Consider the following 53,922-nt stretch of genomic DNA (forward strand, 5'->3'; position numbering starts at 1 on the left):
CACGGCATGGCCACGGCCTTGGCGGAGTTAACTGCACAGGGTGAGTCGAACACAGCCTCGTCCAAGTGGCTGCTCGAACACCTGCTGGAACAAGAGCACACAGATCGCGCCATGCGCTCGGTGAGCCACCAGATGAACATGGCCAAGCTGCCGATGCACCGCGATCTGGCCGGCTTCGACTTCAGCGCCTCCAGCGCAGACGCTCGTTTGATCAGCGAACTGGCCAGTCTGGCCTTTACCGACACCGCGCAGAACGTGGTGCTGATCGGTGGGCCTGGCACCGGTAAAACCCACCTGGCCACTGCGCTGGCCGTGTCCGGCATCACCCGGCACGGCAAGCGCGTGCGCTTCTACTCCACGGTCGATCTGGTCAATCTGCTGGAGCGCGAAAAGCACGACGGCAAAGCCGGGCGGATCGCCCAAGCTCTGCTGCGCATGGATCTGGTCATCCTCGACGAACTGGGTTATCTGCCCTTCAGCCAGGCCGGCGGTGCGTTGCTGTTTCACCTGCTATCCAAGCTGTACGAACACACCAGCGTGGTGATCACCACCAACCTGAGCTTCGCCGAATGGTCGAGCGTGTTCGGCGACGCCAAGATGACCACCGCCCTGCTGGATCGGCTGACCCACCACTGCCACATCGTCGAAACCGGTAACGAGTCCTATCGCCTGCAACACAGTAGCTTGGCGGCCCAGGCCAAGATCAAATCACGGGAGCGAAAGCGTAAGGGCGGCCAGGAACCGGAGGACGATGAGCCGTTCTGATTTCATGGCGACGACGGCCTGCTACATGGCTGCATGTGGCAGGTCTTCAACAGCTGAACTGGGCTAACGAAGGAGTGGGTTCAAAAGCAGCTGCGCTGGTAGACTTATCCACAGTTGCTGGTAACAAAATCAGCAATCCGCTCTGGGTCAAATTTCAATCGGCAGGGTGGGTCAATTTTCCATCAGCGCCAACACACTAAGCCGCCAGCTGAAACTGTTGACTGTACGCCAAGGAATTCGCATCTACCAGCATCTAAACAGGCGTTGCAGGGCAATCGCATGAACGCCTGCCGATTTGAATGAGTCCTTTCCCAGCGGGCATCCTGAGCGCCTCTCTACTCAGGATGCCCTGCAATGTCGCATCACATACCAATCTCCGATGTTCTGGTCGCCATCAATGATCCCCGTCAGCAGGGCAAGATTCGTCACGACCTGGTCGAAACACTGGTCGTGGCTATCTGCGGCGTGCTTGCCGGCGCTGACACCTTCATCGAAATCGAACTCTGGGCTGAGCAGCGGCTGGACTGGTTCCGCCGTATTCTGAAACTACCCCACGGCATTCCCTCACACGACACCTTTGGACGGCTATTCAGCCTGATCGATCCAGAGGAGTTCGAGCAGGCCTTCCGCTGTTGGGTTGCGGCGATCCTACCGGCCCTTTCTCCGCAAGTGGTTGCCCTAGACGGCAAGACCAGTCGCCGCTCCGGCAAGAAAAACACGGCCCCGTTGCACCTGGTCAGCGCTTTTGCGGCTGATTCAGGGCTGATTCTCGGGCAGAGGGCGACCTCCCAGAAGTCCAACGAGAAGACCGCCATTCCTGAGCTGCTGGCCACACTGGCGCTTGAGGGCTGCACCGTGACGATCGATGCCATGGGTACCCAGCCGGACATTGCACAGGCCATTCTCGATCGCGGGGCGCACTATCTGCTGGCCATCAAGGGAAACCAGCCGAAGCTGGCCGAAGCGATCGATGACTTCGCTGACACCTTTTTGGACGGCGATCCTGCCCGGGTACCCCATGCGCACTTCGAGCATGTCGAGAAGGACCATGGCCGGCTGGAGGTTCGTCGCAGCCATGTTTTCGACCAACTCCAGTGCCTGCCACAGCCAGAACGCTGGCCAGGACTGCGCACTTTCGTGATGCTGGAGTCCGAGCGGACTGTGGGCAACCAGACCAGCCTGGAGCGCCGTTACTACATCAGCAGTCTTGCTCCGGATGCAGAGCGCATCGCACATGCCATCAGGGCGCACTGGGGCGTGGAGAACCGCGTCCACTGGTGCATGGATGTCATTTTTGGTGACGATCAGATGCGGATCCGAACCGGGCATGCTGCCCACAACATGGCCGTTCTCAAGCAACTTACATTGAATTTGATCCGGTTGGATCCGGTCAAGCGCAAGGGTGGCATCAAGGCACGAAGGCTGATTGCTGCAACCTCTGATGATTATCGGGCTGAACTATTAGGTCTCAGGTGAGCTTCATGCGATTGCCTTGACAGGCGTTGTTGATTATCATAAAACACTGACACTGTATTATATAATCGTGCTTTTGTGTTATTTTTTTAATATTTACTGATTACGTACTTGCTTAACCACTCAGTTGCGCTAGAACTAATAGACGCGAAATTTAAATCTCTAATTTTCCAACACTTAGTAAAACCTCGTTTGCCATCCCACTACCATTGTAGGAGCAAATCAGGAGACATAAAAAATTAGCGGTAGCGTGCCTGGCCCTCTAGATAAGTATTGGAGACTGTAATGAAGTTTGAAAAGTCACAGACAGCAATCGACCACCTGACTCCCGAGCAACACCGAATTACCCAGGAGGCGGGCACCGAAAGGCCCTTCACGGGCGAGTACAACGACAACAAGGAGCCTGGCATCTACGTCGACATAGTGTCGGGAGAGCCACTGTTCGCTTCGACGGACAAGTTCGATTCGGGTACTGGCTGGCCCAGCTTCACCAAGCCGATCGTTTCGGCAAACGTGAACGAGGTGCGGGACAGCGCACACGGCATGGTCCGGACGGAGGTCAGGTCAGTACACGCAGACAGTCATCTCGGCCATGTGTTCCCCGATGGTCCTTCCGACCGCGGCGGTCTGCGGTACTGCATCAACTCAGCGTCCCTTCGCTTCATCCCGCGCGACGAGATGGAGTCCGAGGGATACGGTGAATATCTCGATCAAGTAGAGGAGGCTTAACATGCATCAGCGCGCTGTTCTCGCAGGAGGATGTTTCTGGGGCATGCAGGATCTGATCCGCAAGCGGCCCGGCATCATCTCGACCCGTGTGGGTTACACGGGCGGCGATATTCCGAACGCCACGTATCGTAATCACGGCACGCATGCCGAGGGGATCGAGATTGTCTTCGACCCGACAGTGACGAGCTACCGGAACATCCTGGAATTCTTCTTCCAGATCCACGATCCGACGACGCTGAACCGCCAGGGCAATGATCGTGGGCTCTCCTACCGGTCGGGCATCTATTATGTCGACGAGGAGCAGAAGCGCGTCGCCGAGGATACGATCGCCGATGTGGATGCCTCGGGGCTGTGGGATGGCAAAGTGGTGACCGAGGTCCAGCCGGTCGGCGAGTTCTGGGAGGCCGAGCCCGATCACCAGGATTATCTGGAGAAGCGCCCGGGCGGCTACACCTGCCACTTCGTCCGTCCCGGCTGGGTGCTTCCGAAGCGCCAAAAGGTTGACGACGTACAGCCAGCGGCCGGGACCGCGGCGGAATAGGCTTCACTGCCGTTGCCACTGCGCCGATCCGGTCCGCAATCTTCGTGACCGCGTCGTTCAGCGACGCGGTCATCGAACCCTACTTCAGAGTGACGGCTCGTTCCAGTCAGTCGCCATCGCAACACCAGGATCGCAGATTTATGCCAGACCTCTCGTCCTTTCCGATCACGCAGCGCTGGCCGGCATCTCATCCCGATCGCCTGCAACTCTACGCAGCCCCTACGCCCAATGGCGTCAAGGTCTCGATCATGCTTGAGGAGACTGGCCTGGCGTACGAGCCCCACCTGATCGACATCTCGAACAACGAGTCGAAGGATCCGGCGTTCGTGTCGCTGAACCCGAACGGACGCATACCGGCGATCATCGATCCGGCTGGCCCTGACGGTAGACCCATCGCCTTATGGGAATCCGGTGCGATCCTCCTCTATCTGGCCGACAAGACGGGTCAGTTCATCTCCACCGAACCAGGCCAGCGTTACGAGACCCTAGCGTGGGTGTTCTTTCAGATGTCGGCCATCGGGCCGATGTTCGGTCAGCTCGGCTTCTTCCTGCGATTTGGCGGCAAGGACTATGAGGACAAGCGGCCGCAACAGCGCTTTATCGACGAATCCACGCGTCTGCTGGGGATTCTGGATCGCCGGCTGGAAGGCCGCGACTGGATCGTCGACGACTATTCGATCGCGGACATCGCGACGCTCGGCTGGGTGAATGCGCTGGTGGAATTCTACGCTGCGGGTGACATCCTTGGCCTCAGCAGCTTTTCGAACGTCCGCGCATGGCTTGGACGCGGGCTGGCTCGACCGGCCGTCCAGCGTGGCCTCCACATTCCCGCGAGGCCAGCATGAGCATCATCGCCGCCTATTATTACAACGAAGGCAAGCGAGTTCGCGAAATCGCGCTCGATGAGCACGTCAAGTTGGGCGAGAGTCGCTCGGGCTTCTGCTGGATCGCGCTTAGCGAACCCACCCCCGAGGAACTACTCGCGATCCAAAGGACATATAATCTTCATCCGTTGGCGATCGACAACGCGATGCACCCGCTGTGCCCGCCCAAGCTCGAGGTCTACAACGATGAGTTGTACGTCGTCGCGCAGACCGCCGAGCTGGTCGGCGACCGGATCAGCTACGGCAAGATGGCGATCTTCACCGGTCACAATCACCTTATCACCGTGCGGCACGGCAATGCCGGAGCGCTGGGCAAACTTCGGGAGCAACTCGAGGCATCGCCGACGCAGTTCGGCAAGGGTGTCGACTATGTGCTGCACGCGATCTTGCATCGCGTGGTCGACCAGTATCTGCCCATCTTCGAAATGATCGAGGACGACGTCCTGGCGATGGAGCGACGGTCGCTGCACGATTTCCTCGGGCCAGAAGAGGTGGCGCGAATCTTCGAACTAAGGTCCGAACTCACGCGGTTCCAGCGCACGCTCGGGGCTATGGCCGAGCTGGTGCGAAAGCTCGTTCGCGGCCACTTTCCCTGCATCAGCGCCGAAATGACACCATATTTCCACGACGTCGCGGACCATGTCCACCGCGTGCAGTCCATGGTCGACGGCCTCCTGCTTGTCCTGTCCACGGTCTTTGAGGCCAGCAGCCTTCTTGAAGCGCAAAGGACGGGGGTGATCACCCGCCAGCTGGCGGCTTGGGCGGCAATACTGGCAGTCCCGACGGCGATCGCTGGAATATACGGCATGAACTTTAAGCACATGCCGGAGCTGGACACGGCCTACGGATACTTTGTCGTGCTCGGAGTGATAGCGATATCGTGCGTTTTCCTATTTGTGCGCTTCAAGAAGGCTAAGTGGCTGTGAATACTGCCCATCGTTTTCTTCGCCGTCATCTGACGGTTACAGCGGGCCTTATACGGAAGCTTGTCCAATCCAACTCAAGATGAAGGTGCGTCCATGACATAGCAGCTGACCGACGCTCTACAAGCAGTTCAGTCCTTCATCGCCAAGGGCTAAGACCGCGAATAGCGCGTCAAGGACAGCAATCTCGTCGATCTCGAGCCAGGATCAACCATCGGTCCGTGCGGCATCTGCGTCGACGCGGCGTTTCGCCTCGGAAGCGGTGATGATGGCGATAACGCCTCCACCCTCTACGCGATCACCGATCCGGCGACCGAGCATAAGGGCCTGTTGATCGACGTGTTCGATGAAATCTGCTACCGCGACCCAGTTCAAGAGTCGGGACCTCAATGTAGAAGAAGTTGACTAACGAGCATTCGCGTCATCCGATCAAGCAAGCTGGAGACATTTATGAAAGCCATTGGTTACAAGGTTCCGGGACCCATCGCCGCGGATGCCGCGCTGGTCGACATCAATCTGCCTCGGCCTGTCGCTGCAGGATACGATATCCTGGTTGAGGTGAAGGCCGTCTCGGTCAACCCGGTCGACTACAAGGTCCGCAACAGCACGCCGCCGGCAGATGGCGATTGGAAGGTGCTGGGATGGGATGCCGCCGGGATTGTGCGCGAGGTCGGCCCCGACGTCACGCAGTTCGAGTTAGGCGACGAGGTCTATTATGCCGGATCGATCACACGGCCCGGTACCAATGCGGAGTTCCATCTCGTCGACGCCCGGATTGTCGGTCACAAACCTGCGTCGCTCTCCTGGGCGGAAGCGGCGGCGCTGCCGCTGACGACGTTGACGGCCTGGGAGGCGATGTTCGACCGCCTGGACGTGGCGAAGCCCGTACCCGGTGCGGCGGAGGCGATCCTCATCATCGGTGGCGCGGGCGGGGTTGGGTCGATCGCCGTCCAGATCGCGCGACAGCGCACGGACCTCACCGTCATCGCCACAGCCTCTCGACCGGAAACCCAAGAGTGGGTAAGAGGGCTTGGAGCTCACCACGTCATCGACCATTCTCGTCCGCTCGCGCCACAGATCGCCGAACTCGGCATCGGTGCTCCCGCTTTCGTCTTTTCGACCACACATACCGAGCAACATGTCGCCGACATCGCCGAACTGATCGCCCCACAAGGACGGTTCGGACTGATCGACGATCCCAAGGCATTCGATATCATGGTTTTCAAGCGCAAGGCGGTGTCGATCCACCACGAGCTGATGTTCACGCGGTCGATCTACGGCACGCCCGACATGAATGAGCAGGGCGAGATTCTGGATGCGATGGCAGCGCTGGTTGACGACGGCAAAATCCGCACGACGCTGACCCGGCGACTGTCGCCGATCAATGCCGCCAATCTGAAGACGGTGCATGCACTGATCGAAAGTGGCGCGGCTAAAGGCAAGATCGTCCTCGAAGGCTTCTAACGACCGCGATCGCCAAACATCTTGTCCAACCTCAAAAAGCCGAACGGGTTATGCCCCAGCGATGAGAATCCCATGACCAAATCTATTGCCACCGCCTCGATCAACCGCGAAACCGCAGTCGCCCTCATCGACGCGGCGCTCGCTGCGGCCCGTGCCATCGGCATCCCGGCTGCCGTCGCCGTCGTCGACGCCACCGGTAACCTGCGCGCGTTCGAGCGCACCGACGATGCGCCGTTCCTTACCGTCGATGTTGCCATCGACAAGGCCTGGAGTTCCGCCTCGTTTGGGTTCCCGACCCATGTCTGGAACGACTATGTGACCAACGATCCAAAAGTGGCGCCGCTAGCCTATCGCCCTCGGATGGTCGCTGTCGGCGGCGGTTATCCGATTCTGGAGGATGGGAAGTTGATCGGCGGCATAGGCATCTCCGGAGGCAACTATCAGCAGGATCAGGATGCGTGCGTCGAGGCACTCATGAAAATCGGGTTCCAGTTGCCAGCCTGACGACTGTGAGGCCATCACCGGTGGTAATGGCCAACAGATCCAACCTTTGAGAGGCCTAATGATGGAAGCGTTCGTCGTCTTTACGCGGGAAGAAACCAGCGACCCACATGCACTCGCAACCTATTCTGCAGGCGTCGGACCATCGTTCGATGGTCACGACGTTACCTTTCTCGCCGCTTATGGCGCGATCCAGCATTTGGAGGGGCCGCCCATCGAAGGGGCCGTAATCTTGCGTTTCCCGACGATGCAGGCCGCTCGCGACTGGTATGACAGTCCCGCCTACCAAACCATCGCTGCTCAACGCTTTGCCGGTTCCCGTTACCGCGCCTTTATCATTGAAGGGCGGCGGTGACATACCGACAGAAGCACTTCGGCGCTGACCACGAGGTATCGGCGTGTGAACTCGCATCTTGGGAATCTGTGGGGGGGACCAAGACAGCGGCGCTAGGGGCTCATATCGTCGATCGGATCAGAGAGTTGCTCGGCGAGAATGGGTTATCTATTGCCGAGCTGACGGAGCGGAGCCGCCCTCTCCCAACGGATTGATTCAATCGTTGACGCTCCTCCTATCCGGATCCGGGTTTTCGCACGCTGATCAACAGAGTTACAGCGCGCAACGCCTGTAGTGGGCATCAGGGGATGGGTGGCAATCAGGATGATTGCCCACCTTCCAACGATTAACCTTGCTCAAGTTGCTTCACTAGTCGCTCCGCGTCGAGATGGAAGTCCGAGAAAACAATGCTACCGCCAGCGTCGATAACCGTAAACCACGGAGTTCCTCGTGTGCGGTAGTCTTCCATGAAGGTTGGAAACGGCGAGCCGGTCGGTTGCTCGTCGTGACCGAAAACGATAGGAAGCTCATACTTGAGCTGGTTCACGCGCAACTTCTCGAAGGTATTCTCATGCGTTCCTTCGAAGACGGTCTGGATCACTGCGAACCCCACGTCTTTTGAGCTCAACGCTGCATGCAACTTTTGTAGCGTCGGAAACCCATGCAAATGGCAACCTTGGCACCAATGCTGGAAGGCAAACAAGATTTTCGGGCCGGGCCCGATATCTGACAGTTTGAACGGCGCGATACTTTCCCCATCTTTGCCAATCCATTTTTGCACCCGCAGCTCAGGCGCTTGTCGTTCGATCTCGTTCATCTGATCCTCCAACCCCGATACAGAAGCTTAGTGGATGATCGCGCGTCGCGACGGTGCGCGAACGTCCGACCTTATTTTCCCTATTTCCTGAAGCCAGAATAGATCAGATCGACATTTCGTCCTTAATATACTCAAGCTGCCGGCGAGCGCGAACTGGGCAACCATGCGCTGGTGAGCCTTGAGCTTTGCACGCTGCCCATCCGTTTGAGAGCGAACCTGCAACTTCCGCTCCGCATACCGCAGATCAGCGTACGCAGCCTTGGGGTTATCTACCCTATAGCCATTGGGTATTGGGAATCATGCTGGCCTGACGCTATGTTCGATACGCGATTTTTTACGATGATAGAGCATCTGTATCTGATTTTTAGTCGATTGGCTTATTCGGCGGATGTGCGGGCAAATGCTTTACGCAGAGTACTGAAATGAAGGCCGGCTTCGGTCTGCCGTATCGAGCAAGAGGGGTCACTATGGTCACCAGAGGTTTCACCGGTCGCGGTTCAGGCGACCAGTCCGATCGGATTCCGCCAGGTCAGCATCTGGTGGAGGATTTCCCTGTTCTGTCGGCCGGCCCTACGCCGAGGGTAGAGCCCTCCGACTGGAAATTCACAGTCAAAATTGGTCCGAAGCCCGTCAAAACGTGGAATTGGGGCGAATTCAACACTCTACCAAAGACCCAGGTGACAAAGGATATTCACTGCGTCACCTCTTGGTCCAAACTGGATACCGTTTGGGAGGGTGTACTCATTGAAGACATCCTTGCAGATGCAGAGCTTGATCGGCCTACCGATTTCGTCTTGGCGCACTGCTACGATAATTATTCGACAAACGTCCCTCTGACGGATCTGCTTTCCGGGAAAGCGATGGTCGCCCTCAGTTATGCGGGCAAGCCACTTTCCCGCGATCATGGGGGGCCGGCGCGTCTTCTAGTGCCGCACCTTTACTTCTGGAAATCCGCCAAATGGGTGAATGCGCTGCAATTCACGACGCGTGACGAGGCCGGCTTTTGGGAGCTGCACGGCTATCACATCTACGGCGATCCGTGGCGCGAACAACGATACACCCATGACTGAAAACGAAGCGCAAGTCCGTTCGTGGCAATCATGCGTGATCGACGACATCATCCAGCAAACACCGAGTATCAAGAGCTTCTTCCTTCGGTTGAGCAAGCCGTTCGCGCACACCGCAGGTCAGCACGTCGATATCCGGCTGACCGCGCCCGACGGCTACAGTGCAATGCGCAGCTACTCGATCGCGTCATCGGCAGTTTCGACCCCGATCGTCGAGATAGCTATCGAGCGCATGCCGGATGCCGAAGTTTCGCCGTTTTTTCACGACATCGCGGCGATTGGTGACGAAATCGAAGTTCGCGGTCCGCTCGGTGGCCATTTCCTTTGGCCTGAGCCTGCCATAGATCCGGTTCTGTTGATCGGGGGAGGCTCCGGCCTCGTGCCGTTGATGGCAATGATCCGGCAGCGCCGCGCATTGGCCCAAGCCGTTCCGACAGCGTTGCTCCTGTCCGCACGAACCGCCGAGGACGTTCTCTTCTCAGAAGAACTTCATTGCATCGAAATCAGCGATCCGGCGTTCGTCCTGGCGCTCGCGATTACGCGCGAGAAACCGGTTCGCGCATCGGACTTTGCGCGACGGATCGACGGCATGATGGTCCAAGAAATTCTAACCAGGCTTCAGGGAAAGCCGACGCAAGTGTTCGTCTGCGGGTCTAACGGATTCGTCAACATCGCAACCGATAGCGCGCTGCTGGCGGGCTTGGACGCCTCCATCATCAAGACGGAGCGCTACGGGGGCTAGCGGCGCGAGCTATCTCACGTCGCGCCGATCGTAGACGTGCGCCCTGGGAAGCTTTGGCGATCAACGTGAACCGTTTTGCCGAACACAGTCTTCGTACCCCCCGGCCTCTAGAACGCCTTCGCTCGCGATACCTGGCTCGACATCAAGCTCAATTTGAAAGTTCCTGCACTATCCGTCGTCCTGATATGCTCGACCAGCATGATGGGCGATTCGAGCGGGACCGCTTCCGTCCCAATCGAGGCTCGGTTACCTTAGAGCATCGGCTCGGCGCTACAGGAGGCGCGTGCGGCCTCTGCCTGGCGGTGAAAGCACTTTGGGCCATGTCGCCTGGATAGCGGCCAATCGTCAGCATCTGCTCCGATGTCGGCCAAGGTGCAGTCGCCATCTTTGAACGCCGCGAATTGGAGATCAACGCCATGACAGCGATCCGCGTGCAACTGCCGGAGATGCAATATGACAACTGATGTATTGCTGTACACCACGAATTGGTGCCCGTTCTGCCGCCGAGCGAAGGCGCTCCTCAAGGAAAAGGGCGTGCGATGGAAGGAGCTCGATATTGAGGCGGATCCGGCTCACCGGCAGGCCATGGCGGAAGCGTCGGGGCGAAGCTCCGTGCCGCAGATCTTCATCAATGGCACCCTTATCGGTGGCTCCGATGAGCTATTCGCGCTCGATGTCAGAGGCGAGCTCGACAAACTTCTCGGACGCAACCCGCCTGCCACCTGAGGAGGTGCGGCTTGGGGCAGCCAGCCCGCGAGCCTTCGCCGGTTGATGAATACAAAAGGAGAGTCCGTTGGTCTCAGCCATCTGGAAAGACACTACTATCGCCACAAGCGACGAAACAGTCATCGTCGAGGGAAATCACTACTTCCCACCGTCAGGAGTCGACCTGAGCCTGCTTGAGATGAGCCCGCACACATCTGTCTGTCCGATCAAAGGCGCCGCGCGCTTCTTTCATGTTCGCGCGGGTGACGCGCTCAACGTGAACGCCGCTTGGACCTATCCCGCCCCCACTCCGGATGCCGAGGGTATCCGGGATTACATCGCTTTCTGGAAAGGCGTGGACGTTGCCTAGCAGACTGGACGGACGACTTCGCTGATAGCCATGCGGGCGCCGACATCTCAATTATCCTGCCCACCCCGGGCCTCGTCGGCTGCAGGAATCTGCCCGGCACCTTAGCGCGACCCGGCACTGGCGGTCTCGCACCCGCCGCGCCTCTGTTCTATCAATAAGGATGGATGACATGGAGCATTCCGAGTTCGATGCCGCTTTCGCGAAGCTTGCGGAGGGATACAGAGAAGGGACTTATGAAGGCCGGCGTTTCAGCTTGATCGTCCGGCGATCTGGGGACGGACGTCGCAACAGTCTGTTCGCCAGGGAGTTGGACGGGACTGACATTGTCAGCTTCAACCTCTTCCGCGTTACATCAGATAGGACATTGTTGAAGCCGTGCGAAATGTCCGCCGAAAAGGTCGTAGCGTTCGTGCTGGAGTTCCGACCGGACACCTGACGGGCAGAAGAAGATCCCGGCCAACCGGCGCGCCTGCGACGGCCGGCTATCTAAGGCTGCGCAAGCCTATAGCCGCAGCTCATTGCACTTCGTCTGGCGAGGAATTCAACATCGATACGTCGCCATCCGCGGGGATATCGGTACAGGCGCCCGTGTAAGCCAGATTGAGAAATCCTAAGCGATGACTAACACCAATGACGCCACCCTTCCGACACATTCTATTCTTGAGGAATGCACAGCGATGGCTGTCGTCAACGCTCTGAAGATTATTCTGAAGAACAGCTACGCGATCTACCTTAAGACAAAAAATGCCACTCGGGCGCATCCCGCCCCTACTTCAGGGACTTTCACTTGCTTCTCGCTCTGTCACTCACAGCATCGGCACGCCCATGACGCATGGTATCCAGGCCTCATAATTTTCCCATATAACCTTCTTGTCTTTTGCGCACCCAGAAAGACTCGAGGCTTTAACTGGACAGATGAGCCCTCGAGGGTAGTGTTCACCTGATTGGCTTTCTCATATCTGATGTTGATTCGCACAGTGTGCCAACCAGGTGATAGTTTCAAAAAACCTGCGCTTCAGAGCGAATTAGACGATCTTCGATAAGAGCGATCCGCCTCAAAATCCAAAACATCTAACATTGTCCTAGAGCCATATTTGTACCTAGTACTATGGCGCTCCCATTAACACATTTGATGATGCACAGAAAACTTAGCTCATGATAGCTTTCAGCTAACAGCTATTCGGAAGCCCGAAAGGATTCAACCGTTTAAGCGTGAACCGTCGATTATAAATACTTTCGTAAGTTAGCTTTAAAGGACGCTTTTAGTCCTTGTAAATACGCATTACGACTCCACAGCTACCAAATCCATACGGCGCCAGCAACCATTAAAACACCCGACACTACTAAAACAATAGTAGAGGCGCGATTGCTGCCTTTCAAAGTATGACCAACACCCACATCCATAACTAGGTGTCGAATTCCGGCTACGAGATGATAAATAAATGAAGAGTATACCAACCAGAAACTAACTTTGCCGAAAGGTGAAGAAAAAATCTCCTTGACTTCATTAAAACCCTTTTCTGACTCCAACGATTTGCTCAGCATATACAGTATCAGTCCCAGAAAAATAAAGAGCATAATTCCTGAAATCCGGTGCAGAATCGATGTAAGCGCCGTGAGAGGAAGCTGAATGGTTCGAATATCAAGATTAACCGGCCGCTTTTTATTCATTTTGACTCCAGTCAACAATTCTAGTGGGGGATTTCAGTTTTCGATCTCATTCATCATAGCAGCTGTAACTGGGGTTTGGGGAGCAATGGAACAGAAAGTGCACTTAAGCCCTACCAGCGCCGTTCAGAGCCTTCTTCCCAGGCATCGGCTTCGATAAAGCAGTTGCGCATGTCGGCTTCCTGGCTGATCTCGGTCAGCAAGTCATGCACGGTCTTGTCCAGCTCATCGTCGCTCCGATACGGAATGGCCAGTTCGTAGTTGCCCGACTCCAGCCGTTTCATACTGTAGGGCTCCAAGCAGTAGCGCTCGATATTTTCCTTGGCCCGTTTCCGGCCGCGAACGAACTTGCTGTTGTTCACCACCGCCAGGCGCAGCGTGACGGTGGCCACCTGCTCGGCGGCGGGCTCTGCCGGCGACGCGACATTGCGTTGCTGACCTCGCGGCTGGGCGCTCTTCTGGTGTGCGCCGATCTCAACACCACGATGGCGCAGGTAGCTGTACAGCGTGCTCTTGGAGATGTGTAACTTCTCGCCGATGGCGCTGACGCTCAGGCGGCCCTCGCGGTACAGCGTCTCGGCCGCCATGGAGGTGGCCTCGGCCTTGGCTGGGAGGCCCTTGGGACGGCCACCGATCCGGCCCCGCGCCCGCGCGGCCGACAAACCCGCCTGAGTCCGCTCGCGGATCAGCTCGCGCTCGAACTCGGCCAGCGAGGCAAACAGGTTGAACACCAAGCGACCTTGGGCGTGGGTGGTGTCGATTGGGTCATTCAGGCTCTGCAAGCCGACCTTGCGCTCTGCCAGCTCGCCGACCAGCTCGACCAGGTGTTTGAGGGAGCGCCCGAGGCGATCCAGCTTCCAGATCACCACGGTGTCGCCCGCTCGAACATGGGCTAGCAACTTGTCCAACTCCGGCCGGGCGCTTTTCGCGCCGCTGGCGATGTCTTGATAGATGCGTTCGCACCCGGCCTGTTTCAGGGCATCGACCTGGAGGTCGGCGTTCTGATCCCGAGTGCTCACCCGCGCATAACCGATCTTCATCAAAAGTACCGTTTACTCGACTACGTTAGTAATAGTTGAACTTTGATTAAGCGTACCAGTTATTTGAACCGTAGCGCAGGTAGGTTAACCAGCCGATTCCTGTCCACTTAAAGTTCGGCAAAACGAAGGTTTTTTTGAACCATTGCATAGCCCTTTGTGATTGGCGTATAAACACACAAACACCTACTAGCGGGGAACGCCATGAATACGATTCGCTGGAATGTCGCCGTCTCGGCCGACACCGACCAGTCGCTTCGGATGTTTCTGGCCAGCCAGGGCGGTGGCCGGAAAGGCGACCTGTCGCGCTTCATTGAAGAGGCGGTGCGGGCCCACATCCTGGAACTGACGGCCGAACAGGCCAAGGCCGCTAATGCCCATCTGAGCGAGGCAGAGCTGACCGAAGCGGTTGACGAAGCGCTCGACTGGGCACGTAAGCGCTGATGCGGGTCGTGTTGGATACCAACATCCTGTTCAGCGCACTGATCTCGCCGCATGGCGCGCCCGATGCGATCTACCGTGCCTGGCGGGCGGCGCGTTTCGAGGTAGTGACCTCGCGGATGCAGCTCGATGAAATCCGCCGAGCCAGCCGCTACCCCAAGCTCCAGGCCATCCTTCAGCCCGCCAAAGTGGGAGCCATGATCAATAACCTGCAACGGGCTGTGGTACTGGAGCGTCTGACCATCGAGGTCGAAGCCGATGATCCGGATGACTCGTTTCTGCTGGCCATGGCCCTGGCAGGCGATGCGGACTACCTGGTGACCGGTGATCGCCGCGCCGGCCTGCTGCAACGCGGGCACATCGAACGCACGCGGATTGTCACGCCCGCCGTGTTCTGCGCCGAGGTGCTGTGATCGATGCCGGTCGGTTTTCTGACCCAGGAGCAACGCGACGGTTTTGGCCGCTATGTCGATGCCCCCAGTCGTGAGGAGCTGGAACGCTACTTCCACCTGAGCGACGACGACCACAAAATCCTCCTACCGCTGCGCGGCGAGCACAACCGCCTTGGCTACGCCACCCAACTGACCAGCATCCGCTACCTGGGCACTTTTCCCGACGACTTTTCAGCCGTCCCCCAAGAGGTGCTGCAAGCGCTCAGTCGCCAGTTAGGCATTACCGATCCAACTTGTATCCTGGCCTATGCCGAAACCCGCCAACGTCAACGTCATGCCGCCGAGATTCAGGAGCGTTACGGCTATCGGGTGTTTGCTGATTCCAGCGTCGGCTTTCGACTTGCCCGCTGGCTGTATGCGCTCTGTTGGACAGGGACAGATCGTCCTGGCGAGTTGTTCAATCGGGCGACGACCTGGTTGCTGACGCACAAGGTTTTACTGCCCGGCGTCACCGTTCTGGAACGGTTCATCGCCCAACTGCGCAGCCGGGTCGAAGAACGCCTCTGGCTAACCCTTGGCCGCAGTGTGAGCGAGGCGCAACGGCAGCAGCTACAGGACTTGCTGCTGGTCGCCGAAGGCAACCGCAGTTCCCGGCTGGATCAACTGCGCTCCGGCCCGGTGATGGTCAGTGGCCCCGCACTGATTCGGGCGCTGCGCCGGCTTGATGACGTGCGCGGCATCGGCATCGCCTTGCCAGCGGCGGCGCACATCCCGCCCAGCCGTATCGCGGCCCTGGCTCGCTTCGCCAACACCGCCAAGGTCACGGCGATCAACCGGCTGCCGGCGTCGCGGCGGATGGCGACACTGGTGGCGTTCGCCCTGTGCCTGGAGGCCACCGCGCACGACGACGCCCTGGAGGTCCTGGAAGCGCTGTTACGCGACCTGTTCAGCAACGCGGAGAAGGCCGACAAGAAAGCCCGCATGCGCAGCCTGAAAGACCTGGATCGCTCGGCGGCGACGCTCGCCGCCGCGTGCAAGGTCGTGCTGGACAGCTCAATCAGCGATGACAACGTGCGCGCCCGGCTGTTCAACGACCTGCCGAGGGCCTCGCTGGAGAAAGCCCTGGAAGATGTCAATGCGCTGATCCGCCCGGTTGACGATGTGTATTTTCTCGCCCTGGAGGCGCGCTACCGCAGTGTGCGCCGTTTCCTGCCCGACCTGCTCAAGCACATCCGCTTCGGCTTCAGCCCGGCCGGCAAAGGCGTGGTCGCCGGCCTGGATTGGTTGCAGCTGAACCTGCCCCGCCGGAAACCGGAGGATGACGCGCCGCAGGAGATCGTGGCCAAGGCTTGGCAGAAGCACATTACCCGCGAGGATGGCTCCCTCGACATGGGCGCCTATGTGTTCTGCACGCTCGATGCGCTGCGCACGGCCCTGCGCCGGCGCGACGTGTTCGTCTCGCCCAGTTGGCGCTATGCCGACCCGCGTCTCGGCCTGCTCGACGGTGCCGAATGGCTGGCGGCGCGGCCGATCATCTGCCGCTCGCTGGGCCTGACCATTGACGCCGGCACCACCTTGGATGCGCTGAGCGCCGAGTTGGATGCGACCTGGCAGGCGGTCGCGGCCCGCCTACCCGACAACCCCGCGATCCAGCTGAGCGAGAACGCCGAGGGCAAGACCGAGCTCTCGCTCGGCACACTGGACAAGCTGGAGGAGCCGAACTCGCTGCTGCAACTGCGAGCAGCCGTGGCTGATCTGATGCCGCGTGTCGATCTGCCGGAAATCCTCTTGGAAATCGCCGCTCGCACCGGCTTCGCCGAGGCCTTCACCCATGTGTCCGAGCGCAATGCGCGGGCCGACAACCTGGTCACCAGCCTCTGCGCGGTGCTGCTGGGTGGGGCCTGCAACACCGGCCTGGAGCCGCTGATCCGCACCGACAATCAGGCGCTACGCCGCGACCGGCTGTCCTGGGTCAGCCAGAACTATATCCGTGACGACACGCTGTCAGTGGCAAACGCCATTCTGGTGGGGGCGCAGAGCCAACTGGAGCTGGCCCAGGTCTGGGGCGGCGGCGAGGTCGCCTCCGCCGATGGCATGCGCTTCGTGGTACCGGTGCGCACCGTGCATGCTGGCCCCAACCCGAAGTATTTCGGCACCGGCCGGGGCGTCACCTGGTACAACTTGATTTCCGATCAGTTCTCCGGCCTCAACGCCATCACCGTGCCCGGCACCCTGCGCGACAGCCTGGTGCTGCTGGCCGTGGTGCTGGAACAGCAGACCGAGTTGCAGCCGACGCAGATCATGACCGACACCGGGGCCTACAGCGATGTGGTGTTTGGGCTGTTCCGCCTGCTCGGCTACCACTTCAGCCCGCGCCTGGCCGACGTCGGCGGTACCCGTTTCTGGCGCACGCGCCCGGAGGCGGATTACGGCAAACTCAACGGCCTGGCCCGGCAGTCGGTCAAGCTCGATCTGATCGCCGAGCACTGGGACGACCTGCTACGCCTGGCCGGCTCGCTCAAGCTCGGCCGAGTGCCGGCCACCGGCATCATGCGCACCCTGCAAACAGGGGATCGTCCCACCCGCCTGGCCCAGGCGCTGGCTGAGTTCGGTCGCATCGAGAAGACCTTGCACACCCTGACCTACATCGACGACGAGTCCAAGCGCCGCGCCACCCTGACCCAGCTGAACCGGGGCGAAGGCCGCCACAGCCTGGCCCGCGCCGTGTTCCACGGCAAACGCGGCGAGCTGCGCCAGCGCTACCGCGAAGGCCAGGAGGACCAGCTCGGCGCCCTCGGCCTGGTGGTGAACATCATCGTGCTGTGGAACACCCTCTACATGACGGCGGCCGTAGAACGGCTCAGGCAGCACGGCTACCCGGTGCTGGAGGAGGATGTCGCGCGGCTCTCGCCACTGATCCACGAGCACATCAACATGCTGGGCCGTTACTCCTTCGCGGTGCCGGAAGAGGTTACCCGCGGCGAACTGCGGCCGCTGCGCAATCCGGACGACGACCAGTAGGTGTAACGGCCTGGGTTCGAAATCGGCCGGGCACCGCACTCGATGCCACTTCCAGCTCAGACGGATTGCGACTGACGGAGTCCTCGGGCTCACGCTTTCTGCGACCAGCAAGAGCCACTTTTCCGGTGCAGCGCGAATTAGCCGTCCTGACGGGTACTGACCTTTTGTGTGCAGGGGTGATCAGGCTCGGATGCCGCCCTCTTATCTGCTCGCGACATGAAACGCTGATAGCACTCCAGGCCACAGAAGTGCACGACATACTCGGAACCTTCCGGCGTCAGTGCGGCGTCAAGGGGAATGTCCTTGCAGCATTCGCAGCAGCTGATGGTGGAGGTGTTGTTTGTGTTCATGATGGGGGTTCCTCCATCGTCCAAGAAAACCTAGCAACGCTTTCCCCCCGTGACTGAGCGCCGATCGACCTGCAGCCTCCCTGCCCAACTCGGCAGTGGTGGTCGCGCCGTGCTCCGAGCGGGTCACGGTCGCTTCCGAAAGGCCTGCAATGCCGCTCGCAGGAAGAGGATGAAGAAAACCGCCAGCACGAGCGTCGCGAGGCTCCACTGCTCGCTGACGAACGCGCCGGCCGCTGTCCCCGAAAGCAGCAATGCCAGCACCGGCAGATGGCAAGGGCAGGTGAGCGCGGCGAGCACGCCCCAGGTGTAAGCACGCCAGCGGAAGACCTTGCTTGACTCAACGTGATCGGCGTTACGCATAGGCAGAACCTTCGCCGGCGCAATGAGTCAGCCCGGCCAGCTGGGTTGCCACTGCGGCTAAGGCCGCCTGCCGTGCCGTGACTAGCCGGAGCAGGCACTCGACGCAGCCGATCAAGTCGGCGCCATCGTCCGCATCGAGCGCCCGGCAGAGCCGTGCCAATTCGTCGAGCCCGATACCAGACTCGAAGGCGGCGCGCACGAAGCGCAGACGCGCCAGGGACCGCTCATCGAAAATGCCGTAACCGCTCTCCGTGCGCCGCGCGGGGTGCAGCAAGCCACGCAGCACATAGTCGCGCACCACATGCACGCTGACGCCCGCGTCCTCGGCCAGTCTGGATATGGTGTAGGCATTCATCACCGACACTCCCGGTCTTCCCCGCAAACTAGGGCGCTCAGATATTTCCTTCCGGCTAGGCGTTCAGGTAGCCAGATGAGCAATGGCGTAACCCCTAGTGCCAGGAGCAACCACAGCCGGGAGTGATACTCGCCGTTTGGGGCAAACCCATAAGCCAGCAGCGCACCCAGCGCGAGCATCAGGAAATACGGCCCGGTGATGTAGCAGTGAAGGCGGCGACAGCGCGCGGCGTTGACCAGGCAGGCGCCGCCCATCACGAGTAGCGCGGCGCTCGCTGCCAGGAACAACGCAGGGCGTCGATCCGCCAGAACAAGCGCTATGGTCGCCACGACGGCAGGCAGCCCCCATAAGCTGATTACCTGCCAGGTCTTGCGCAGGCTGTCGCGACTGCCGAGATCGCTTGCCGTGTCGTTCATGCTTCAACCTCGCGCGCTCATTACCCGGCGCAGCAGGACAGCTGCTTGACGTCCTTGGCGAAGGTTTGCGCCGCGAGCTTCAGCCCCTCGACCATCGTCAGGTAGGGGAACAACTGGTCGGCCAGTTCCTGCACCGTCATCCGCGCCCGGATGGCGATGGCGGCGGTCTGGATCAGTTCGCCCGCCTCCGGGGCCACCGCCTGCACGCCGATGAGCCGTCCGCTACCTTCCTCGATGACCAGCTTGATGAAACCCCGCGTGTCGAAGTTGGCCAGTGCGCGTGGCACGTTATCCAGGGTCAAGGTGCGGCTGTCGGTCTCGATGCCGGCGTGGTGCGCCTCCGCTTCGCTGTAGCCCACGGTGGCCACCTGCGGATCGGTGAACACCACGGCCGGCATGGCGTCGAGATTGAGCTTCGCCTCGCCGCCGGTCATGTTGAGCGCCGCACGGGTGCCTGCGGCCGCCGCCACGTAGACGAACTGCGGCTGGTCGGTACAGTCGCCGGCCGCATAGATATCCGGGGCACTGGTGCGCATGCCCGAGTCGATCTGGATGGCACCGCGTTCGTCCAGCTTCACGCCGGCGCCTTGCAGATTCATGCCTTGGGTGTTGGGCGTGCGGCCGGTGGCGACGAGTAGTCGGTCGGCATGCAGCTCGCCATGATTGGTGCTCAGGATGAACTCGCCGTCGACGTGGGACACCTGGCTGGCTTGCGTGTGTTCCAGCACTTCGATGCCCTCCATACGGAAGGCTGCCGTCAGCGCTTCACCGATGGCCGGATCTTCGCGGAAGAACAACGTGCTGCGTGCCAGGACCGTGACCTTGCTGCCCAGCCGGGCAAAGGCCTGCGCCAGTTCCACCGCCACCACCGAGGAGCCGATCACGGCGAGCCGCTTAGGAATGGTGTCGCTCGCCAGCGCCTCGTCCGAGGTCCAGTACGGGGTGTCCTTGAGTCCGGGAATCGGTAGAACGGCCGGGCTCGCGCCGGTGGCGATCAGGCAGCGGTCGAAGGCGACGATGCGCTCGCCGCCCTCGGCCAGTTCCACGCTGAGCGTGCGGCCGTCCTGGAAACGGGCGGTGCCGCGTACCAGGGTGATCGCCGGCGTGCTCTCCAGAATGCCTTCGTACTTGGCGTGGCGCAGTTCGTCGACACGACCCTGTTGCTGGGCGAGCAACCGCTCGCGCAGGACGGTCAGGCTCGTGGTGGACAGTCCGGCGTCGAACGGGCTCTCGCGCCGCAGATGGGCCACATGCGCGGCGCGAATCATGATCTTGGAGGGCACGCAGCCAACGTTGACGCAGGTGCCGCCGATGATGCCGCGCTCGATCAGGGTGACGCGCGCACCGCCTTCCACCGCCTTGAGCGCGGCCGCCATGGCGGCGCCACCGCTGCCGATGACCGCCACGTGGAGCCTGTCGCCATCTTTCCCGGCGCCAATGCTGCCGCTCAACCAGCCCCGCGCCTTGTCGAGCAGGCCTGAGCGGGTAGGTGCCGTGGCGTCTTCGAACGCCGCTCGATACCCCAGGGCCTCGACGGCGGCCTGCATCTGTTCACGGCTTACGCCCTCGTCGACCTTCAGTTCGGCCTTCCCGCTGGCGTAGGAAACATCCGCCCGATGCACGCCGGGGATCTTCTCCAAGGCCTCTTTCACATGCTCGACACAGGAGGCGCAGGTCATGCCGACGATTTGTAGTTTGGTCATAGTGTTATTCCTTCATTTTGGCGGAGTCGGACAGGACGTCGGGGAGCAACGGCGGTGGGCGGGCGACACGAGATCCCAGATGGACACCCCAAACATGAGGGCCAGGCCGATATAGAGCAGCCAGCCGCTCCGCCAGCCGTGAGCCAGCATCAAATACACCGCTATCAGCACCAGGGCCGGGCCGATCAGGCCAGGCGCAGCGCGTCGCCACTGCCGGTGACTGAACCCGCCGAGGGCATTGACGAGCAGGGCCAGCCCGGCAAATAACGGCAGCAGCGTGGTGATGAACAGGCCTTCCCACTGGCTCAGAAAGCCCAGACCGATCGCGGCCCCCAGACCGGCAAGGGCGGGGAAACACGAGGCACAGCCTATGGCAGAAATCAGCACGCCAACGGACCCGGCTTTGTCACCGATCCGCGTGAACAAATTGAAAGGGTTTGCCATCGGAATGCCCGCCTACTGCTTGACGCTGGACGGGTAGCCGGCGTCCTCGGTCGCCTTAGTCAGCGCCTGGACATTGGTCTTGGCATCATCGAAGGTGACGATGGCCTCGCGGTTCTCATAGCTCACCTCGGCCTTGGTCACGCCCTCGACCTTGGTCAGCGCCTTCTTCACCGTGATCGGGCAAGCGGCGCAGGTCATGCCCGGCACCGCCAGAGTGACGGTCTGCGTGGCCGCCCAGGCAGGTGCGGCGACTAGGGTGGCGAGGGCGAAGGATGCAAGCAGTTTTTTCATGGCGGACTCCTGATCAGTAGAACAAGGGAAGGATGTAGGGGAAGCCGAGCGCGACCAGCACCAAGGCCGTTACCAGCCCGAACAGCAGCTTGTAGGTGGTGCGTACCTGGGGCACGGCGCAGACCTCACCCGGTTTGCAGACTTGAGCCGGGCGGAAAATGCGTCGCCAGGCGAAGAACAGCGCGACTAACGCCGCACCGATGAAGAGCGGGCGGTAAGGTTCCAGCACGGTCAGGTTGCCGATCCAGGCCCCGCTGAATCCCAGTGCGATCAGAACCAGCGGCCCAAGACAGCAAGTCGAGGCGAGAATCGCCGCAAGCCCCCCGGCGACAAGAGGGGCGCGCCCGTTTGATGGTTCAGACATGCATTTCTCCTTTCGAGCATGTGAGCGATGGTTTAAGGTTACTTCCGTAGTCAAGTACGGAGTCAAGCAGTATGGAAAACACTGTGGAAAGCCTGACCATCGGCGCCTTCGCCAAGGCGGCCGGGGTCAACGTGGAAACCATCCGGTTCTATCAACGCAAGGGGCTGTTGCCCGAACCGGACAAGCCCTACGGCAGCATTCGCCGCTACGGCGAGGCGGACGTGGCCCGGGTGAAATTCGTCAAATCCGCGCAACGACTGGGCTTCAGCCTCGATGAGGTGGCCGGGCTGTTGCGATTGGATGACGGCGCTCACTGCGACGAAGCGCGCGTGCTCGCCGAGCAGAAGCTCGAGGATGTGCGGGGGAAACTCGCGGATCTGCGGCGGATCGAGTCGGTGTTGGCGCGGCTGGTTCACGATTGTTGTGCGAGCCACGGGACGGTTTCCTGTCCGCTGATCGTTTCGCTGCAGGGGGAAAAGGAACTGCGCTGACTCCGCGCGTTAACCGAGGATTTCCCGATGCGTGAGGCACCTCCGGGGTCGGCTTGCGCTTGGCAAAACAGCGGCGCTCATTGAGCGCCGCTGAATGGCCAAAGGAGCACTTGCATAGGCCACAGGTTAGTACTGCATCAGCAGCTCATGTTCTACTTTGCAGGCGGACAGCCGGGCTGCGCCTCGGCCCGGCCAGCCGCCGTGGCCCCCAGTTGCTCAATCTTCTTGGCGGTTTCCGCCACCAAGGCCGCCTCAGCCTTGTCGCGCATAGCGGCGATTCGCTCGATTGAACGGTCGCTCCCGCTCTCGGCCCATACGGTGGATGACAGCAGAGTCGCACCAACTATCAGCAGTAGTCTTAGGTATTTCATAACAGCCTCCTCTCGGGTTTTCTACCCACGAGCCGACTCTATCTCCGTAGTTAAGTACGGAATCAAGGAGAGATGGAGATGAAGGTCCTGGATTATGGCGCTGAGAGGAAATGGCAGGGCTTAAGTGCACTTTCTGTTCCGTTGCTCCCCAAACCCCGAAACCTGTTTTTGATGGTTATCCGCCTATGTTGGTTGGCTACATGCGCGTGTCGTCGGACTCCGACCGCCAGAGCACGGACTTGCAGCGCGACGCGCTGCTCGCCGCCGGCGTCGATCCGCGTCACCTGTTTGAGGATCGTGCCTCTGGCGCGAAGGATGACCGTGCCGGCTTGGCGCGGGCGCTTGAGTTCGTTCGAGCCGGCGATGTGCTGGTGGTGTGGAAACTCGACCGGCTCGGTCGCTCGCTGTCGCACCTGCTCGCCATTGTGACTTCGCTCAAGGACAAGCGGGTGGCGTTCCGCTCGCTGACAGAGAACCTGGACACTACGACGCCCTCGGGCGAATTCCTGTTCCAGGTGTTCGGTGCGCTCGCGCAGTACGAGCGCGCCTTGATTCAGGAGCGCGTCGTCGCGGGCTTGGCCGCCGCACGCAAACGCGGCCGGATCGGCGGCCGGCCGCAGGCGATCACTGGTGAGAAGCTGGACGCCATCGTCGCCGCGCTCGATGGCGGCATGTCTAAGGCGGCGGTGTGCCGCAACTTCAATGTCAAGCGCACTACGTTGATCGAAACATTGACGCGAGCAGGTTGGCGTGGTGCGGGAAGGACGGTCGATGAGCAACAAGAATAAGCTACTCACCGTCTTTTCTGACGCAGAGCAGGAAGCCTTGTACGGCCTACCGGACTTCGACGATGCTCAGCGGCTGGAATACCTGGCGTTGGCCGAATCTGAACTGGCGTTCGCCAGCAGCCGGCCTAGCCTGCAGGCCCAAGTCTATTGCGTCTTGCAGATCGGCTACTTCAAGGCCAAGCATGCTTTCTTCCGCTTCGATTGGCATGAGGTCGAGGACGATTGCGCCTTCGTGCTGAGTCGCTATTTCCACGGCGAAGCGTTCGAACGCAAGGCGATCACCAAGCATGAGCACTACAGCCAGAGGGGTCAGATCGCCGAACTGTTCGGCTACCGGTCGTGGGCGGCTAGCTTCCTGCCGCAACTGGCACAGCAGGCTGAACAGATCGTGCGGCGCGACGTAATGCCAGGATTCGTGGCCGCCGAACTGATCGTTTGGCTCAGCGAGCACAAAATCATCCGGCCCGGCCACACCACCTTACAAGAGCTGGTCAGTGAAGCCCTGTCCACCGAACGCAGGCGCTTGGGCGGCTTGCTGGCAGAAGTGTTGGACGAATCGGCCAAAGCTGCGCTGGGCCAGCTCCTGGTGCGTGACGACACCCTGTCTCAACTGGCAGCGCTCAAGCAGGACGCTAAAGATTTCGGCTGGCGTCAGATGGCAGGGGAGCGCGAGAAGCGCGCCACGCTGAAGTCCTTGCACGGGATCGCCAAGGCGCTGCTGCCCAAGCTCGGCATCTCGCAGCAGAACCTGCTGTACTACGCGAGCCTGGCGAACTTCTATACCGTCCATGACCTGCGCCACCTGAAGGCGGAGCAGACCCGGCTCTACCTGCTGTGCTATGCCTGGGTACGTTACCGGCAGCTCACCGACAACCTGGTCGACGCGATGGCCTTCCACATGAAAAAACTTGAGGACGAGAGCCGCACGGGTGCGAAACAGTCCTTTGTCGCCGAACAGCTGCGACGCCATCAGGAAACGCCGCAGGTTGGCCGCCTGCTGTCGCTGTACGTGGACGACAGCGTGGCCGATCCGACGCCGTTCGGCGAGGTGCGCCAACGCGCCTACAAAATCATGTCCAGGGAATTGCTGCAAAACACGGCGCAGCGCATGAGCGTCAAGCCACTGAACAAACTGGCGCTGCACTGGCAGGCGGTGGACGGCCTGGCCGAACGCATTCGACGCCATCTACGGCCGCTGTACGTCGCGCTCGACTTCGCCGGCACGGCCCCCGATAACCCATGGCTCGCGGCGCTGACTTGGGCCAAGAGCGTGTTCGCCAAGCAGCAGCGCCTATCACAACGGCCACTCGACGAATGTCCGGCGGCAACGCTGCCGAAACGCTTGCGTCCGTACCTGCTGATGTTCGATGCCGAAGGCACGCCGACAGGCCTGCATGCCGATCGTTACGAATTCTGGCTTTACCGTCAGGTCAGGAAACGCTTCCAGGCGGGCGAGCTCTACATTGACGATAGCTTGCAGCACCGGCATTTGTCCGACGAGTTGGTTTCGATGGACGAGAAAGCCGCCGTGCTCGCGCAGATGGACATCCCCTTCCTGCGGCAGCCGGTCAGTGCCCAGCTCGATGCACTGGCGACCGAGTTGCGTGCGCAATGGGTGGCGTTCAATCGCGAGCTGAAACAGGGCAAGCTGACGCACCTGGAATACGACAAGGACACGCAGAGACTGACCTGGCGCAAGCCCAAGGGGGAGAACCAGAAGGCGCGCGAGCAAGCTCTCTACGAGCAACTGCCATACTGCGATGTCGCCGACGTGTTTCGCTTCGTCAACGGCCAGTGCCAGTTCCTGTCGGCGCTGACACCATTGCAGCCACGCTATGCGAAGAAGGTAGCCGACGCCGACAGTCTGATGGCGGTGATCATTGCCCAAGCCATGAACCACGGCAACCAGGTTATGGCACGTACCAGCGACATCCCGTACCACGTCCTGGAGAGTACCTACCAGCAGTACCTGCGCCAGGCGACGCTACATGTGGCCAACGATTGCATCAGCAACGCCATCGCCGCACTGCCGATCTTCCCGCATTACTCGTTCGACCTCGATTCGTTGTACGGTGCCGTTGATGGGCAGAAATTCGGCGTCGAGCGACCAACTGTGAAGGCGCGCTACTCGCGCAAATATTTCGGCCGCGGCAAGGGCGTCGTCGCCTACACGCTGCTGTGCAATCACGTGCCGTTGAACGGCTACCTGATAGGCGCACACGAGTACGAGGCTCACCACGTGTTCGACATCTGGTACCGCAACACGTCGGACATCGTGCCGAGCGCGATCACCGGCGACATGCACAGCATCAACAAGGCCAACTTCGCCATCCTGCACTGGTTCGGACTTCGTTTCGAGCCGCGCTTCACCGACCTCGACGACCAGTTGCAGGAGCTGTATTGCGCCGATGATCTGGCATTGTACGAGAAATGCCTGATCCGGCCGGCTGGCCAGATCGACCGGCAACTCATCGTCGGTGAGAAGGCGAACATCGACCGAATCGTCGCCACACTGGGCCTGAAGGAAATGACGCAGGGCACGCTGATCCGCAAGCTGTGCACCTATACGGCGCCGAACCCGACGCGGCGCGCAATCTTCGAGTTCGACAAGCTCATCCGCAGTATCTACACACTGCGCTACCTGCGCGACCCGCAACTGGAGCGTAATGTTCACCGCTCGCAGAACCGCATTGAGTCCTATCACCAGCTACGCTCGACCATCGCCCAAGTCGGTGGGAAGAAGGAATTGACCGGCCGCACCGACATCGAAATCGAGATCAGCAACCAGTGCGCCAGGCTGATCGGCAACGCGATCATCTTCTACAACTCGGCGATCCTGTCCCTGCTGCTGACGAAGTACGAGGCAGCTGGCAATGCCAAGGCGCTGGCGTTGATCACGCAGATGTCGCCAGCGGCCTGGCGGCACATCCTGCTGAACGGGCATTACACCTTCCAGACTGACGGCAAGTTCATCGACCTGGATGCGCTCGTGGCGGGACTGGAGCTGGGCTGACGGAAATTTCTGGGATTCCGGCGTACAACCCCGTAAAATAGAAGAGTGAGCACTTGATTTGCTGGTGCTTTCAAACAACGGTGTTGTTTTTTTAACAGCCGAACTGGAAAGGGAGGCTGAGCTGCTCAGTGATCACTTTATCCGTTGGCTGATTTACGCCGGCATGTTCGCTACAGGCACTGAACGACAACGCAGATGGTATGGTCTGTGCGTTCTGACTCGTCAAGGATCGGCCAATGGATCGTTTGTCTAATTTGCTCTCGCGGTTCGGCGTGCGGGCCAATCTGTTCTATGACGGCGACCTATGCGGCTCTGCATCTTACGATGGCGCCGAGCGGCGAGGTTATATCCATCTGCTTCAGGCCGGCAGCGTGACGTTGCTTGGTCCCGATCGCAAGGATTTGCAGCTCACTCGCCCTAGCTTGATTTTTATGCCACGCCCCGCCAAGCATCAATTGTTTGCGGGTGAGTCCGATGGCGCAAAGTTGTTGTGTGCTTCCATGGAGTTTGAGGGCGGAATTGATAATCCTTTGTCGGCTTCATTACCGGACTGTTTGGTGCTCGCACTCGATGATCTGCCCATGCTGGCAGACACGTTGGAGTGGATGTTTGCCGAGGCGGCAAATGTGCATTGTGGAAGGGAAGCCGCGCTTGAGCGCTTATTTGAGCTCCTAATCATTCTGTTGCTCCGTTACCTGCTCGATCATCACCAGTTGCGCACCGGAATGATGGCTGGACTGGCCGACATGCGGCTTGCCCGATCGCTTTTACAGATGCACAACTCCCCGGAACATGCCTGGTCAATAGCAGAGCTGGCCAGTGAGTCAAATATGTCACGCGCTGCGTATGCCGTGCATTTCAAGAGTGTCATCGGACAGACGCCTGCTGATTATTTGTTGAGTTGGCGAGTTAGCCTGGCTCAGAAGCTGATGCGAGAAGGGCGCTCGATTACGCTGATTGCAGCTCAAGTCGGCTACGAAAGTCCTTCGGCGCTGTCTCGCGCATTTAGACGCAAGACGGGGTTGAGCCCTCGTGACTGGTTGAAAGATCTGGCGGGGGAAAATGATGGCAAAAAGGCCTAAGGCATTACTGCCTTAAGCCATTGAAAAAATTATGCATTAATTTTACGTTTTTCCAGTTCAACCAGCGAATGGCCTGCCACAAATATCGAAACAGCAAGCAACCCTAAGTCTTTAAGCAGAAACTGACCTGGCGCAACGGAAATCGCCGGAAACCCTAAACTAGGCTCAATGACGCCCGGAGTGGAAAACATAAAGCTAAGGGTTGTGAAGAACAGGCCTGCAGACAGAGCGCCTCCTACCACGGATAGTTTGGGCGACAGCATGCGGCCTGCGATCAGAGTGCCGATCGAAATCTCTAGTATGCCGAGCAGGCTGGAGAACATGTCGACCGAAAAAATGCTATACACCCATCCCAAAAGCGGGCTGTTGCTCACCAGTGGAACCAGGCCCTCGGCCTCGTAGTGGGTAAATTTCATGCCGCCGAACCAGAAGTAAATAATAGCGAGAGCCAAGTACGCGCCATAGATACCTAGCCCCATAGTTTTGGTTCCAAGCGTTAAGTGGGCCTGTACGCTGGACTTCGAGTTTTCAATGCCTATGGTTTTCATGTCTGAGCTTCCAGTAGTGAGTGAGAGTGTGTTGGCTGCCGAACGCCGTATGCGTTGGCGATGAGATTATTATGGCTGGCATCTCTAATCAAGAGGCATCAGAAAGTATTGATTTCAGTGCAGATCGTCTTGGGCGGTGCAATTCGCGATGAAGGGATCGCCGTGGAGAGCGATGAGTGCACTATTTCGATAAAGGAGTCGTTTTACATAGGTCGATGAAGGAGTCGCCTCAGAAAACGGAAAATAAAGCACGCTAAGGCGTAGTTCCCTCGGGCTACACCGCGTCCGCACTGCGCGGTTCTTTCTTCCCTTGCAGTGACGCAATCAGCGGGCAGGAAACGTTCCCCTTCCGCGCATGGCAGGCGCACACCAAATCAGACAGCACGGCCTCCATGCGCGCCAGGTCAGCCATCCTCTCGCGCACGTCCTTGAGCTTGTGCTCGGCCAGGCTGCTGGCTTCCTCGCAATGGGTGCCATCCTCCAGCCGCAGCAGCTCGGCGATCTCATCCAGGCTGAAGCCCAACCGCTGGGCTGATTTCACGAAGCGCACCCGCGTTACATCCGTCTCGCCATAGCGGCGAATGCTGCCGTAAGGCTTGTCCGGTTCCGGGAGCAAGCCCTTGCGCTGATAGAACCGGATGGTCTCCACATTGACCCCGGCCGTCCTGGCGAAAACGCCAATGGTCAGGTTCTCCAAATTGTTTTCCATATCGCTTGACTCCGTACATAACTACGGAAGTAAGCTTAAGCTATCCAATTCAGATTCGAAAGGACAAACGTATGTCTGAACCTCAAAACGGGCGCGGCGCGCTCTTCACTGGCGGGCTGGCCGCCATCCTCGCCTCGGCTTGCTGCCTCGGGCCGCTGGTTCTGATCGCCTTGGGGTTCAGCGGCGCTTGGATCGGCAACTTGACGGTGTTGGAACCCTATCGCCCCATCTTTATCGGCGTGGCGCTGGTGGCGTTGTTCTTCGCCTGGCGGCGCATCTACCGGCCGTCAGCCGCCTGCAAACCGGGTGAGGTTTGCGCGATTCCCCAAGTGCGAGCTACTTACAAGCTCATTTTCTGGGGCGTGGCCGTGCTGGTTTTGGTCGCGCTCGGATTTCCCTACGTCGTGCCATTTTTCTATTGATCACAGGAGTTCACCATGAAAAAGCTGCTTTCCGCCCTTGCCCTCGCTGCCGTTGTTGCCCCCGTGTGGGCCGCCACCCAGACCGTTACGCTGTCCGTACCGGGCATGACCTGCTCGGCCTGTCCGATCACTGTCAAGAAGGCGATTTCCAAGGTCGATGGCGTCAGTAAAGTTGACGTGACCTTCGAGACGCGCGAAGCGGTGGTCACCTTCGATGATGCCAAGACCAGCGTGCAGAAACTGACCAAGGCTACCGAGGATGCGGGCTACCCATCATCAGTCAAGAACTGATCATGAAAGACCCGAAGACACTGCTGCGGGTCAGCATCATTGGCACAACCCTCGTGGCGCTGTGTTGCTTCACCCCTGTTCTGGTCATTTTGCTCGGTGTGGTCGGCTTGTCCGCGCTGACCGGCTATCTGGACTATGTGCTGCTGCCTGCGCTGGCGATTTTCATCGGCTTGACCATCTACGCCATCCAACGAAAACGCCAAGCCGATGCCTGCTGCACCCCGAAATTCAATGGAGTAAAAAAATGACCGAAATCACCGTGAATGGCATGACCTGCACATCCTGCGCCACCCATGTCAAAGATGCTTTGGAAAAGATTCCCGGCGTGAATGCCGCTGTGGTGTCCTATCCAGAAAGCCGCGCGCAAGTCATGGCAGACACCGCCGTGAGCCACAACCAACTGCTGGCCGCCATCGCCGCATTGGGTTATCAAGGCTCGATCCGGGTTGGTGATTTCAAAGATGAACCAAAAATCCGTGATGCACTTGAGGGCGCCGGTTTGCATATCGCCATCATTGGCAGCGGCGGGGCCGCGATGGCGGCGGCGCTGAAGGCCGTCGAGCAAGGCGCGACGGTCACGCTGATCGAACGCGGCACCATCGGCGGCACCTGCGTCAATATCGGCTGTGTGCCGTCCAAGATCATGATCCGCGCTGCCCATATTGCCCATCTGCGCCGGGAAAGTCCGTTCGACGGCGGTATTGCGGCAACTGTGCCTGCGATTGACCGCAGCAAACTGCTGGCCCAGCAGCAGGCCCGTGTCGATGAACTGCGGCACGCCAAATACGAAGGCATCCTGGACGGCAATCCAGCCATCACCGTTTTGCACGGTGAAGCGCGTTTCAAGGACGACCAGAGCCTGGTCGTCCGTTTGAACGAGGGTGGCGAGCGCGAGGTAACGTTCGACCGCTGCCTGGTCGCCACCGGTGCCAGTCCGGCCGTGCCGCCGATTCCGGGCCTGAAAGAGTCACCCTACTGGACTTCCACCGAAGCGCTTGTCAGCGACACCATTCCCGCACGCCTGGCCGTGATCGGTTCGTCGGTGGTGGCGTTGGAACTGGCGCAAGCCTTTGCCCGGCTCGGCAGCCAGGTCACGATCCTGGCACGCAGCACCTTGTTCTTCCGGGAAGACCCGGCCATCGGCGAGGCCGTGACAGCCGCTTTCCGCGCCGAGGGCATCGAGGTGCTGGAGCACACGCAAGCCAGCCAGGTCGCCCATGTGAACGGCGAATTCGTGCTGACCACCGGACACGGTGAATTGCGCGCTGACAAGTTGCTGGTTGCCACCGGTCGGGCACCGAATACGCGCAGCCTCGCGCTGGACGCGGCGGGGGTCACTGTCAATGCGCAAGGGGCCATCGTTATCGACCAAGGCATGCGCACGAGCAACCCGAACATCTACGCGGCCGGCGACTGCACCGACCAGCCGCAGTTCGTCTACGTGGCGGCGGCCGCCGGCACCCGTGCCGCGATCAACATGACCGGCGGCGACGCAGCCCTCAATCTGACCGCGATGCCGGCAGTGGTGTTCACCGACCCGCAAGTCGCCACCGTGGGCTACAGCGAGGCGGAAGCGCACCACGATGGCATCGAGACCGACAGTCGCACGCTGACACTCGACAACGTTCCGCGAGCGCTTGCCAACTTCGACACACGCGGCTTCATCAAGCTGGTCATCGAGGAAGGTAGCGGACGGCTCATCGGCGTGCAGGCGGTGGCCCCGGAAGCGGGCGAACTGATCCAGACGGCGGTGCTCGCCATCCGCAACCGCATGACGGTGCAGGAACTGGCCGACCAGTTGTTCCCCTACCTGACAATGGTCGAGGGGTTGAAGCTTGCGGCGCAGACCTTCAACAAGGACGTGAAGCAGCTTTCCTGCTGCGCTGGATAAAAAAAGGAGGTTTTCAATGAGCGCCTACACCGTGTCCCGGCTGGCCCTTGATGCCGGGGTGAGCGTGCATATCGTGCGCGACTACCTGCTGCGCGGATTGCTGCGTCCGGTGGCGTGCACCCCGGGCGGCTATGGCCTGTTCGATGATGCCGCCTTGCAACGGCTGTGCTTCGTGCGGGCGGCCTTCGAGGCGGGCATCGGCCTGGACGCGCTGGCGCGGCTGTGCCGGGCGCTGGATGCTGCGGACGGCGATGAAGCGGCCGCGCAGCTTGCCGTTCTGCGTCAGTTCGTCGAGCGTCGGCGCGAAGCGTTGGCCGATCTGGAGGTGCAGTTGGCCACCATGCCGACCGAGCCGGCACAGCACGCGGAGAGTCTGCCATGAACAGCCCCGAGCGCTTGCCGTCCGAGACGCACAAACCGATCACCGGCTACCTGTGGGGCGCGCTGGCCGTGCTCACCTGTCCCTGCCATTTGCCGATTCTCGCCATTGTGCTGGCCGGCACGACGGCCGGCGCGTTCATCGGAGAGTACTGGGGTATCGCAGCCCTCACGCTGACCGGTTTGTTCGTCCTGTCTGTGACACGACTGCTGCGGGCCTTCAAAGATCGATCATGAGCGCTTCCCATTGAGACAAACCACGCTGTCGCTACGTTGCCTCATGCCGGCATCAAATTCGGCTGAGTAGCTTCTCGCCATCTGGACGTAGCTCACCCTTGGGTGAAACATGCCGATACAGGGTCTGCCGCGTGACGCCAAGTTCCTGGCACAGGTCGCCGACCTTGGTCTCTGGCTGACCCATTGCCGCCATCGCCAGCCGCAGCTTGGCGGCGGTCATCTTGAACGGCCGGCCGCCTTTCCGCCCGCGCGCGCGGGCCGAGGCTAGGCCGGCAATCGTGCGCTCCGCGATCAACTCGCGCTCGAACTCGGCCAGGGCGGCGAAGATGCCAAAGACCAGCTTGCCGGCGGCGGTCGTGGTGTCGATGGCCGCGCCGTGCCCGGTTAATACCTTCAAGCCGATGCCGCGCCCAGTCAGGTCGTGCACGGTGTTGATGAGATGTCGCAGGTCGCGTCCGAGCCGATCCAGTTTCCACACGACCAGTGTGTCGCCAGTTCGCAACGCCTTCAGGCAGCTCGTCAAGCCGGGCCGATCCTCGCGCATGCCGGATGCCTGGTCCTCGTAAAGATGTACTGGATCGACCCCGGCGGCAATCAGCGCGTCGCGCTGCAAATCGGTAGCCTGGGAGCCGTCCGCCTTCGATACCCGCATGTAGCCTATCAGCATGTCGTACCTGTCACATATACGTTCGATTATGTGACAGTGTGAACCGGAAAATTCTGGCCGTCAAAATTTGTCACTTAACCCGTCATTCTGTCTAAGACATGCAAAGGGTCCAGCAGGCTTGTAATGTGACAGAAATTCCGGGGGGATGCCTTCCTTTGCAAAGGTGGCGCGCAACTGTTCCAGGGAAGCGGGATCGCGCCGACCATAGGAAGCCAACGCGAACAGCGAGCGCGCCGTCTCGGGGTCGTGCCGCGCTTCAATGATCGCCTCACTGATAGCTTGGACCGCCCGTTGCCAGTGATTGACGGGTTCGGGCTTCGGCGCTTTCGCCGGCAGACCACTGGTGAACCCGGTTTGGGGCTCGGACCAGAACAGCTTTGCATGCTCGCCTGGCGGGCTTATATCCCTCACCTCGATCAAGCTGATTGCCGTTGCCGCCGCCTCCAGCATCTGCAACCGTACTGCCGGGTTCAGGGTTTCATACGGTCGCCACAGACTTTGCCCAGCACGCAGCGGATGCCCGCAGCCTTGCCAGACTTGGCGGAGATACCCCGCGTAGGTTCCGCACGCCGAAAGCGGGGTGTTCAGCTCATCGAGCAGCGTGCGTAGCAGTCGAAACCACAATCCAGCATGGATGCGTCGGCGCGGCAGTTCCACATAGCCGGTCGTCAGTGCCTGCCAGGTACGCCGGTCCATGACTGCAATCGCGTCGCTGGCGGTGCACGACGCAGTGTCGGCGTTCTCCCAGCCGAGAAACCGTCCAGGCACGCCCCAATAGGATTCCAGGCAGCAGCCATGCAGCGGGCAGCTCAGCATCAGGGGCAGCTTCCATGCAAGCAGTACGGCTTGGTTTGCCGGGTCATTCAGACAGAGCGGACAGGCGCGATGTAGCGGCTGGCTGGGCAGCCAGGCACGCCAGCTCGTGATGGATCGCGTCCTACGGCAGAGTTTCGGCAGCAGCACCGAGAGCTGGAACGCATAGGTTTCCAATGCGTCTGGAATCTGATCATCAAGGCTGTCCAGTAGCCAAGGCACCCAGCCGGCGAAACTCATGCAACGCAGCCGGTCCGGCTCGATGCCGCTCCGCTGGGAGAGCATCGCCAACAGCGCCAGTGGTGGCGCGGTATCCAGGTCATCAACCTGAGCGTGACCAAGATCGTGCTCCAGCAGCTCGGACACCTCCATGTGATAGCAAAGGGCCACGCGGTTGAGCCACGAAGACAAGGCTTCGCCTTCTCTGGGGGCCGGATGCAGTGGCCAGCGTGGCGCTGGCTTCACATCAGTTCCCGCTCGAATTGCCGCCGCCGCTCGCTGGGACCGGTGTAATCGGCCATGCTCAGCGTGCGATGGTTGATCGCTTCCTCGCCGCTCTCCACGGCGACGATGGCCGCCGCCATCAGCAAGTGCGCCAGTTCGCCGATGGTGCCCTCGCTGCGTGTGAGCAGGTAGCGGGCCATGTCCAGCGTGGCAATCGACGAGGGTCGCCGCAGCGGGAGCGAAGCCGCGAAGCTGGCCAGCAGTGAGCAGCAATCGTCGTTGGCCTCCCACACCGGCAGCATCATCGGCTCGAAGCGGTTTTCCAACTGGTCGTCCGAGCGGATCGCCAAGTAGGCATCGCGTGTGCCGACGCCGACCAGCGGGATGCGCAGTTCGTTGCCGAGGAAACGCAACAGATTGAGGAATTCTCGGCGGTTGATGCTGTTGCCGGCCAGGACGTTGTGCAGTTCGTCGATCACCAACATGTGCACACCGACCTTGCGCAGCAAGGCCAGCGCCAATTGCTCCATTTCCGGCAGCCGTGGGCGCGGCCGCAATGGCGCACCCATCGCCGCGAGCAGCGCGACGTAGAAGCGGATCACCGACGGCTCGGACGGCATCTGCACGACCAGCACCGGGATGTGCTCCTGGTCGGCATCGGAACTGGGCGGATGCGTGCGCCGGAACTTCTCGACGATCATCGACTTGCCGTTGTTGGTCGGGCCGACCAGCAGCAGGTTGGGCATGCGCTGCTTGTTCGGCCACGCATACAAAGTTTCCAGCCGGTTCAGCGCCTCGACTGCACGCGGATAGCCGATCCAGCGGTCGGCGCGAAGGCGATGGATGCGTTCGTCCGCCGGAAGACGGGCCAAGCCCTGCGCCGCCGGCAGCAGGTGTGACAAGTCGATGATGGGATATTCGTCCACTGCTACCACTCCTCAATCTGGTCGAACGGTTTGGCCGGTGGCAGCTTGTCTGCCTGCGGATCAGCAACGTCCGTTTTCGGCGGAATCGGCTTGTCCGGCGGAGGAGATGCCTTGAGGTGCTGGCGTCGATCCGCGTCGCGCCGCGCCTTGCGCGTGGCCTTCTGTGCGGTGGTCACGATCTCGCGCATCTGTCCGATCATGCGGAACAGCGCCGACTCATCCACCTGTTCGCGTCCCTGCTGCCGCAATTTCGTCAGCGCCTGCCGTTGTTCCCAGAGGGTGACAGCCGGGTGCGACAAGGTACGGTAGGGGATTTCCAAGTAATGCTGCCCCTCCGGTTCCAGCACCCAGATACGGCTGATGTCGCGCGGATCGCGCCGGATCAGGAACGTAGACAAGCGGTCGCGCCGAGCTATCCACGGCTTGAGCGCATCGGCGTAGTAGTGAATGTGGTCGATGACGAAGCCGGTGCGGGTCAGCGTGCGGCGGATGATTGGCAGAAAATCGACCAGAAAAGCCGTGGCGCGGGTGACGACGGCCGGTACACCGACACGCGCCACGGCCTCAGCCCAACGCGTGGCCGGCGGTTGGAGCAGGCCGTTGTGCACGGAGCCGTGATAGGTGCCGACCGCCAATGTGAGCCAGCGCTCCAGCTCGCGCAATGTCAGAGCTGCCTTGTTTTCAGAATCGTAGTCCCCGCGCTGGCCGGGATTCGAGAAGGTTGTCCCCGGCAGTTCGTCGTGGATCATCTGCATCGCCGTGCCGATGATCCGTTCCACGATGCCGCCGTAGTGCGGCTGCCCAGGCGGACGATAGTCCAACTGGATGCCATGCTGCTCACAGCCACGGCGCAGGGCCTCGCTCTTGAACTCGGCCGCGTTGTCCAGGTAGAGCAGCCTGGGCTTGCCACTCATCGGCCAGTCCATTTCCACATTCAGTCCTTCCAGCCAGGGACGCTTGTCGCAAGCAACATGCGCGAGGCACAGACCAACCGAAACGGATGACGGCGCTTCCAGCGTGACGACCATGCCGAGAACGCAGCGGGTAAACACGTCGATGGCGATGGTCAGATATGGTCGGCCAATCGGTTGCCGGTCGCGCTCGTCCACCACGATCAGGTCGATGACTGTGTGGTCGATCTGCACCTGCTCCAGCGGTGCGGAGACAGGCGGCGGAACACCACCAACACCTTGCAGGGCGCGGGACGCATCCTGACCTTCTCGAAGGCGAGTGGTCTTGAGTGGATCAAGGCTGGCGATCCGCAACGCCACCGTGTTGCGCGTCGGCACCCGCAGCTTTTGCAGCTTGCACTCCCGCGCAATTTCGCGGTGGAACGCCGCCAAGCTACGCTTCTGCTTGGTCAGGAAGCGCTTTTGCATTAGCTCGCGGATGATTCGTTCGACCGACTCCGGCAAGCGGCTTTTACCTTTGCCTCCGCTCGACTGCCCAAGCGCAAAGTCAGTGACCAGTCCCGAACCTTGCCGGGCGCGGCGGATCGGGACGTAGACCTGCCGCCGGGACAGACCCAATGCTTGGGCTGCCACGTCGGCCGCTTCATGCCCGACCGTCTCCGACTGCGCCAACGGCCCAATGATCTCCGCGCGACGACGCGCACGCTCCCATGCCTGTTCTGGCAGGGTAGCCACGCCGTGCTCGGTAATCGGTGCGGTATCGGTCCCCATGCTCACCTCGCTTTGGTGCACACGAGTATTGAGCATAGACGAGTTTCGTGCAGAGGAGTTCTGATATCTGGCTGTCAAAAGCCATATGCACAACAAGCTTCATACCCAGTTGAATGGTGCAGTCGTCTTCTGAAAATGACAGATTTAGCGCCGGATGGTCTGACGCCAAGTTAGGGTATAGCTCAACCTGACATGTAAAAAGCTCAATCTCCTTCTATCAACTCCCCGAACAGCTCCTTGACCTTTGTTTTCGCATCAGCAAGTGCAGTTCTGCCCTGTTCAGTAATTACATAAACACGCCGTTCACGTCGCCCCGTGCGTTCGTGACGTGAGGTCAGATAGTCTTTTTTTTCCAGGCCGTGCAGCATCGGGTACACCGTGCCGGCACTCATCTCGTAGCCGTGACGGCGTAGCTCTTCGATGATCCCCAGTCCAAAGACGGGTTCCTCGGCTGCATGGTGAAGGATGTGCAGGCGGATCAAACCGCCGTAGAGGTCTTGGTCAGTCATTTTTCGTGCCTCACAGCGCGACACTCAACAGCCACCCCGCTGCACCGCTGCTGACGACAACCAGCCACGGCGGGAGCTTCCAGAACATAAGTGCGACAAGGGCGATTAATGCCAAGCCGAAGTCTTGCGGCTGAAAAATTGCGCTAGTCCATACAGGGTGATAGAGGGCTGCGAGCAGCAGGCCAACTACAGCGGCATTGATCCCGGCCAGCGCGGCTTGGGTGCCCGTATTGCGGCGCAGGCGCTCCCAAAATGGCATTGCCCCGACGACCAGTAAGAACGAGGGTGCGAAGATAGCCAGTAGGCACACAAGGCCACCGATCCAGCCCGACGGGGCCGTGTTCATCGAGGCACCAAGGAACGCGGCGAATGTGAACAAGGGGCCGGGTACCGCTTGAGCTGCCCCGTACCCGGCGAGGAAGGATTCATTGCTCACCCAGCCTGAGGGCACGACTTCGGCTTGCAGCAATGGCAGCACAACGTGACCACCGCCGAACACCAGTGATCCGACACGATAGAAGGAATCCACCATTTCCATGGTTTGACTTGGCATTAGTTTGGCCAACACCGGCAGACCAATCAGCAAGACAAAGAACAGCGAGAGCCAGAACGCGCCCGCCCGATGACTGACCGTGATAGGTAGTGGGCCGTGCTCAATAATTTGCGCTGGCTTGAACAATAACCGGCCTGCGATGCCTGCGATAGCAATTACGCCGACCTGCCCCCATGCGGACGGCACAAGTAAAACGACACAGGTAGCAATTGCCATGATGGTGACTCGCAACCCATCCGTGCATAGGTTGCGCGCCATGCCCCATACCGCTTGAGCGACCACGGCAACAGCAACCACTTTTAATCCATGCAACGCGCCCTGCGAGACGTAATCGCCATAGCTGGAGATGCCGAGCGCGAAAAGGATCAAGGCTATGGCAGACGGCAGCGTGAAGCCAGCCCAAGCAGCCAGCGCCCCGCCGTATCCAGCCCGAGACAGTCCTACCGCTATGCCGACCTGGCTGCTTGCAGGCCCTGGCAAGAACTGACAAAGCGCGACCAAGTCAGCATAGCTCCGTTCAGAGAGCCAGCGCCGCCGTGTGACGAATTCGGCGCGGAAATAGCCCAAATGCGCGATGGGGCCGCCGAAAGAGGTCAATCCAAGTCGCAGAAAAATAAGAAAGACCGACCATGGTCTGCTGTCATTGGGAGGGGGGGTGGTCATGCTTTCGCCTTCATGATTTGCGTCAGGTTGAATCACAATAATCGAAATTCGATAACGAAACCCGCTTATTAAACATAGAAAATGCCTCGATGCGTTCTATGCAGTTAGTTCTAGCTTTGGCTTTAACAAGAGCACGCTTACTTACGCCTTAGAGTGCTTTATTTTCCGTTTTCTGAGCTGCCCTTTTCAGAACCCACTGGCCTAATCATGCCCACAGGTCACGAAACAGGGAGTTGGCTTAAGTGCATTTCCTGTTCCGCTACTCCCCAGACTGGGATTCAGAGCTTAGCGTACGATTTTTTCCGAATTCTGCGGGCTCCCCTACATGCTTTACAACAACAGGTGGCTGATATTCCACTTTGGCGCGACCAGATTCCTGAGCTTTCAGTCAAAGTGATGAAGGATGGACATCAGCAACGATTCCACCTGGTTTTGCGCGGAACGACAGTCAAACCCATTCGGGGTAAACCCGTCACCATCCCGGTTGATGAATTCTTCACACTGCCCGCTGGCAGGCCGCATTACTCGTTTCCGCTCTATGTCGGCGATAAGGGTGACGACTTCGGTTTCTCTGCTCGTCTCGATTCACCCGCCTTCCCATTGGAAAACAAGGTTGACTGCGGGTTGAACCTGACCTTTGAGTACGGCGCGGATGATCCCTATAAACTCGTCTTCACACCGCGCGACAAATCTTTCCCACCCATCCGCGCTACCTGGCGACGCACGGAAGAAATCACCGATGCCCCTGCGCCGGAATATCCGCAGCCAATGACTTGGGCGGAGTTGCAGCGGTTTCCGAAGCAAGACAGTAATAAAACCTCTGATCTGTTGGACTGGGTGGAAAGGGCAATTGAACAGCTTGACCGTGATTTTTACATCCGCCCCAAACAGAGGACGACTGGCACGGTAAACAGAAAGTGGCTGACCGACAAAATAGGCGGGCAGTTTACCTTTGCTACATGTAAATCCACCGATGAGTCTGTATTCATTCATCAGAACAGTTTTGTTCATGAACTGAGCTACGCCGACTTCACTGAGGGGGCAGAAATTTCATTCGAGCTTCAGGAGCGCGATGGGAAATTCTCTGGCTGGAAAGTGGCAGGGCCGAGATACAAAGATGAAGTGCGTCTGAAAAACTTTGACGAAGAATCAGCAAAAAATCTGGTTGCCAGTATACGCAAGAGACTTTACTTTCCTGTCATTCAGGTTTGGCGCGATGGGCGCTCGACTGGAGACCGTGAATGTCCGAAAGGGTTTGCCGACGCAATAAAGGCCAGAGGAGAACACCTCGTTGCCCTGCTGAACGAGAGTGGCATTCCTGAGCAAGTAAAGAATGAAATTCGATTTCTAATGGCCTGTATGCACAAGGATGCGCCTGAAAATTGCGTTCAGTGGATAACCGGGCAGGTTGAGGGTCAGAAAATTCGTGACCTGCGAGCCGTCGGCTTCGCGCTTGGTGATGTTTCGCAGCAATGGCAGAAAGATTTGCTATCCCAGCTCGTTGCGAATCCGTCAAATGACGCGCTCAGTATTTTGGCCTATGCCATCTGGCGAGAGCAGCAGTTTGTTGAGAAATTCAGCCTCGCCAACTTGCAGTCCATTCTGAATGCTCTGAACATCATGCTCAACATCAAGCAATATCCGCCCCGGAAAGACGAGTGGACTGCTCGCAACTGGATTCGCGCCACGACAGAACCGCTTGAACTTCTGCTCGGCCTGCTTCGCACCCGTGCATCATCCACCCCCGAAATCAAGATTCTCCTTCAGCCGCATCAAAAAATCACCAAGGAATTGGCCAAGAAAATCGAGCGAGTGACAGAAATTGTCACACTGTCCAACATCAAGCTCTTCTCCCGTGTGAAAATCAACATCCAGAAACCCTCAGGCGACCGCACCCCCGATCTGCTCTACGCGCTGCGCCTGTACCTCACTGGTGACGATGGTGCGAACGCTATTCACATATCTAGTGTTTCTGATGGAAATACTGATGAGACCATTTAATTTTGATAGATGATTTTCATATCTTGATCTTCATAGGCCGGGAAATTTCATTGAAAATAGATATGGGTTATTTGGAGGCGTAAATTCGAAAACCATTTCTGGTTTGATAAGTAAATAGCCATGTAGCTTCCTCGATTTTCTGGCGCCTGTGACTTCGCAAGTCCAGATGTTCAGGCCACTTGGTTGCTTGCGATGCAATTGCAGTCGCTCGAAGCGCTTCTGCACCCACTGCCAATCCTGCAGGTTCTCCTGTTTGGCCAGTTTGCCTACCTGCGGGTGTTCCTGCGCATAGCGCTGGAACACGCCAGGGCTGACCAGGTAGGCGGTGTCGCTCACGGTATGCACCAGCGCTTTCGCATCGTTGATGATGAGCCGCCGCGTGGCGATGCCATGTTTCAGCCACGCCATGAAGTGCTCGCCGGATGGCTGTGTCGCCGAGGACGTGAAGGCCGGTGACGAAGGCGCAGCGGCGGCCAAGGGCGGCTGGGTCGCATCGGGGAGAGCTGCGGGTACTTCGTCCGGGGCGGTTTCCACATCCTGCTCGGTGGTTGACGAATCCCCCATTCCCACCATCGCCAGCATGTCCGCCATGACGTCGGGGCTGGCCTCGGCCTTGGGTGGAGAGGCCGAGACGATGCCACTACCTTCCGCTGGCGGAGCGTTTTGGTTCTCGGAGGCGGACGCTGCGCCGTCCGCAGAAAGCGTGGCCGCTGCCTCGGCAGCTTCGCCCGCCAGTGCCGCGTCGGTCGTCACCGTCCCGGCAAAGGGCGCTGGTCGCTCACCAGATTCCCAGATCAGCGCGGGTGCCAGCCGTAGCAACGTAAACAAGTGGGTCCAGCCGGTGGAACTGGTCACGGTAGCGCGCCAGATCGCTTTGCCGTCCGGCGTGGGCTGCAACATGCCGTGATCCTGCAGCACGTTGAACACGGCGGTGTTGTTTGCCGGGATACCGTCAACGCCCTGCGACAGCAGGTGCGCGCGCAGCTTGTCGGAAACTGTCTTGCTCACCAGCCAAAGCGCGCCATCGGTGAGCCAGCCATCGGAGGCTTCGGGCTGGTTCAGCTTCAGCTCCTCCTTGAGCAGGTAACGCAGCCCTTCCAGCAGCTTGCGTTGCAGCGCGTGCTTGGGCGCGGCCATGGCGCGTGTGGGGTCGCCGCCCAGTTCCTGGGCCACGGAAGCACGGTCGGCCTGCACCACCAATTCGCCCAGCACGCCAGCGTGCTCGTACTGCCCGGCCAGGACGTAGAGCAGCGGTGCCCACAGCGACGGATAGCAGCTGAGCCAATCCAGGACTTCACGGTCAAGCAGTTGCCGGTAGAGCAAGCCTGTCGCGGCGCTGTGGAGCCGGTACTCGCGATCGTCACGGTAGCGGAAGCGGTATGGTTGACGCAGCGGGCCGTGCCACGGATGCCAGGTATTGCCGTCGGCTAGCTCGACGTGCAGATCGACAGCGATCTTGCCGACGTCGTGCAGTAGCGCGGCATAGGCAACTGCAGCGGTCCAGGCTTCCTCCTGCGCCGCTTGGTCCTCAGGACTGGCGCCAATGGGCAGCAGATGGGACTGCCGCAGCTTCAGGCTGTAGGCGACGATTTCGAGACCGTGGTCGAGCATGCCTCCCGGGTAGGCATGGTGATGCGCCTCGGAGGCCGGGAAGGCCTGGACCAGCTCGGCGTAGCGTTCCAGGGGCGTGCGGTACAGGGTGGCGAATTGCCTGCGCGAGAGCGAGGTTCGCTGCCAGATGTGTTCCAGCAGCTTCTGCCGGCGCGGTGTCGCCAGCAGCGATGCGGCCGATTCCGGTTGCAGCAGCCCTTTCGGGAGATCGGTGACGGGTGCTGGCGACGGAGCGGCAGCGACCGGAGGCCGTTTCCGCTGGAACAGAGAGAGCATGTGGGTGTCCTGGTGGCGGGCAAGCGGGCGGCCTTTTCGCCTTTTCGGGTAGGGCCTTTCCCCTTGCACCCCATTCCCTTGCCATTTCGGCCCTTTACAGCCTTTGGGTATAGGGCGACGGGTGCCGGCCGTCCACCTCCAATACGAGTTGCGGCAGGCCGGATTGATGCAGGAAGGCTGGCTGTTTACGCCTTACGATGGACCGATTCTTGGACTCGGGAGAACGCCGTGAGACCTCAGATTGACAAAGTAAGGGAATTTCCTTACCGTGCGGGTATCGCAATCAGGAGAGCCACCATGCCTGCCATTCACGAAGTTGCCACGCTGACCTCCAAAGGCCAGATCACGCTGCCCAAGTCCATCCGGCAGGCGCTGGGGGTGGATACGGGCGGCAAAGTTGCGTTCGACCTGCGCGGCGGCGAAGTCGTCGTGACCCGCGCTGATGCCGAGCACGAGGACCCTGCCATTGCCGCGTTTCTGACCCTGCTGGCCCGCGACATTGAAGCGGGCCGAAATGTGCGTGGCCTGCCCGAGGATCTGGCTCGCACCATGCTGGAGCACGCTGGGCACAAGGTGGACCTGGGCGATGATTTCGATGAGGACGTGGAGATCTGATGCAACAGCATGGCTGGTCACTGCTGTTCCACGACAACCTGATCGAGCAGATGATGAAGCTGCGCGCGGCCGTGCTGCGCGCCCAAGAGAACGACCCGGAAGGGTTCGGATCGAACGCCAACGTCAAGTTCTTCCGGGCCTTGGTCCAGTTGATGCAAGACGTGGTGCCGAGTGATCCGGCGCGCGACGAATACCGCCAGGGCAACACCATGGGATCGGCCTATCGCCACTGGCGGCGGGCCAAGCTCGGAAGGCGATACCGACTGTTCTTCCGCTACGACTCGAAGGCCAAAGTCATCGTGTACGCCTGGGTCAACGATGAGCAGACTCTGCGGTCTTCGGGAAGCAAATCAGACCCGTATGCCGTGTTCGAGAAGATGCTCGGGCGCGGGAACCCGCCGGACGAATGGAGCGCATTGGTACAGGCAAGCAAGCAGGATTGGAGCAAACTGGAGTAGCGATTTCACATGTAGCAGGTGACGACCATGAGCACGACGACCCGCATCAGCACCGCAGAACGCCTCGGCCGCAGCTTTGGCCGTGGGTGGCGCGCCTATGCGCGTGGCGAACGGCGGGCGTCGAACTGGTTGGTATCCAAGGGCGTGCCGATGGCAGGTGCCACCGTGCTGCTGTGGACGGTCAAGCTGGTTGTGCTGGGATTGCTGTTCTATGCAGTCTTCTGGATGGCGCTGCTACTGGTGTTCGTCATGGTGGTTGCCTGGATGGCGCGCAATGCCGACTTGAACGATGAACTGCCCGAACCAGAATGGCGAAACGGGCCTGCCGGATTCGGCCTGTACACCTACGATGGTTTTCGCATTGACCCTCATGTCCAGGACGATTAGCTGTGCTCACTTCTTCGGCACCGCGCTGATTGCGGTACTTCCTCCCTTTCCGCCAGCGGCCTTGGCATCTCCGGTAGCTCCAGCCAGGCCTTGTAAGACGTTACCGGCGCGAACGCCCGCCCAAGCCAGGGCCATGATCCAGAACGTAGGCAGCACAATAAACATCGTTCCCGTGACGAACATCAGGAGCATGTCGCCAAAGGCGTTGTTCAGCCCCACCAGCGGGTCGAAGTTGCTGTGTGGCCGGTTCCAGCCGAAGCCCCAGCCGTAGAGCGCATCGAGGATGGTGCTGTCGATCCAGCGCGCGAGCTGGAACCAGAAATCGACGAAGAATAGCGCGAACTGCACGACGCTCACGGTAACGACGGTCTTCAGGTCGTAGGTGCCCACGACCAGCACCAGCGGGATGCAGATGACCAGCGCCATCTTGAGCAAGGCGAGCACCATAGGCAGCGCCTGGCGCACCACGTCCATGGCGGGAAACGCGGCAATCGCGCCGAAAGCCATGCCGACGTCGCCCGTGGCCCGCGTTACGATGTTCGGCAGGGTCTTGTCGATCTGACCACCGTAGTCCGTATAGACGCTGCCCTGGTTCAGTTTCTGCTGCCTCGGCGAGGCGATGGTGCGGATCACCGAGTCGTCCACATCGGCACGGGTCAGGAATCCGGCCCAGCCCGCCAGGCGATTCAGCAGGCTTGGGTTTACCTGCCCCAGCAGGCGTGCACGCAGGCCATTGCTGCCATCGGCCCACCACTGCCTGCAGGACGGATAGCCGCCACCGCTGGCCACCTGCGCAAGCCCAGCATCACGGTTGCTGTCGTAAGGCCAGTCATCGCGTGGTGTGCTGGAGCGGTAGGTGTCGTAGTAGCCGCCCGTGTCAGTGAAGAAGCGCGAGCCGATCCAGGTCACGTCGTGCATCTGCGCCTCATCGAGGTTCGGGCGCTGCATGAAGAGTTTGGCGCGCGCCGGTCCGTAGCAGTCGCGCGAGAAATCCGCCACTTCCTGAGCCAGCACCGGGTTGTCGATGCGGGTCGCGTCGATCTCCATGCGCATCTGCCGCAAGTCGGTGCCGCAGGGAATCGCCGCCACAGAGGCACCGGTCACTGCTCGCGAGAGTGTGTGCATAAAGGCCCACCAGACGGGCACCTTCGCCGACTGGTTGTTGATAGTGCTGAAGGACTGCGACCAGCCGGTATCGGTGGGCTGCGGCACGCTGACCTGGCATTGGGCCGAGCGCGAGCTGTCGTAGCGGATGGTGTTGAGATCCACGTCGATGAATGGGATGCCGGCGAACATCACCACCACGATGGCGACGAAGACCCGGTTCTCGATGCGCGCAGCCGAGAGCACGCCCTTGTTGCCTTCGTCGGCGCCTTCCGCGCGGGCCTTCAGCCACTCCTGCACGATGATGGCAATGAAAGGCAACGCGAATACACCGCTCGCCACCAGCACGGCCCAGATGCCGTTATGGACGATCCACGACACCAGCGTCAGGTAGTACTCCAAGTAGTCGGTGGTGAAAAGCGTCATGACCCCGATCTCCCCTCAAGCGGCCTGCAGCAACAGGCTGGCTTCCAGCGCCACAATGGCGGCGACGCCAGCGATCTCGCTGCGCAGCAGTCGCCGCCGCGCCTGCCTATCCGCCCCGCGTTGGGCCTCACGCGCCAGCAGCCGGCGACGCATCCAGACCCAGCCGTAGGCGGTTGCGCCATACAGGCACAGCCGCCACACCAGGAAGTAGCCCGCCGTGGCCGTCAGCCAGCGCTCCCAGTTGTCAATGCTGCCGACGAGAAAAATGCCGACGATGTTGGCGCCCACGGCAGCGGCGACGAGCACCACCGTCCACAGCAATGCCTTCGCCGCGCGCCGATTCAGCAGCCAGCGCGGGCGCAGCCAACTGGCGCGCGTCGGGTTCATGGGTTGCCTCCCGGATTGCCCTTCTGGAGCCGGTCAAGGCGGTCGGGAATGGGATCGCCTTCGTAGATGCCACGCGAGCCAGCCGCGCGCGTGCCGTGGCGCTGGATGATGGCCATGGGGGAGTTGTTCGCCAGCTCGCGGCGCAGCTCCAGCTCGGTCTTGAGGTTGCGGATTTCCTGGTCGAGCGTGTCGCTCTCGTGGTTCACGGCCTCGACCGCCAACTGGTTCGCCGCGACGTTGGGCTCCTTCTTGCCGGTCAGCAGGGTGCGCTGGAGCAGCAATGCCTTCTCCAGCACCGACGCCAGCGCGACCTCCGAGGCCAGGCGCCGCGCCAGCAGGTCTTGATCCGGCTCGTCGCGCAGCGCCTCGATGACGCCGCGTGTGATGGGCAGCGAGGTGCTGCCAGCCGCACGCAGGTTCTCGAAGGTGGTGTTGCGCGTTCCCGAGACCAGTTCCTGCAAGGCTTCCAGCTTTGCCTCGTACTCCTCCTGGATCAGCGGCGTCAGCCCGACGCCGGGCACCGTTTCGGTCTTGGTGCAGGCATCGCAAGTGCGCTGCACCTGTTCGCCGAGAACCCGTGTGGCCCATTCGGTCGCCTGCTGTGGCGAGGTCCAGGTCTGGCAAGACAGACTCGCGCAACTGGCGGCAGCGATGGACGATGTGTCGGTCACGCTGCGGCCGTTGACCAGGTTGTAGCCTGCGCGGGTGACGTCGCCGACCACGCGGATGGCCGACTGGCCTGCGCCGCCCGCATTGCTACCACCCACCCAAGGCACGCCGTCGTTGCCGCGGCGCGTCTCCGCCTGTTCAATTGCCGACACGGCATCCGTGCTCGACACCGCATCGCGCAGTGCCATGCCTTCGGCCATCTGGCTCCAGCCGAGTTGTCCGCCCGCCGTGTCGGCCATCTTCTCGGCCATGGCACGGCAGGTCAGCTTGGAGCGGTCGAAATCCAGGCGCGCCTGCAGCACGCCGTTGGTCAGCAGGTTGTACAGGCCGGGATCGGCGCGCTGGATGATCAGCGCAGGCAGCGATGCCACCGCGCTGGTGGCGCTCTGGATCACGTTGCTCATGATCTGCTGAAAGCCGTTGGTGACGCCGTTGAGCTGGTTGCGCAGCGTGGTCTGGATGCTCATGTCGCCGCAGATCAGGTTGCTGTTCCAGCCCACGCCAACGCCGATCGAGCGCATGCCGGCCGCGCGGCCCATGGACACCGCGCTGCCGCCGCCAATCGAATACATCACTTCGTCGCCGATCACGGAGCCGCCGGTCTGAAATCCGGCCTGCGCCCACGCCAGGCCGCCGCCAAGAACGAGTGCGCCAGCCAGCAGCCCAGCCAATACCGTGGGACGCAGCAGGCGGCACGCCTTGGTGGAGAGGTTTGTCAGTTCAGGACGCTTCATCGCCGTACCCTCATTGGAAATCGACGCTGCCGAGGAATACCTGGCCGCGACGTTCGCAGCACGCATAGGGCCGCCACAGCGCCCAGGCGTAATCGCCCTGCTGCGCCTGGGGCAGGAAGCCGCTGCGCGGGAACACCGTGCAGGACGAGGACAGGACGGGCGTGAGTTCCTGCCACTTGCCCGTCGAGGCATCGCCTTCCATCAGCGCGCCGGCAGGCCAGTAACCGGGCCGCGAGTTGGCGAGCAGCGGCTGATAGACGTGAATCTGCCCACGGCGCGTGACGACATCGCCGGCGCGCTGGGCCACCACGGCGCCGGCCTTGTGGTCGTCGGCCTGGTGCAGGAAGCCGCCGCGCGGATAGACGTTGCCCCACAGGTTCATCGTGGTGCGCGCGCCGACCTCGCGCCTGCCCGGAATTAGTGCCTCCGGGTAGGCCATCTCCGGCACGTTGTAGCGCCAGGCCAGTGTGTCCAGGGTGCTGAGCAGATACGGCATGAACGCCGTGCCCGCGCCCTCGCAGAAGTAGCCCGACGATGAGACGAACTGGTTGAACACCTCGACGCCGGGATGGCCGATGACGTCCGCGTTCTTGAACTTGGCGAGATTGTTTTCGTGGTCTTCGTTGGTGGTGCCGTCCCCGCCGGCCTGCGCGGATGGGTTGGGCGCGCTCATCGCCCGGACTTCGACCCAAGGGTTCTCGCCGGTGTTGCTGTAGCTGGAGACGACCGCATCGGGGATGTAGTGGCGGACCTTGATGGATGTGCGCACCGTGCAGCCCGTCCAGGTGCAGTAGAGCCAGTAGCAGATGCCGACGACGCGGTATTCGAGGCAGTCCGGCGATGCCACTGAGCCAACGATGGTTGCGGTGTTGAGGGCGTAGCTGCCCGTGGCGCTGAGCAGCAGCACTGAGACCACGCCAGCACGCAGGCGGCGCATCCGCTCGAAGGGTCGGGTCATGGCTGCGGCCTCCGGTGTTGCTCGATGCGCGCGACGGCACGGGCCACGTCCGGCTCGCCATAGACCACGTAACGCTGATCCACCACGACCGCCGGGATGCTGGTGACGCCCAGGCTCCATGCGTCGGCGACGCCCTGGTATGCGGAAGCAATGCGGCGCTGGAGGTCGGCACCGCCGTTGTTCAGACGGCGCTTGACGATGGCCGTGGCCTGCTCAGGATCGGCGGGCAGCTGTGCGGAAAGCTCGGCTTCGATGCGCGGGCCTTCATCCAACTCGATCAACCGCTCGCCACCCATGGTCTTGACCGGGTGGCGGCTGTCGGTGACGACCACCACATCGGCGGCGAAGGTGGCTGGGCTGAAAACGGCCAAGGATGCCGGCAGTGCAACGGCCAGGCCAAGGGTTCGCCAGCCGGATGCGAAGCGGAATAAAGATGCTGGCATGTCGCGTGCCCTGGAAGTTGATCAGAGCCATAGTCGAACGCGAACCCGCTGCCGCCCCAACAAACAATGCGCATCGCGGGCACCCCGCATACCTGTTCGGTGCTGCCGCATGGAAAAAAGCGGAGGCCGAAGCCCCCGCTGTGATCAGTGAACCACGGGCCTTCCTACAAAAGACCAGACTCGGCGAACGAGTACGGTGTGCCCTGACCAATCACGAAATGGTCAAGTACCCGCACGTCGATAAGCGCCAAGGCCGTCTTCAACTGCTCGGTCAGCAAGCGATCCGCATTGGATGGCTCGGTGGTGCCCGAGGGGTGCTGATGGGCGAAGATGACCGCAGCGGCGTTCAGTTGCAAAGCGCGTTGCAGCACGACACGCGGATAAACCGAGGTCGCATTGATCGTTCCATGGAACATCGGCTCCACGGCCAGCACGTCGTGCATGCTGTTCATGAACACGACGACGAATATCTCATTGGGCTCGGCGACCAGCTTCAAGCGAAGGTAGTCCCTGACCGCAGCGGGCCGTTCAAGACGTGGCCCTGCTTTGAAAACCCGTCGCTCCAGCAACACGATGGCTTGCTGGACGATCCAGTCCTCGTTCTGAACAGAAATATCGGAAAGCGACTCCAGGCAGGAGTCATTGATGACGACAGACATGGCGAACCTCCAGGCAGGGAAATCGGAGGGCGCACATGCCCCTGGAGGGCAGGCCCTCCAGGGAATGGAACAAGGTGCATCCATCACCGCAGCAGCGGTGATCGTTCGCGGCCAGGATGCGGGGCGAACGGGTAGCGGTCAGCGCAGCGTGCTGCGCCGTAGCCTCAATGACCGCGGGCTACCTGGGCATGTCGCCGACGACGTCGGCAGGCATTTCCGTAGTGGGTGAAACGACCGAATCCTCAGCTGCCAGCATGTCCATGGCCGACAGCAGTGCATCGCCTTCGATAGGCCCCTGCAGCAGGATCGCCTGGCTGGTCTGGCGATCGTGTAGTCGCAGGGATGGCGTCGCGGTCACGCCGCCCTTGGTGGCTTCCTCGGCCTGAGCGCGAATCAACGTTTCGGGCCGCTCGCTGGCCAAACACTGCTCGACGGCTGGGTTTAGGCCGGGATAGCGCAGGCCCTCGGGCAAGCCCAGGCCGTCACTGCGCGTGTGCGCATAGACCCATTCAATGGCCTGCCAAAAGGCCACATGCCCGCCACTTTCGGCGGCGCACTCGGCCAGGCGTGCCTCGGCAGAGGCGGCCGGTTCGTGCGCGGCCAGCGGCTGGTGCTGCCATTGCAGGGCTACGTCCGCGTTGGCGCCCACCCAGCGTTTGAGTTGCGGAAAGTACTCCCGGCAGAACGGACATTCGAGGTCGGCATAGAGCGTCAGCGTGAACCGGCCCTGCGCGTTGCCCATTTGCCAGGGCGGCCCGGCCACCTGCGCGGTACTGACCGGCGCGGGAGCCAACGACGCGGGTTCGCTGGGTGCGCGGGACACGAGCCAGATCAGCAGCAGCGCGATCAATCCAGCGGCCAAGAACCAGGGCCAGCGCTTGCGCGAGCGCCGATGGCGGAGCGCCTGGACTGGCATCGGAATGGAAGGATGTTTCGGTTTCACGGCAGTCTCCGGCGGCTATTGCGGCAGGCCCAAGGCCGGCGACTCGATGCCGCGCGCCTGGTCGATCTTCTCGGCCACCTTGAAGGCCGCGTCGAGTTCACTGATGCCGTGCTGTTGCATGAGTTGGTAACGCTCGGCTTTCTCCTCGGGTTCGGTCTGCGCAAGCGCGAGATAGAGGCTCGGTGGCACGGCCCGAAACAGCACTTCCAGGCTCTTGGAGAGGATGACGCCCTCGGTGAACTTCCCGGCTTCCTTGCGCGCCGAAAGCATCAGCGCCTTCTGCGCAGGCGAGAGTTCGCGGAACCGGGCGATCTTCTCCACCTCATCGGGCGGCATCGACAGACAGATCCACCACTCGATCATGTTGAGCATGGGCTCTGCGGCGCGCGGCAAGTCGTCGATGTTTTGTGTGGCGAGCCAGAACCAGGCCCCCAACTTGCGCCACATCTTGGTGATCTTCACCACGTAGGGGGCGAGCAGCTGGTTCTTGGTGATGATGTGCCCTTCGTCGGTGACGTTGATGATCGGGCGGCCCAGGTACTGATCGCGCTCGGCGATGTTGTTCACCGTGCTGATCAGGCTGATGTAGGCAATGGAGAGCTGAGCGTTGTAGCCCTCGCGGGCATAGGTCGCCAGATCGACCAGGGTGATGTCGGCTTCGGGCCACGGCGAACCGTCACGGTCGAACATTTCACCGTCCGTGCCTTGGCAGAACATGTCCATGGCGTCGGCCATCTCCAGCAGTCGCACACGCCGCATTTCCGGCAGCGTCGAGTCCTGGCTGCGCGTGCGCAGCGCGTTGCGCACATCGCGCGTGAGCACGGTGCGCTTCTCGTCATCCTTGCTGTGGCAGTGCTCTGCGGCATCGAGGATGCACTGGCGGATCAGTGAGCGGTCGGCCCGCGTCATCCGGGCTTCTTCCTTGTCTTCGCCGCCGGTGATCATCAGCCTCGCGGTGATCTCCAATTCGCCCAGCACGTCGCGCTGCTCATCCGCCTCCATGGCCACAGCATCGGGTGGCAGGTCTTCATCCAGCGCATCGGCATCGAGCGTCTGCACGTCGCTGGGCGTCTCGATCAGCCGCCGCGCATCCGCGAATGGCGCCAGGGTAACGCCCGAGCCCGGCGCGAGCTTGACCCGGTTCACGGTCAGGCCCAGGCGCCGGGCAAAATCGCTGAACAAGCCGAAGCTGTTGCCGGCCTCGACAATGAACAGCCGTGGCCGGTAGATCGCCGTGACCTGATTCAAGAGGTTGTTGAGGGTCGCCGACTTGCCCGAACCCGTCGGGCCGAACAGAAACAGGTGGGCATTCATCTGCCGATCCAGGCGGTTGAGCGGATCAAAGGTGATCGGCCCGCCGCCGCGGTTGAACATCGTGATGCCGGGGTGCCCCGTACCCTGGGCGCGGCCCCACACGGGGGAGAGGTTCGCCGCGTGCTGGGCGAACATCAGTTGGGTGTACCACTTGCGCCGATCCTGACCGGGGTTGTAGCAGCACGGCAGCCAGCGCAGGTAGCTGTTCAGCGGGGCCACCTCGTCATCCTCGCGCACCGGCTGCAAGCCAGCGTTGAGCATGACGTTCGCCAGGTCCAGGCCGCGTCGATCCAGTTCCGTCTCATCGCGCCCGCGCAGGTAGAACGCCAGCGTGCCGCGATAGAGCTTGTGCGCGCTGCCGATCAGGGAGCGGGCTTCATGCACGTCCTTGAGCGTCTGCTCCGACGCCAGGGTTTCGCCGACCGCTTTCTTGGCCAGGTGGTTCAAGTCCGCTTCAAGGACATCCTGCGGCGTGGCGACCATCGTCAGGCAAAGGGTGGTGTCCTCGGGCATCTGGTCGAACAGCGTGTTGATGGCGTCGCCTTTGCGGGTTTCGCCGGTCAGGTGCCCCGTGCCCGGCGGCATGCGCAGGCGGTCGGTGATCAGCACGCGGTGCGGCATGCCGTCGAAATGCCAGGTGCCGTGCGCCACGTCGGAACGCGGCTGGCCGAAGAACAGCCGCTGGCTGAAATCCCGCCCGCTCGCCAGTTCGATCTCGCCGTCCTCGCCGGCCTCCGTACTTTCGGGGTAGCGCGCCAGCGCATAGAAGCGCTCCCGGTCTTCGGCCCCAGGCCCGAGCAACGTGGGACGCGGGTTGAACCAGCGCAGCAGCCAGTCGTGAACATCCGCAGCCACCATGCGCCTGGCCTGAATGCCGGCGTTCGCCAGTCCGCCGCACAGGCGGTCGCAGACGATATTGAGCATCTGCTCGGGCGTCTGCCCGCGGCGGCTGTTTTGCCCTTGGCCGGTCACGCGGCGATAGACCACCATGCGCACGCGTCGGGTCTGGCCGCGCCAGCGCAGCCGCGTGACCACCGTGTCCTCGAACAGGCCGCCCGGCTTGGCTACCGCGCGCAGGTGGTGACCGAAAAAGCGCAGGTAGAACTCGGTGAACGCCGTATCACGGGCGCGCGGCTGCACATAGTCGCGCAGGGTCTGCATGTACTGGTCGAAACTGGGCTCGTCCTGAGCGTAGAGCTGCAGCACCCAGGGGTTCTCGTCCAGTTCATCGAAACTGTCCTGCAGCGCGTTTTCCAAGGCATCGCGGGCCTGCGCGAGCCAGCCGGGTTCCCGGCCCTCGGTGCCCAGCGGCACCAGCTCGTAGAACGCCGCCACTGATTGCCCGTCTTCCAGCAACATGGCTTTCGACTGCGGCAGGAACTCCACCCAGGGCAACAGTTCCACGAACGACGGCGCGACCTCGTACAGCGTCTGCTCGTCTGCCAGGGTCGCCGGCCTGCGGCCTTGCACCGTCGCGCCGGGTTCGGGGATGCCGGCCTGGCGCAGTGCCTCGACGTGGCGCTGCCAGCCGTCCGGCTGCTCGTCAGCGCCAGCGCCGGACGCGTCCAGCTTCGGTGCGGCCAGCTTCGGCCAGGGGAGTCTCCAGCGCATCAGTAGTCCTCCACGCGCTCGCCTGGCATGGCGTACTGCACGCGCTGGTACAGCGGGAACACGGTCGTATAGCCCGGAATCGGCACCGGGTCGGTGCCCGCCAAATGGGGATACACGTACATCACGAGGTCGGGGTTGGGCAGGCGCTGGAACTGGCGATAGACCTCGTTGCGCGCCGTGCGCGTGTAGCGCATCTGCTCGGCAGGTGCGGCCTGCACATCCATCTCGGTCAGCGGCCTGCGCAGGCTCTGGCGTACATCGAGCAACTGCCTGCGCGCCACCTGGCCGGCGCCACCGCCGCCGTCACCGGCGTTCTGTTGCCAGATGTCCATCATCGTGCTGTCGCCGTGGGTCAGCAACTTTTCCTTGCTGGTGGCGCAGCCGCCGAGCAGCGCGACGGCCAAGGCCAGCGCCAGGCCTTGAGCCCAGCTATTCAAGTTCGAGAGCATGGCTGTCTCCTGCGCGGTGATCGACCTTGCGGCCTTCTGGGTCGAAGTCGATGGCGAGCGGCTTTTCGAGGTGGACGGCGACCTTGGCACCGGGCTGCACATAAACGGCAGCGAAGGCCTGGCCGTAGAGCTTGTTGACCCAGCTCGACATGTCCTGGACGCCACTGGCGAGAATCCGCCCCACGGCCTCCTGGCCGCTGATGCCCACGCTGCCGATGGAGCCGTCGGCGCCGACATAGGAC

63 protein-coding genes (1 of these 63 only partly in view) are annotated in these 53,922 nt (G+C 61.0%); 31 read left to right on the forward strand and 32 right to left on the reverse strand.

Annotated features, from left to right (window positions below; genetic code table 11):
- The 6 genes from istB to GYA94_RS06260 form a co-directional block, all read left to right on the forward strand.
- A partial coding sequence (gene istB, locus GYA94_RS06235; RefSeq protein ID WP_161891984.1) for an IS21-like element ISPst3 family helper ATPase IstB occupies window positions 1-765 on the forward strand: 765 nt, incomplete at its 5' end.
- Window positions 766-1,119: 354 nt separating this feature from the next.
- Window positions 1,120-2,241: an ISAs1-like element ISPa60 family transposase gene (locus tag GYA94_RS06240; RefSeq protein WP_076611919.1), complete on the forward strand. Its 1,122-nt coding sequence runs from the start codon at window positions 1,120-1,122 to the stop codon at window positions 2,239-2,241.
- Between the two features lie 282 nt (window positions 2,242-2,523).
- The gene (gene msrB / locus GYA94_RS06245; RefSeq protein ID WP_003464965.1) at window positions 2,524-2,967 is read left to right on the forward strand and encodes a peptide-methionine (R)-S-oxide reductase MsrB; all 444 of its coding nucleotides are present in this window, start codon (window positions 2,524-2,526) and stop codon (window positions 2,965-2,967) included.
- A 1-nt stretch (window position 2,968) separates the two neighbouring features.
- The gene (gene msrA / locus GYA94_RS06250) at window positions 2,969-3,508 is read left to right on the forward strand and encodes a peptide-methionine (S)-S-oxide reductase MsrA (protein ID WP_003464967.1); all 540 of its coding nucleotides are present in this window, start codon (window positions 2,969-2,971) and stop codon (window positions 3,506-3,508) included.
- Between the two features lie 140 nt (window positions 3,509-3,648).
- Complete coding sequence (locus GYA94_RS06255; protein ID WP_003464969.1) at window positions 3,649-4,353, forward strand: glutathione S-transferase N-terminal domain-containing protein; 705 nt, start codon at window positions 3,649-3,651, stop codon at window positions 4,351-4,353.
- Complete coding sequence (locus tag GYA94_RS06260) at window positions 4,350-5,318, forward strand: magnesium and cobalt transport protein CorA (protein ID WP_003464971.1); 969 nt, start codon at window positions 4,350-4,352, stop codon at window positions 5,316-5,318. Before GYA94_RS06255 ends, GYA94_RS06260 begins: the two co-directional genes overlap by 4 nt.
- Window positions 5,319-5,522: 204 nt before the next feature.
- Here GYA94_RS06260 and GYA94_RS27835 read toward each other — a convergent pair whose 3' ends face one another.
- Window positions 5,523-5,690: a hypothetical protein gene (locus GYA94_RS27835; protein ID WP_016487060.1), complete on the reverse strand. Its 168-nt coding sequence runs from the start codon at window positions 5,688-5,690 to the stop codon at window positions 5,523-5,525.
- A gap of 75 nt (window positions 5,691-5,765) precedes the next feature.
- Between GYA94_RS27835 and GYA94_RS06265 the strand changes: the two genes are divergently transcribed.
- The 3 genes from GYA94_RS06265 (at window position 5,766) to GYA94_RS06275 (ending at window position 7,635) form a co-directional block, all read left to right on the forward strand.
- On the forward strand, window positions 5,766-6,779 hold the full coding sequence (locus GYA94_RS06265; protein WP_002118279.1) for a zinc-binding alcohol dehydrogenase family protein: 1,014 nt from the start codon (window positions 5,766-5,768) through the stop codon (window positions 6,777-6,779).
- Between the two features lie 72 nt (window positions 6,780-6,851).
- Entirely contained in the window at window positions 6,852-7,283 is a 432-nt protein-coding gene (locus GYA94_RS06270; RefSeq protein ID WP_005006001.1) for a GlcG/HbpS family heme-binding protein, read from the forward strand.
- 61 nt (window positions 7,284-7,344) lie between these two features.
- A complete protein-coding gene (locus GYA94_RS06275) occupies window positions 7,345-7,635 on the forward strand; it encodes a DUF1330 domain-containing protein (protein ID WP_005005999.1) in 291 nt (96 codons plus the stop codon).
- 325 nt (window positions 7,636-7,960) lie between these two features.
- On the opposite strand, the gene GYA94_RS06285 is transcribed toward GYA94_RS06275, so the two are convergent.
- A complete protein-coding gene (locus GYA94_RS06285) occupies window positions 7,961-8,431 on the reverse strand; it encodes a TlpA family protein disulfide reductase (protein WP_003464979.1) in 471 nt (156 codons plus the stop codon).
- Window positions 8,432-8,853: 422 nt separating this feature from the next.
- On the opposite strand from GYA94_RS06285, the gene GYA94_RS06290 reads away from it, so the two are divergent.
- The 5 genes from GYA94_RS06290 (at window position 8,854) to GYA94_RS06310 (ending at window position 11,751) form a co-directional block, all read left to right on the forward strand.
- Window positions 8,854-9,501 (forward strand): sulfite oxidase-like oxidoreductase, encoded by a 648-nt coding sequence (locus GYA94_RS06290; RefSeq protein WP_002118288.1) that lies wholly within the window; start codon window positions 8,854-8,856, stop codon window positions 9,499-9,501.
- The gene (locus tag GYA94_RS06295; RefSeq protein WP_002118292.1) at window positions 9,494-10,240 is read left to right on the forward strand and encodes a ferredoxin reductase; all 747 of its coding nucleotides are present in this window, start codon (window positions 9,494-9,496) and stop codon (window positions 10,238-10,240) included. The genes GYA94_RS06290 and GYA94_RS06295 overlap by 8 nt, the downstream gene beginning before the upstream one ends.
- A 453-nt stretch (window positions 10,241-10,693) precedes the next feature.
- Window positions 10,694-10,966, forward strand: a complete 273-nt coding sequence (grxC, locus tag GYA94_RS06300; protein WP_005005995.1) for a glutaredoxin 3 — start codon at window positions 10,694-10,696, stop codon at window positions 10,964-10,966.
- A 67-nt stretch (window positions 10,967-11,033) separates the two neighbouring features.
- Window positions 11,034-11,315: a DUF427 domain-containing protein gene (locus GYA94_RS06305; RefSeq protein ID WP_003464986.1), complete on the forward strand. Its 282-nt coding sequence runs from the start codon at window positions 11,034-11,036 to the stop codon at window positions 11,313-11,315.
- A gap of 169 nt (window positions 11,316-11,484) precedes the next feature.
- Window positions 11,485-11,751: a hypothetical protein gene (locus GYA94_RS06310; RefSeq protein ID WP_003464988.1), complete on the forward strand. Its 267-nt coding sequence runs from the start codon at window positions 11,485-11,487 to the stop codon at window positions 11,749-11,751.
- Between the two features lie 860 nt (window positions 11,752-12,611).
- Here GYA94_RS06310 and sdhC read toward each other — a convergent pair.
- Both sdhC and GYA94_RS06320 read right to left on the reverse strand, forming a co-directional pair.
- A complete protein-coding gene (gene sdhC / locus GYA94_RS06315; protein ID WP_005005993.1) occupies window positions 12,612-12,986 on the reverse strand; it encodes a succinate dehydrogenase, cytochrome b556 subunit in 375 nt (124 codons plus the stop codon).
- Window positions 12,987-13,096: 110 nt separating this feature from the next.
- Window positions 13,097-14,023 carry a recombinase family protein gene (locus GYA94_RS06320; RefSeq protein WP_004574516.1) on the reverse strand — a complete coding sequence of 309 codons (927 nt, stop codon included), beginning with the start codon at window positions 14,021-14,023 and terminating at the stop codon, window positions 13,097-13,099.
- 201 nt (window positions 14,024-14,224) lie between these two features.
- Between GYA94_RS06320 and GYA94_RS06325 the strand changes: the two genes are divergently transcribed.
- Genes GYA94_RS06325 through GYA94_RS06335 form a run of 3 tightly spaced genes read left to right on the forward strand, consistent with a single transcriptional unit; the run spans window position 14,225 to window position 17,874 of the window.
- Entirely contained in the window at window positions 14,225-14,464 is a 240-nt protein-coding gene (locus GYA94_RS06325) for a ribbon-helix-helix domain-containing protein (RefSeq protein ID WP_004574517.1), read from the forward strand.
- Window positions 14,464-14,874, forward strand: coding sequence for a putative toxin-antitoxin system toxin component, PIN family (locus GYA94_RS06330; protein ID WP_004574518.1), 411 nt, complete (start codon window positions 14,464-14,466; stop codon window positions 14,872-14,874). The genes GYA94_RS06325 and GYA94_RS06330 overlap by 1 nt, the downstream gene beginning before the upstream one ends.
- A gap of 3 nt (window positions 14,875-14,877) precedes the next feature.
- On the forward strand, window positions 14,878-17,874 hold the full coding sequence (locus GYA94_RS06335) for a Tn3 family transposase (protein WP_004574519.1): 2,997 nt from the start codon (window positions 14,878-14,880) through the stop codon (window positions 17,872-17,874).
- 137 nt (window positions 17,875-18,011) lie between these two features.
- Here the strand turns inward: GYA94_RS06335 and GYA94_RS06340 are convergent, their stop codons facing one another.
- The 8 genes from GYA94_RS06340 to merT (GYA94_RS06375) form a co-directional block, all read right to left on the reverse strand.
- Window positions 18,012-18,224, reverse strand: a complete 213-nt coding sequence (locus GYA94_RS06340) for a DUF3330 domain-containing protein (protein WP_004574520.1) — start codon at window positions 18,222-18,224, stop codon at window positions 18,012-18,014.
- Between the two features lie 123 nt (window positions 18,225-18,347).
- The gene (merE, locus tag GYA94_RS06345) at window positions 18,348-18,584 is read right to left on the reverse strand and encodes a broad-spectrum mercury transporter MerE (protein ID WP_004574521.1); all 237 of its coding nucleotides are present in this window, start codon (window positions 18,582-18,584) and stop codon (window positions 18,348-18,350) included.
- Window positions 18,577-18,939, reverse strand: a complete 363-nt coding sequence (gene merD / locus GYA94_RS06350) for a mercuric resistance transcriptional repressor MerD (RefSeq protein ID WP_004574522.1) — start codon at window positions 18,937-18,939, stop codon at window positions 18,577-18,579. The genes merE (GYA94_RS06345) and merD (GYA94_RS06350) overlap by 8 nt, the downstream gene beginning before the upstream one ends.
- Complete coding sequence (locus GYA94_RS06355; protein ID WP_004574523.1) at window positions 18,939-19,355, reverse strand: hypothetical protein; 417 nt, start codon at window positions 19,353-19,355, stop codon at window positions 18,939-18,941. The genes merD (GYA94_RS06350) and GYA94_RS06355 overlap by 1 nt, the downstream gene beginning before the upstream one ends.
- Window positions 19,356-19,375: 20 nt before the next feature.
- On the reverse strand, window positions 19,376-21,058 hold the full coding sequence (gene merA / locus GYA94_RS06360; RefSeq protein ID WP_004574524.1) for a mercury(II) reductase: 1,683 nt from the start codon (window positions 21,056-21,058) through the stop codon (window positions 19,376-19,378).
- Window positions 21,059-21,070: 12 nt separating this feature from the next.
- Window positions 21,071-21,502: an organomercurial transporter MerC gene (gene merC / locus GYA94_RS06365; RefSeq protein WP_004574525.1), complete on the reverse strand. Its 432-nt coding sequence runs from the start codon at window positions 21,500-21,502 to the stop codon at window positions 21,071-21,073.
- Between the two features lie 12 nt (window positions 21,503-21,514).
- Window positions 21,515-21,793: a mercury resistance system periplasmic binding protein MerP gene (gene merP, locus GYA94_RS06370; protein WP_004574526.1), complete on the reverse strand. Its 279-nt coding sequence runs from the start codon at window positions 21,791-21,793 to the stop codon at window positions 21,515-21,517.
- Between the two features lie 13 nt (window positions 21,794-21,806).
- Window positions 21,807-22,157: a mercuric ion transporter MerT gene (gene merT, locus GYA94_RS06375; protein ID WP_004574527.1), complete on the reverse strand. Its 351-nt coding sequence runs from the start codon at window positions 22,155-22,157 to the stop codon at window positions 21,807-21,809.
- A gap of 71 nt (window positions 22,158-22,228) precedes the next feature.
- Between merT (GYA94_RS06375) and merR (GYA94_RS06380) the strand changes: the two genes are divergently transcribed.
- Entirely contained in the window at window positions 22,229-22,648 is a 420-nt protein-coding gene (merR, locus tag GYA94_RS06380; protein ID WP_004574528.1) for a mercury resistance transcriptional regulator MerR, read from the forward strand.
- 152 nt (window positions 22,649-22,800) lie between these two features.
- Here the strand turns inward: merR (GYA94_RS06380) and GYA94_RS28480 are convergent, their stop codons facing one another.
- Entirely contained in the window at window positions 22,801-23,019 is a 219-nt protein-coding gene (locus GYA94_RS28480) for a co-regulatory protein PtrA N-terminal domain-containing protein (protein ID WP_304363533.1), read from the reverse strand.
- Window positions 23,020-23,204: 185 nt separating this feature from the next.
- Between GYA94_RS28480 and GYA94_RS06385 the strand changes: the two genes are divergently transcribed.
- The 3 genes from GYA94_RS06385 to GYA94_RS06395 all read left to right on the forward strand — a co-directional run bounded on the left by GYA94_RS06385 (window position 23,205) and on the right by GYA94_RS06395 (window position 27,902).
- The gene (locus tag GYA94_RS06385) at window positions 23,205-23,807 is read left to right on the forward strand and encodes a recombinase family protein (protein WP_010465829.1); all 603 of its coding nucleotides are present in this window, start codon (window positions 23,205-23,207) and stop codon (window positions 23,805-23,807) included.
- Window positions 23,791-26,820 (forward strand): Tn3 family transposase, encoded by a 3,030-nt coding sequence (locus tag GYA94_RS06390; RefSeq protein WP_024015041.1) that lies wholly within the window; start codon window positions 23,791-23,793, stop codon window positions 26,818-26,820. The genes GYA94_RS06385 and GYA94_RS06390 overlap by 17 nt, the downstream gene beginning before the upstream one ends.
- Before the next feature lie 236 nt (window positions 26,821-27,056).
- Window positions 27,057-27,902: an AraC family transcriptional regulator gene (locus tag GYA94_RS06395; RefSeq protein WP_003464995.1), complete on the forward strand. Its 846-nt coding sequence runs from the start codon at window positions 27,057-27,059 to the stop codon at window positions 27,900-27,902.
- A 29-nt stretch (window positions 27,903-27,931) separates the two neighbouring features.
- Here the strand turns inward: GYA94_RS06395 and GYA94_RS06400 are convergent, their stop codons facing one another.
- Window positions 27,932-28,450 (reverse strand): YkgB family protein, encoded by a 519-nt coding sequence (locus GYA94_RS06400; RefSeq protein ID WP_003464991.1) that lies wholly within the window; start codon window positions 28,448-28,450, stop codon window positions 27,932-27,934.
- Window positions 28,451-28,724: 274 nt separating this feature from the next.
- Window positions 28,725-29,159, reverse strand: a complete 435-nt coding sequence (gene merR / locus GYA94_RS06405; protein ID WP_000429838.1) for a mercury resistance transcriptional regulator MerR — start codon at window positions 29,157-29,159, stop codon at window positions 28,725-28,727.
- Between the two features lie 71 nt (window positions 29,160-29,230).
- Between merR (GYA94_RS06405) and merT (GYA94_RS06410) the strand changes: the two genes are divergently transcribed.
- Genes merT (GYA94_RS06410) through merE (GYA94_RS06435) form a run of 6 tightly spaced genes read left to right on the forward strand, consistent with a single transcriptional unit; the run spans window position 29,231 to window position 32,378 of the window.
- A complete protein-coding gene (gene merT / locus GYA94_RS06410) occupies window positions 29,231-29,581 on the forward strand; it encodes a mercuric ion transporter MerT (RefSeq protein WP_001294667.1) in 351 nt (116 codons plus the stop codon).
- A gap of 15 nt (window positions 29,582-29,596) precedes the next feature.
- Window positions 29,597-29,872 (forward strand): mercury resistance system periplasmic binding protein MerP, encoded by a 276-nt coding sequence (merP, locus tag GYA94_RS06415; protein WP_000735441.1) that lies wholly within the window; start codon window positions 29,597-29,599, stop codon window positions 29,870-29,872.
- Between the two features lie 2 nt (window positions 29,873-29,874).
- Window positions 29,875-30,120, forward strand: a complete 246-nt coding sequence (gene merF / locus GYA94_RS06420) for a mercury resistance system transport protein MerF (protein WP_000654684.1) — start codon at window positions 29,875-29,877, stop codon at window positions 30,118-30,120.
- Window positions 30,117-31,763 carry a mercury(II) reductase gene (gene merA / locus GYA94_RS06425; protein ID WP_000136268.1) on the forward strand — a complete coding sequence of 549 codons (1,647 nt, stop codon included), beginning with the start codon at window positions 30,117-30,119 and terminating at the stop codon, window positions 31,761-31,763. Before merF ends, merA (GYA94_RS06425) begins: the two co-directional genes overlap by 4 nt.
- A gap of 16 nt (window positions 31,764-31,779) precedes the next feature.
- Window positions 31,780-32,145: a mercury resistance co-regulator MerD gene (gene merD / locus GYA94_RS06430; RefSeq protein WP_003465059.1), complete on the forward strand. Its 366-nt coding sequence runs from the start codon at window positions 31,780-31,782 to the stop codon at window positions 32,143-32,145.
- Window positions 32,142-32,378 carry a broad-spectrum mercury transporter MerE gene (gene merE / locus GYA94_RS06435; RefSeq protein WP_001087809.1) on the forward strand — a complete coding sequence of 79 codons (237 nt, stop codon included), beginning with the start codon at window positions 32,142-32,144 and terminating at the stop codon, window positions 32,376-32,378. Before merD (GYA94_RS06430) ends, merE (GYA94_RS06435) begins: the two co-directional genes overlap by 4 nt.
- Window positions 32,379-32,430: 52 nt before the next feature.
- On the opposite strand, the gene GYA94_RS06440 is transcribed toward merE (GYA94_RS06435), so the two are convergent.
- The 6 genes from GYA94_RS06440 to chrA all read right to left on the reverse strand — a co-directional run bounded on the left by GYA94_RS06440 (window position 32,431) and on the right by chrA (window position 38,635).
- Window positions 32,431-33,045: a recombinase family protein gene (locus GYA94_RS06440; protein ID WP_000904941.1), complete on the reverse strand. Its 615-nt coding sequence runs from the start codon at window positions 33,043-33,045 to the stop codon at window positions 32,431-32,433.
- Between the two features lie 60 nt (window positions 33,046-33,105).
- On the reverse strand, window positions 33,106-34,299 hold the full coding sequence (locus GYA94_RS06445) for a TniQ family protein (RefSeq protein ID WP_277355649.1): 1,194 nt from the start codon (window positions 34,297-34,299) through the stop codon (window positions 33,106-33,108).
- Between the two features lie 20 nt (window positions 34,300-34,319).
- Window positions 34,320-35,228, reverse strand: coding sequence for a TniB family NTP-binding protein (locus GYA94_RS06450; RefSeq protein WP_126221090.1), 909 nt, complete (start codon window positions 35,226-35,228; stop codon window positions 34,320-34,322).
- 2 nt (window positions 35,229-35,230) lie between these two features.
- Window positions 35,231-36,946, reverse strand: a complete 1,716-nt coding sequence (locus tag GYA94_RS06455) for a TnsB C-terminal domain-containing protein (protein WP_161891985.1) — start codon at window positions 36,944-36,946, stop codon at window positions 35,231-35,233.
- Between the two features lie 167 nt (window positions 36,947-37,113).
- On the reverse strand, window positions 37,114-37,419 hold the full coding sequence (locus GYA94_RS06460; protein ID WP_038612200.1) for a PadR family transcriptional regulator: 306 nt from the start codon (window positions 37,417-37,419) through the stop codon (window positions 37,114-37,116).
- A 10-nt stretch (window positions 37,420-37,429) separates the two neighbouring features.
- Entirely contained in the window at window positions 37,430-38,635 is a 1,206-nt protein-coding gene (gene chrA, locus GYA94_RS06465) for a chromate efflux transporter (RefSeq protein WP_032495638.1), read from the reverse strand.
- 342 nt (window positions 38,636-38,977) lie between these two features.
- Between chrA and GYA94_RS06470 the strand changes: the two genes are divergently transcribed.
- On the forward strand, window positions 38,978-40,636 hold the full coding sequence (locus GYA94_RS06470; RefSeq protein ID WP_255326901.1) for a S1 domain-containing protein: 1,659 nt from the start codon (window positions 38,978-38,980) through the stop codon (window positions 40,634-40,636).
- 30 nt (window positions 40,637-40,666) lie between these two features.
- Here the strand turns inward: GYA94_RS06470 and mobH are convergent, their stop codons facing one another.
- The gene (mobH, locus tag GYA94_RS06475) at window positions 40,667-42,523 is read right to left on the reverse strand and encodes a MobH family relaxase (protein WP_161891986.1); all 1,857 of its coding nucleotides are present in this window, start codon (window positions 42,521-42,523) and stop codon (window positions 40,667-40,669) included.
- Between the two features lie 297 nt (window positions 42,524-42,820).
- Between mobH and GYA94_RS06480 the strand changes: the two genes are divergently transcribed.
- From GYA94_RS06480 to GYA94_RS06490, 3 genes are read left to right on the forward strand one after another with little or no spacing between them, the layout of a single operon-like run.
- The gene (locus GYA94_RS06480) at window positions 42,821-43,138 is read left to right on the forward strand and encodes a type II toxin-antitoxin system PrlF family antitoxin (protein ID WP_008265574.1); all 318 of its coding nucleotides are present in this window, start codon (window positions 42,821-42,823) and stop codon (window positions 43,136-43,138) included.
- Entirely contained in the window at window positions 43,138-43,596 is a 459-nt protein-coding gene (locus GYA94_RS06485) for a type II toxin-antitoxin system YhaV family toxin (protein ID WP_012205993.1), read from the forward strand. Before GYA94_RS06480 ends, GYA94_RS06485 begins: the two co-directional genes overlap by 1 nt.
- Window positions 43,597-43,623: 27 nt before the next feature.
- Window positions 43,624-43,983: a DUF3742 family protein gene (locus tag GYA94_RS06490; protein ID WP_008264713.1), complete on the forward strand. Its 360-nt coding sequence runs from the start codon at window positions 43,624-43,626 to the stop codon at window positions 43,981-43,983.
- Between the two features lie 6 nt (window positions 43,984-43,989).
- Here GYA94_RS06490 and GYA94_RS06495 read toward each other — a convergent pair whose 3' ends face one another.
- From GYA94_RS06495 to GYA94_RS06540, 10 genes are all read right to left on the reverse strand, one after another.
- Window positions 43,990-45,513, reverse strand: a complete 1,524-nt coding sequence (locus GYA94_RS06495; protein WP_008266205.1) for a conjugal transfer protein TraG N-terminal domain-containing protein — start codon at window positions 45,511-45,513, stop codon at window positions 43,990-43,992.
- A gap of 15 nt (window positions 45,514-45,528) precedes the next feature.
- On the reverse strand, window positions 45,529-45,900 hold the full coding sequence (locus GYA94_RS06500) for a hypothetical protein (protein WP_008264618.1): 372 nt from the start codon (window positions 45,898-45,900) through the stop codon (window positions 45,529-45,531).
- The gene (locus tag GYA94_RS06505; RefSeq protein WP_008266424.1) at window positions 45,897-47,303 is read right to left on the reverse strand and encodes an integrating conjugative element protein; all 1,407 of its coding nucleotides are present in this window, start codon (window positions 47,301-47,303) and stop codon (window positions 45,897-45,899) included. The genes GYA94_RS06500 and GYA94_RS06505 overlap by 4 nt, the downstream gene beginning before the upstream one ends.
- Before the next feature lie 10 nt (window positions 47,304-47,313).
- Window positions 47,314-48,261, reverse strand: coding sequence for a TIGR03756 family integrating conjugative element protein (locus tag GYA94_RS06510; protein ID WP_161891987.1), 948 nt, complete (start codon window positions 48,259-48,261; stop codon window positions 47,314-47,316).
- Window positions 48,258-48,704 carry a TIGR03757 family integrating conjugative element protein gene (locus GYA94_RS06515; protein WP_008266034.1) on the reverse strand — a complete coding sequence of 149 codons (447 nt, stop codon included), beginning with the start codon at window positions 48,702-48,704 and terminating at the stop codon, window positions 48,258-48,260. Before GYA94_RS06515 ends, GYA94_RS06510 begins: the two co-directional genes overlap by 4 nt.
- A gap of 164 nt (window positions 48,705-48,868) precedes the next feature.
- Window positions 48,869-49,363 (reverse strand): RadC family protein, encoded by a 495-nt coding sequence (gene radC / locus GYA94_RS06520; RefSeq protein WP_012205990.1) that lies wholly within the window; start codon window positions 49,361-49,363, stop codon window positions 48,869-48,871.
- Between the two features lie 178 nt (window positions 49,364-49,541).
- Window positions 49,542-50,306, reverse strand: coding sequence for a DsbA family protein (locus GYA94_RS06525; RefSeq protein ID WP_014596091.1), 765 nt, complete (start codon window positions 50,304-50,306; stop codon window positions 49,542-49,544).
- Window positions 50,307-50,321: 15 nt separating this feature from the next.
- Window positions 50,322-53,231, reverse strand: a complete 2,910-nt coding sequence (locus GYA94_RS06530) for a conjugative transfer ATPase (RefSeq protein WP_014603597.1) — start codon at window positions 53,229-53,231, stop codon at window positions 50,322-50,324.
- Window positions 53,231-53,680 (reverse strand): TIGR03751 family conjugal transfer lipoprotein, encoded by a 450-nt coding sequence (locus GYA94_RS06535; protein ID WP_008265628.1) that lies wholly within the window; start codon window positions 53,678-53,680, stop codon window positions 53,231-53,233. Before GYA94_RS06535 ends, GYA94_RS06530 begins: the two co-directional genes overlap by 1 nt.
- Window positions 53,661-53,922: the final stretch of a TIGR03752 family integrating conjugative element protein gene (locus GYA94_RS06540; protein WP_161891988.1), read on the reverse strand. It continues 1,148 nt past the right edge of the window; 262 of the gene's 1,410 nt are visible here — the last part of the coding sequence; the start codon falls outside the window, past its right edge; its stop codon occupies window positions 53,661-53,663. Before GYA94_RS06540 ends, GYA94_RS06535 begins: the two co-directional genes overlap by 20 nt.

It is taken from the genome of Pseudomonas juntendi, assembly GCF_009932375.1.
In the GTDB taxonomy this organism is placed as follows: Bacteria; Pseudomonadota; Gammaproteobacteria; order Pseudomonadales; family Pseudomonadaceae; genus Aquipseudomonas; species Aquipseudomonas juntendi.

Excerpts from the sequence above, each read along its gene's own strand:
- GYA94_RS06485 (WP_012205993.1), top strand. The coding sequence starts at position 43,138 with ATGCAACAGCATGGCTGGTCACTGCTGTTCCACGACAACCTGATCGAG.
- GYA94_RS06255 (WP_003464969.1), top strand. The coding sequence starts at position 3,649 with ATGCCAGACCTCTCGTCCTTTCCGATCACGCAGCGCTGGCCGGCATCT.
- merD (WP_003465059.1), top strand. The coding sequence starts at position 31,780 with ATGAGCGCCTACACCGTGTCCCGGCTGGCCCTTGATGCCGGGGTGAGC.
- merP (WP_000735441.1), top strand. The coding sequence starts at position 29,597 with ATGAAAAAGCTGCTTTCCGCCCTTGCCCTCGCTGCCGTTGTTGCCCCC.
- GYA94_RS06310 (WP_003464988.1), top strand. The coding sequence starts at position 11,485 with ATGGAGCATTCCGAGTTCGATGCCGCTTTCGCGAAGCTTGCGGAGGGA.
- merE (WP_001087809.1), top strand. The coding sequence starts at position 32,142 with ATGAACAGCCCCGAGCGCTTGCCGTCCGAGACGCACAAACCGATCACC.
- GYA94_RS06515 (WP_008266034.1), bottom strand. The coding sequence starts at position 48,704 with ATGCCAGCATCTTTATTCCGCTTCGCATCCGGCTGGCGAACCCTTGGC.
- GYA94_RS06265 (WP_002118279.1), top strand. The coding sequence starts at position 5,766 with ATGAAAGCCATTGGTTACAAGGTTCCGGGACCCATCGCCGCGGATGCC.
- GYA94_RS06335 (WP_004574519.1), top strand. The coding sequence starts at position 14,878 with ATGCCGGTCGGTTTTCTGACCCAGGAGCAACGCGACGGTTTTGGCCGC.
- merT (WP_004574527.1), bottom strand. The coding sequence starts at position 22,157 with ATGTCTGAACCATCAAACGGGCGCGCCCCTCTTGTCGCCGGGGGGCTT.
- chrA (WP_032495638.1), bottom strand. The coding sequence starts at position 38,635 with ATGACCACCCCCCCTCCCAATGACAGCAGACCATGGTCGGTCTTTCTT.
- GYA94_RS06270 (WP_005006001.1), top strand. The coding sequence starts at position 6,852 with ATGACCAAATCTATTGCCACCGCCTCGATCAACCGCGAAACCGCAGTC.
- GYA94_RS06240 (WP_076611919.1), top strand. The coding sequence starts at position 1,120 with ATGTCGCATCACATACCAATCTCCGATGTTCTGGTCGCCATCAATGAT.
- GYA94_RS06500 (WP_008264618.1), bottom strand. The coding sequence starts at position 45,900 with ATGAACCCGACGCGCGCCAGTTGGCTGCGCCCGCGCTGGCTGCTGAAT.
- GYA94_RS06295 (WP_002118292.1), top strand. The coding sequence starts at position 9,494 with ATGACTGAAAACGAAGCGCAAGTCCGTTCGTGGCAATCATGCGTGATC.
- mobH (WP_161891986.1), bottom strand. The coding sequence starts at position 42,523 with ATGCTCTCTCTGTTCCAGCGGAAACGGCCTCCGGTCGCTGCCGCTCCG.
- merA (WP_000136268.1), top strand. The coding sequence starts at position 30,117 with ATGACCGAAATCACCGTGAATGGCATGACCTGCACATCCTGCGCCACC.
- GYA94_RS06320 (WP_004574516.1), bottom strand. The coding sequence starts at position 14,023 with ATGAAGATCGGTTATGCGCGGGTGAGCACTCGGGATCAGAACGCCGAC.
- merR (WP_000429838.1), bottom strand. The coding sequence starts at position 29,159 with ATGGAAAACAATTTGGAGAACCTGACCATTGGCGTTTTCGCCAGGACG.
- GYA94_RS06355 (WP_004574523.1), bottom strand. The coding sequence starts at position 19,355 with ATGAACGACACGGCAAGCGATCTCGGCAGTCGCGACAGCCTGCGCAAG.
- GYA94_RS06330 (WP_004574518.1), top strand. The coding sequence starts at position 14,464 with ATGCGGGTCGTGTTGGATACCAACATCCTGTTCAGCGCACTGATCTCG.
- GYA94_RS06505 (WP_008266424.1), bottom strand. The coding sequence starts at position 47,303 with ATGAAGCGTCCTGAACTGACAAACCTCTCCACCAAGGCGTGCCGCCTG.
- GYA94_RS06530 (WP_014603597.1), bottom strand. The coding sequence starts at position 53,231 with ATGCGCTGGAGACTCCCCTGGCCGAAGCTGGCCGCACCGAAGCTGGAC.
- radC (WP_012205990.1), bottom strand. The coding sequence starts at position 49,363 with ATGTCTGTCGTCATCAATGACTCCTGCCTGGAGTCGCTTTCCGATATT.
- GYA94_RS06390 (WP_024015041.1), top strand. The coding sequence starts at position 23,791 with ATGAGCAACAAGAATAAGCTACTCACCGTCTTTTCTGACGCAGAGCAG.
- merF (WP_000654684.1), top strand. The coding sequence starts at position 29,875 with ATGAAAGACCCGAAGACACTGCTGCGGGTCAGCATCATTGGCACAACC.
- GYA94_RS06480 (WP_008265574.1), top strand. The coding sequence starts at position 42,821 with ATGCCTGCCATTCACGAAGTTGCCACGCTGACCTCCAAAGGCCAGATC.
- sdhC (WP_005005993.1), bottom strand. The coding sequence starts at position 12,986 with ATGAATAAAAAGCGGCCGGTTAATCTTGATATTCGAACCATTCAGCTT.
- GYA94_RS06340 (WP_004574520.1), bottom strand. The coding sequence starts at position 18,224 with ATGAACACAAACAACACCTCCACCATCAGCTGCTGCGAATGCTGCAAG.
- merD (WP_004574522.1), bottom strand. The coding sequence starts at position 18,939 with ATGAATGCCTACACCATATCCAGACTGGCCGAGGACGCGGGCGTCAGC.
- GYA94_RS06455 (WP_161891985.1), bottom strand. The coding sequence starts at position 36,946 with ATGCTCAATACTCGTGTGCACCAAAGCGAGGTGAGCATGGGGACCGAT.
- GYA94_RS28480 (WP_304363533.1), bottom strand. The coding sequence starts at position 23,019 with ATGAAATACCTAAGACTACTGCTGATAGTTGGTGCGACTCTGCTGTCA.
- msrB (WP_003464965.1), top strand. The coding sequence starts at position 2,524 with ATGAAGTTTGAAAAGTCACAGACAGCAATCGACCACCTGACTCCCGAG.
- GYA94_RS06260 (WP_003464971.1), top strand. The coding sequence starts at position 4,350 with ATGAGCATCATCGCCGCCTATTATTACAACGAAGGCAAGCGAGTTCGC.
- GYA94_RS06385 (WP_010465829.1), top strand. The coding sequence starts at position 23,205 with ATGTTGGTTGGCTACATGCGCGTGTCGTCGGACTCCGACCGCCAGAGC.
- merE (WP_004574521.1), bottom strand. The coding sequence starts at position 18,584 with ATGCGTAACGCCGATCACGTTGAGTCAAGCAAGGTCTTCCGCTGGCGT.
- GYA94_RS06495 (WP_008266205.1), bottom strand. The coding sequence starts at position 45,513 with ATGACGCTTTTCACCACCGACTACTTGGAGTACTACCTGACGCTGGTG.
- GYA94_RS06275 (WP_005005999.1), top strand. The coding sequence starts at position 7,345 with ATGGAAGCGTTCGTCGTCTTTACGCGGGAAGAAACCAGCGACCCACAT.
- GYA94_RS06325 (WP_004574517.1), top strand. The coding sequence starts at position 14,225 with ATGAATACGATTCGCTGGAATGTCGCCGTCTCGGCCGACACCGACCAG.
- GYA94_RS06395 (WP_003464995.1), top strand. The coding sequence starts at position 27,057 with ATGGATCGTTTGTCTAATTTGCTCTCGCGGTTCGGCGTGCGGGCCAAT.
- merR (WP_004574528.1), top strand. The coding sequence starts at position 22,229 with ATGGAAAACACTGTGGAAAGCCTGACCATCGGCGCCTTCGCCAAGGCG.
- grxC (WP_005005995.1), top strand. The coding sequence starts at position 10,694 with ATGACAACTGATGTATTGCTGTACACCACGAATTGGTGCCCGTTCTGC.
- GYA94_RS06535 (WP_008265628.1), bottom strand. The coding sequence starts at position 53,680 with ATGCTCTCGAACTTGAATAGCTGGGCTCAAGGCCTGGCGCTGGCCTTG.
- GYA94_RS06290 (WP_002118288.1), top strand. The coding sequence starts at position 8,854 with ATGAAGGCCGGCTTCGGTCTGCCGTATCGAGCAAGAGGGGTCACTATG.
- GYA94_RS06510 (WP_161891987.1), bottom strand. The coding sequence starts at position 48,261 with ATGACCCGACCCTTCGAGCGGATGCGCCGCCTGCGTGCTGGCGTGGTC.
- GYA94_RS06285 (WP_003464979.1), bottom strand. The coding sequence starts at position 8,431 with ATGAACGAGATCGAACGACAAGCGCCTGAGCTGCGGGTGCAAAAATGG.
- GYA94_RS06490 (WP_008264713.1), top strand. The coding sequence starts at position 43,624 with ATGAGCACGACGACCCGCATCAGCACCGCAGAACGCCTCGGCCGCAGC.
- msrA (WP_003464967.1), top strand. The coding sequence starts at position 2,969 with ATGCATCAGCGCGCTGTTCTCGCAGGAGGATGTTTCTGGGGCATGCAG.
- merT (WP_001294667.1), top strand. The coding sequence starts at position 29,231 with ATGTCTGAACCTCAAAACGGGCGCGGCGCGCTCTTCACTGGCGGGCTG.
- GYA94_RS06400 (WP_003464991.1), bottom strand. The coding sequence starts at position 28,450 with ATGAAAACCATAGGCATTGAAAACTCGAAGTCCAGCGTACAGGCCCAC.
- merC (WP_004574525.1), bottom strand. The coding sequence starts at position 21,502 with ATGGCAAACCCTTTCAATTTGTTCACGCGGATCGGTGACAAAGCCGGG.
- merA (WP_004574524.1), bottom strand. The coding sequence starts at position 21,058 with ATGACCAAACTACAAATCGTCGGCATGACCTGCGCCTCCTGTGTCGAG.
- GYA94_RS06440 (WP_000904941.1), bottom strand. The coding sequence starts at position 33,045 with ATGCTGATAGGCTACATGCGGGTATCGAAGGCGGACGGCTCCCAGGCT.
- GYA94_RS06460 (WP_038612200.1), bottom strand. The coding sequence starts at position 37,419 with ATGACTGACCAAGACCTCTACGGCGGTTTGATCCGCCTGCACATCCTT.
- merP (WP_004574526.1), bottom strand. The coding sequence starts at position 21,793 with ATGAAAAAACTGCTTGCATCCTTCGCCCTCGCCACCCTAGTCGCCGCA.